General features: G+C 37.0%; 48 protein-coding genes and 1 pseudogene (1 of these 49 cut by a window edge). 36 read left to right on the forward strand and 13 right to left on the reverse strand.

The window, feature by feature from the left end; all coding sequences use genetic code 11:
* On the forward strand, nucleotides 1-383 hold the 3' end of the coding sequence (purD, locus tag ACOH2D_RS04440) for a phosphoribosylamine--glycine ligase (protein WP_348036013.1). The gene continues 889 nt to the left of window position 1, outside the view; only the last 383 of its 1272 coding nucleotides appear in the window; its start codon lies beyond the left edge, outside the window; its stop codon occupies nucleotides 381-383.
* On the opposite strand, the gene ACOH2D_RS04445 is transcribed toward purD, so the two are convergent.
* The gene (locus ACOH2D_RS04445; RefSeq protein WP_348036012.1) at nucleotides 378-605 is read right to left on the reverse strand and encodes a DUF6341 family protein; all 228 of its coding nucleotides are present in this window, start codon (nucleotides 603-605) and stop codon (nucleotides 378-380) included. The two genes, purD and ACOH2D_RS04445, sit on opposite strands and share 6 nt — an antisense overlap.
* 127 nt (nucleotides 606-732) lie before the next feature.
* Here ACOH2D_RS04445 and ACOH2D_RS04450 point away from each other — a divergent pair, with 127 nt between their 5' ends.
* Nucleotides 733-1656 (forward strand): DUF6427 family protein, encoded by a 924-nt coding sequence (locus tag ACOH2D_RS04450; protein ID WP_449534483.1) that lies wholly within the window; start codon nucleotides 733-735, stop codon nucleotides 1654-1656.
* Here ACOH2D_RS04450 and upp read toward each other — a convergent pair.
* Complete coding sequence (gene upp, locus ACOH2D_RS04455; RefSeq protein WP_449534484.1) at nucleotides 1645-2304, reverse strand: uracil phosphoribosyltransferase; 660 nt, start codon at nucleotides 2302-2304, stop codon at nucleotides 1645-1647. The two genes, ACOH2D_RS04450 and upp, sit on opposite strands and share 12 nt — an antisense overlap.
* Before the next feature lie 75 nt (nucleotides 2305-2379).
* On the opposite strand from upp, the gene ACOH2D_RS04460 reads away from it, so the two are divergent.
* Nucleotides 2380-2988 carry a DUF4254 domain-containing protein gene (locus tag ACOH2D_RS04460; RefSeq protein ID WP_449534485.1) on the forward strand — a complete coding sequence of 203 codons (609 nt, stop codon included), beginning with the start codon at nucleotides 2380-2382 and terminating at the stop codon, nucleotides 2986-2988.
* Between the two features lie 54 nt (nucleotides 2989-3042).
* Complete coding sequence (locus ACOH2D_RS04465) at nucleotides 3043-4065, forward strand: glycosyltransferase family 9 protein (RefSeq protein WP_449534486.1); 1023 nt, start codon at nucleotides 3043-3045, stop codon at nucleotides 4063-4065.
* A gap of 186 nt (nucleotides 4066-4251) precedes the next feature.
* Here the strand turns inward: ACOH2D_RS04465 and ACOH2D_RS04470 are convergent, their stop codons facing one another.
* Nucleotides 4252-5307 carry a 2Fe-2S iron-sulfur cluster-binding protein gene (locus ACOH2D_RS04470; protein WP_348035074.1) on the reverse strand — a complete coding sequence of 352 codons (1056 nt, stop codon included), beginning with the start codon at nucleotides 5305-5307 and terminating at the stop codon, nucleotides 4252-4254.
* Between the two features lie 181 nt (nucleotides 5308-5488).
* On the opposite strand from ACOH2D_RS04470, the gene ACOH2D_RS04475 reads away from it, so the two are divergent.
* From ACOH2D_RS04475 to ACOH2D_RS04580, 22 genes are all read left to right on the forward strand, one after another.
* Complete coding sequence (locus ACOH2D_RS04475; RefSeq protein WP_449534487.1) at nucleotides 5489-6961, forward strand: DUF5687 family protein; 1473 nt, start codon at nucleotides 5489-5491, stop codon at nucleotides 6959-6961.
* A gap of 2 nt (nucleotides 6962-6963) precedes the next feature.
* Nucleotides 6964-7671, forward strand: a complete 708-nt coding sequence (locus ACOH2D_RS04480; protein WP_348062773.1) for an ABC transporter ATP-binding protein — start codon at nucleotides 6964-6966, stop codon at nucleotides 7669-7671.
* A 286-nt stretch (nucleotides 7672-7957) separates the two neighbouring features.
* The gene (gene porW / locus ACOH2D_RS04485) at nucleotides 7958-10498 is read left to right on the forward strand and encodes a type IX secretion system periplasmic lipoprotein PorW/SprE (protein WP_449534488.1); all 2541 of its coding nucleotides are present in this window, start codon (nucleotides 7958-7960) and stop codon (nucleotides 10496-10498) included.
* Between the two features lie 12 nt (nucleotides 10499-10510).
* Nucleotides 10511-10954 carry a bactofilin family protein gene (locus ACOH2D_RS04490; protein WP_348034865.1) on the forward strand — a complete coding sequence of 148 codons (444 nt, stop codon included), beginning with the start codon at nucleotides 10511-10513 and terminating at the stop codon, nucleotides 10952-10954.
* Complete coding sequence (locus tag ACOH2D_RS04495; RefSeq protein WP_449534489.1) at nucleotides 10920-11153, forward strand: AtpZ/AtpI family protein; 234 nt, start codon at nucleotides 10920-10922, stop codon at nucleotides 11151-11153. The genes ACOH2D_RS04490 and ACOH2D_RS04495 overlap by 35 nt, the downstream gene beginning before the upstream one ends.
* Nucleotides 11154-11305: 152 nt before the next feature.
* Nucleotides 11306-11707, forward strand: a complete 402-nt coding sequence (locus tag ACOH2D_RS04500; RefSeq protein WP_348062856.1) for a hypothetical protein — start codon at nucleotides 11306-11308, stop codon at nucleotides 11705-11707.
* A 100-nt stretch (nucleotides 11708-11807) separates the two neighbouring features.
* On the forward strand, nucleotides 11808-12890 hold the full coding sequence (gene atpB / locus ACOH2D_RS04505; RefSeq protein WP_348034864.1) for a F0F1 ATP synthase subunit A: 1083 nt from the start codon (nucleotides 11808-11810) through the stop codon (nucleotides 12888-12890).
* 20 nt (nucleotides 12891-12910) lie between these two features.
* The gene (gene atpE, locus ACOH2D_RS04510) at nucleotides 12911-13117 is read left to right on the forward strand and encodes an ATP synthase F0 subunit C (RefSeq protein ID WP_348034863.1); all 207 of its coding nucleotides are present in this window, start codon (nucleotides 12911-12913) and stop codon (nucleotides 13115-13117) included.
* An 81-nt stretch (nucleotides 13118-13198) separates the two neighbouring features.
* Nucleotides 13199-13693 carry a F0F1 ATP synthase subunit B gene (locus tag ACOH2D_RS04515; RefSeq protein ID WP_348034862.1) on the forward strand — a complete coding sequence of 165 codons (495 nt, stop codon included), beginning with the start codon at nucleotides 13199-13201 and terminating at the stop codon, nucleotides 13691-13693.
* 69 nt (nucleotides 13694-13762) lie between these two features.
* Nucleotides 13763-14299, forward strand: coding sequence for an ATP synthase F1 subunit delta (gene atpH, locus ACOH2D_RS04520; protein WP_348034861.1), 537 nt, complete (start codon nucleotides 13763-13765; stop codon nucleotides 14297-14299).
* 56 nt (nucleotides 14300-14355) lie between these two features.
* Nucleotides 14356-15936, forward strand: a complete 1581-nt coding sequence (gene atpA / locus ACOH2D_RS04525) for a F0F1 ATP synthase subunit alpha (protein ID WP_348034860.1) — start codon at nucleotides 14356-14358, stop codon at nucleotides 15934-15936.
* Nucleotides 15937-16026: 90 nt separating this feature from the next.
* Nucleotides 16027-16362, forward strand: coding sequence for a four helix bundle protein (locus ACOH2D_RS04530; protein ID WP_449534490.1), 336 nt, complete (start codon nucleotides 16027-16029; stop codon nucleotides 16360-16362).
* A 29-nt stretch (nucleotides 16363-16391) separates the two neighbouring features.
* The gene (gene atpG / locus ACOH2D_RS04535) at nucleotides 16392-17252 is read left to right on the forward strand and encodes an ATP synthase F1 subunit gamma (RefSeq protein ID WP_348036302.1); all 861 of its coding nucleotides are present in this window, start codon (nucleotides 16392-16394) and stop codon (nucleotides 17250-17252) included.
* A 138-nt stretch (nucleotides 17253-17390) separates the two neighbouring features.
* Nucleotides 17391-18233: an alpha/beta fold hydrolase gene (locus ACOH2D_RS04540; RefSeq protein WP_449534491.1), complete on the forward strand. Its 843-nt coding sequence runs from the start codon at nucleotides 17391-17393 to the stop codon at nucleotides 18231-18233.
* A gap of 3 nt (nucleotides 18234-18236) precedes the next feature.
* Nucleotides 18237-18725, forward strand: coding sequence for an RNA polymerase sigma factor (locus tag ACOH2D_RS04545; protein WP_348036304.1), 489 nt, complete (start codon nucleotides 18237-18239; stop codon nucleotides 18723-18725).
* The gene (locus tag ACOH2D_RS04550) at nucleotides 18722-19273 is read left to right on the forward strand and encodes a hypothetical protein (RefSeq protein ID WP_348036305.1); all 552 of its coding nucleotides are present in this window, start codon (nucleotides 18722-18724) and stop codon (nucleotides 19271-19273) included. The genes ACOH2D_RS04545 and ACOH2D_RS04550 overlap by 4 nt, the downstream gene beginning before the upstream one ends.
* A gap of 191 nt (nucleotides 19274-19464) precedes the next feature.
* On the forward strand, nucleotides 19465-20892 hold the full coding sequence (locus ACOH2D_RS04555) for a lipopolysaccharide biosynthesis protein (RefSeq protein WP_449534492.1): 1428 nt from the start codon (nucleotides 19465-19467) through the stop codon (nucleotides 20890-20892).
* Between the two features lie 138 nt (nucleotides 20893-21030).
* Nucleotides 21031-21465, forward strand: a complete 435-nt coding sequence (gene dut / locus ACOH2D_RS04560; RefSeq protein WP_348036307.1) for a dUTP diphosphatase — start codon at nucleotides 21031-21033, stop codon at nucleotides 21463-21465.
* A gap of 139 nt (nucleotides 21466-21604) precedes the next feature.
* On the forward strand, nucleotides 21605-22624 hold the full coding sequence (locus ACOH2D_RS04565; protein WP_449534493.1) for a sugar phosphate nucleotidyltransferase: 1020 nt from the start codon (nucleotides 21605-21607) through the stop codon (nucleotides 22622-22624).
* 169 nt (nucleotides 22625-22793) lie between these two features.
* Nucleotides 22794-24152, forward strand: a complete 1359-nt coding sequence (locus ACOH2D_RS04570) for a tetratricopeptide repeat protein (protein ID WP_449534494.1) — start codon at nucleotides 22794-22796, stop codon at nucleotides 24150-24152.
* Nucleotides 24152-24925, forward strand: a complete 774-nt coding sequence (gene lolB1, locus ACOH2D_RS04575) for a lipoprotein insertase outer membrane protein LolB1 (protein ID WP_449534495.1) — start codon at nucleotides 24152-24154, stop codon at nucleotides 24923-24925. Before ACOH2D_RS04570 ends, lolB1 begins: the two co-directional genes overlap by 1 nt.
* Nucleotides 24925-26148, forward strand: a complete 1224-nt coding sequence (locus tag ACOH2D_RS04580; protein ID WP_449534496.1) for a murein hydrolase activator EnvC family protein — start codon at nucleotides 24925-24927, stop codon at nucleotides 26146-26148. Before lolB1 ends, ACOH2D_RS04580 begins: the two co-directional genes overlap by 1 nt.
* 237 nt (nucleotides 26149-26385) lie before the next feature.
* Here ACOH2D_RS04580 and ACOH2D_RS04585 read toward each other — a convergent pair whose 3' ends face one another.
* Nucleotides 26386-26895, reverse strand: coding sequence for an acyl-CoA thioesterase (locus ACOH2D_RS04585; protein WP_348036312.1), 510 nt, complete (start codon nucleotides 26893-26895; stop codon nucleotides 26386-26388).
* 279 nt (nucleotides 26896-27174) lie between these two features.
* Nucleotides 27175-28131 carry an HU domain-containing protein gene (locus ACOH2D_RS04590; RefSeq protein WP_449534497.1) on the reverse strand — a complete coding sequence of 319 codons (957 nt, stop codon included), beginning with the start codon at nucleotides 28129-28131 and terminating at the stop codon, nucleotides 27175-27177.
* A 103-nt stretch (nucleotides 28132-28234) separates the two neighbouring features.
* Here ACOH2D_RS04590 and dprA point away from each other — a divergent pair, with 103 nt between their 5' ends.
* Nucleotides 28235-29338, forward strand: coding sequence for a DNA-processing protein DprA (gene dprA / locus ACOH2D_RS04595; protein ID WP_449534498.1), 1104 nt, complete (start codon nucleotides 28235-28237; stop codon nucleotides 29336-29338).
* 46 nt (nucleotides 29339-29384) lie between these two features.
* Here dprA and trpS read toward each other — a convergent pair whose 3' ends face one another.
* Nucleotides 29385-30353, reverse strand: coding sequence for a tryptophan--tRNA ligase (gene trpS, locus ACOH2D_RS04600; protein WP_449534499.1), 969 nt, complete (start codon nucleotides 30351-30353; stop codon nucleotides 29385-29387).
* A gap of 273 nt (nucleotides 30354-30626) precedes the next feature.
* Between trpS and ACOH2D_RS04605 the strand changes: the two genes are divergently transcribed.
* A complete protein-coding gene (locus ACOH2D_RS04605) occupies nucleotides 30627-31367 on the forward strand; it encodes a lysophospholipid acyltransferase family protein (protein WP_449534500.1) in 741 nt (246 codons plus the stop codon).
* 76 nt (nucleotides 31368-31443) lie between these two features.
* Here the strand turns inward: ACOH2D_RS04605 and ACOH2D_RS04610 are convergent, their stop codons facing one another.
* The 4 genes from ACOH2D_RS04610 to recA all read right to left on the reverse strand — a co-directional run bounded on the left by ACOH2D_RS04610 (nucleotide 31444) and on the right by recA (nucleotide 35121).
* A complete protein-coding gene (locus ACOH2D_RS04610) occupies nucleotides 31444-32982 on the reverse strand; it encodes a hypothetical protein (RefSeq protein ID WP_449534501.1) in 1539 nt (512 codons plus the stop codon).
* Nucleotides 32983-33525, reverse strand: coding sequence for an RNA polymerase sigma factor (locus ACOH2D_RS04615; protein WP_449534502.1), 543 nt, complete (start codon nucleotides 33523-33525; stop codon nucleotides 32983-32985).
* 10 nt (nucleotides 33526-33535) lie between these two features.
* Nucleotides 33536-33964: a hypothetical protein gene (locus ACOH2D_RS04620; RefSeq protein WP_449534503.1), complete on the reverse strand. Its 429-nt coding sequence runs from the start codon at nucleotides 33962-33964 to the stop codon at nucleotides 33536-33538.
* Nucleotides 33965-34104: 140 nt separating this feature from the next.
* Complete coding sequence (gene recA / locus ACOH2D_RS04625) at nucleotides 34105-35121, reverse strand: recombinase RecA (RefSeq protein ID WP_348036969.1); 1017 nt, start codon at nucleotides 35119-35121, stop codon at nucleotides 34105-34107.
* Nucleotides 35122-35918: 797 nt separating this feature from the next.
* On the opposite strand from recA, the gene trhO reads away from it, so the two are divergent.
* The 8 genes and pseudogenes from trhO to ACOH2D_RS04665 all read left to right on the forward strand — a co-directional run bounded on the left by trhO (nucleotide 35919) and on the right by ACOH2D_RS04665 (nucleotide 44311).
* A complete protein-coding gene (gene trhO / locus ACOH2D_RS04630; RefSeq protein ID WP_449534504.1) occupies nucleotides 35919-36992 on the forward strand; it encodes an oxygen-dependent tRNA uridine(34) hydroxylase TrhO in 1074 nt (357 codons plus the stop codon).
* A gap of 2 nt (nucleotides 36993-36994) precedes the next feature.
* Nucleotides 36995-37217 (forward strand): annotated as a pseudogene (locus ACOH2D_RS04635) (ferredoxin).
* 16 nt (nucleotides 37218-37233) lie between these two features.
* Complete coding sequence (locus ACOH2D_RS04640) at nucleotides 37234-38238, forward strand: radical SAM protein (protein ID WP_348035151.1); 1005 nt, start codon at nucleotides 37234-37236, stop codon at nucleotides 38236-38238.
* Nucleotides 38239-38402: 164 nt separating this feature from the next.
* Nucleotides 38403-39665 (forward strand): PSP1 domain-containing protein, encoded by a 1263-nt coding sequence (locus ACOH2D_RS04645; protein WP_348035150.1) that lies wholly within the window; start codon nucleotides 38403-38405, stop codon nucleotides 39663-39665.
* A complete protein-coding gene (locus ACOH2D_RS04650; protein ID WP_348035149.1) occupies nucleotides 39655-40143 on the forward strand; it encodes a gliding motility lipoprotein GldH in 489 nt (162 codons plus the stop codon). The genes ACOH2D_RS04645 and ACOH2D_RS04650 overlap by 11 nt, the downstream gene beginning before the upstream one ends.
* Nucleotides 40144-40151: 8 nt before the next feature.
* Nucleotides 40152-42470, forward strand: coding sequence for a penicillin-binding protein 1A (locus tag ACOH2D_RS04655; RefSeq protein WP_449534506.1), 2319 nt, complete (start codon nucleotides 40152-40154; stop codon nucleotides 42468-42470).
* A gap of 341 nt (nucleotides 42471-42811) precedes the next feature.
* The gene (locus ACOH2D_RS04660; RefSeq protein ID WP_449534507.1) at nucleotides 42812-43513 is read left to right on the forward strand and encodes a CoA transferase subunit A; all 702 of its coding nucleotides are present in this window, start codon (nucleotides 42812-42814) and stop codon (nucleotides 43511-43513) included.
* A gap of 144 nt (nucleotides 43514-43657) precedes the next feature.
* Nucleotides 43658-44311 (forward strand): 3-oxoacid CoA-transferase subunit B, encoded by a 654-nt coding sequence (locus tag ACOH2D_RS04665; RefSeq protein ID WP_449534508.1) that lies wholly within the window; start codon nucleotides 43658-43660, stop codon nucleotides 44309-44311.
* A gap of 1323 nt (nucleotides 44312-45634) precedes the next feature.
* Here the strand turns inward: ACOH2D_RS04665 and ACOH2D_RS04670 are convergent.
* The 3 genes from ACOH2D_RS04670 to ACOH2D_RS04680 form a co-directional block, all read right to left on the reverse strand.
* Complete coding sequence (locus ACOH2D_RS04670; RefSeq protein WP_449534509.1) at nucleotides 45635-46345, reverse strand: 3'-5' exonuclease; 711 nt, start codon at nucleotides 46343-46345, stop codon at nucleotides 45635-45637.
* Between the two features lie 84 nt (nucleotides 46346-46429).
* On the reverse strand, nucleotides 46430-47590 hold the full coding sequence (locus tag ACOH2D_RS04675) for a serine hydrolase domain-containing protein (protein ID WP_449534510.1): 1161 nt from the start codon (nucleotides 47588-47590) through the stop codon (nucleotides 46430-46432).
* 97 nt (nucleotides 47591-47687) lie between these two features.
* The gene (locus tag ACOH2D_RS04680) at nucleotides 47688-48134 is read right to left on the reverse strand and encodes a methylated-DNA--[protein]-cysteine S-methyltransferase (RefSeq protein ID WP_449534515.1); all 447 of its coding nucleotides are present in this window, start codon (nucleotides 48132-48134) and stop codon (nucleotides 47688-47690) included.
* Between the last annotated feature and the right edge of the window lie 31 nt (nucleotides 48135-48165).

Raw genomic sequence — 48165 nt, forward strand, 5'->3', positions numbered from 1 at the left:
CGGAAGCAGAAGTTGTGATCCCAAGACTTAAGAATGATCTTGTTGAGGTTTTTCAGGCTATTGCCAATCAGGAATTGGATAAAATCAAGATTGATATTGATGAACGTGCGGCAACTACAGTGATGTTGGTGTCTGGTGGCTATCCTGAAGACTATGAAAAAGGTAAAGAAATAACGGGATTGGAAAATCTAACGGATGTCATTCCGTTTCATGCAGGTGCCATTTTGAAAGATAATAAAGTCGTCACTTCTGGCGGACGCGTTATGGCGATCACATCATTTGGAAATACATACCAAGAGGCCATAAAAAAATCTTATCAAAATATAGAAAAACTACATTTTGATAAGATGTATTACCGTAAAGATATTGGTTTTGATTTATAAGAAAGAATGGGACGAGACGCTCTTGTCCTCTTCTTTGTTATCATCGTGTTTTTTCAACTCTAACATCCAATAAACAAAGCCTACCATGGCTATTATGATAAGTATCCATGAAACGATATTGGCAAGCCACCAATTTTCAAGTTCTAAAGCCATTAAAGCGTCAAAAGGCAAAAGTAAAACGTTAGTGAACAAATTGCCTATGCCATTAAAAAATTCAGTCATGATAATAAATATTATATTTACAAGTACAAAACTACGTTTTTTTTAATTGAAATGTTCAATAAATTAAATTCGAATTTTGTTTTCATGAAAGCTAAGCCTCAACAATGAACCCAGAACAGTGCTCTAAATGATTTCAAGTTTTTTTAGCAAAGCAAAACCCATACATCTTGTTGTGGTTAGTGTCTTACTTCTTGTGGTTTTTGTTATGACTAAAATGTCGACCATAGCAGAGGCTTTTTCTGTAGAGCTTTTTTTCAGAGAAGCTTTTCTTTTTGGCGTATGCTTGGCTTCACTTTTTGTCCTTGATTTTTTTGTGAGCAAAAACAATCTTACCAAAAAGAACAGTTATAAAATTTTGATGTTCGGTCTTTTTGTGGCCGTTTTACCGGAATCTTTACTGAATTCAAAATTGCTGATTGCCAATTTATTTATTTTATTGGCGTTAAGACGTATCATCAGTTTAAGGACTTCAAAAGACATCAAGAAAAAGCTTTTTGATGCCGCACTTTGGATCAGTTTGGCAACGTTATTGTTTTTCTGGGCCTCTTTATTTTTTATTTTGATTTTTCTGGCACTATTACTTCACTCCATAGTAGATATCAAAAATTGGATTATCCCAATCGTCGGAATAGTTTGTGTTGCGATAATTACCGCCTCTTATATGATTGTCATGGGGGTGGATTTTACGCCTTATTTACAGGGCTTTTTTGATGTTAGTTTTGATTTTACACCTTTAAATTCAAAACGTATTATCGTTGCTGCCACCATATTATTGTCTTATGGCACATGGGCTTCGTTTTATTTTATGAGAAATATAAAACATCAATTAAAAAGCTATAAGCCGTCTTTTATACTGGTCATTATATCGTCTTTAATTGGTTTGTTGATTATTTTGGTGTCGCCCTATAAAGATGGTAGCGAATTTATTTTCTTATTCGCGCCCTTGTCCATTATTATGTCTAATTACCTTGAAATTATCCCAGAAAAATGGTTTAAGGAAAGTTTAATTGTTATTTTGATATTGGTGTCCGTGATGAACTTAATGCTGTAGTTTTTCGCCAAATGCCAAATCGCCAGCATCACCAAGGCCTGGCATGATATAACCTTTCTCATCTAATTCCGGATCTACCGTGGCAATCCATAAATGCGTGTCCTTACCAAAATGTTTACTGATATAGTCAATACCAGGCTGAGCGCCGATAACGCACGCCAAATGCACATCTTTAGGGGTTCCAAAAGGTTTTAAAGCTTCAAAAGTAGCGACTAACGATTGTCCCGTAGCCAACATCGGATCGGCCAAAATAAGGGTTTTGTTTTCTAAGCTCGGGCAGGCCAAATATTCCACAACGATCTCAAAACTATCTGGGTTTTTTTGATGTTGGCGATACGCCGAAATAAAAGCATTCTGGGCATTGTCAAAATAGGTCAACAGTCCATTATGTAAAGGCACTCCAGCTCTTAAGATGGAACACAGTACAATATCATTGTCCATAACGTTCATTTCGCAAGTGCCTAAAGGCGTTTGAATTTGCGCTGCCTTATAATTTAAGACTTTGCTAATTTCATAGCTCAAAATCTCTCCGATACGTTCAATATTTCTGCGGAAGCGCATGCTGTCTTTTTGAATGTTGACATCTCTTAATTCGGAAACGAACGTGTTTAAAATGGAATTTTTTTCTGTTAAGTTGTGAATGTGCATAAGGCTTAAACTCTATTTTTGAATGGTAAAGTTAATTAATTAGAAGTATATTTACATTTTAAAAATCATCAGATTATGTTTACAGCAAAGGCCAATGAAATTTTTCAAGATGTCATCAATACGTACCATATAAAAAATACGGTTGACCAGTCTTTTACAAATATTTATGACGAAGATAAGCATCTTATAGAACATCTTTTATATAGAAAATGTTGGATCGATACCGTACAATGGCATTATGAAGATATTATCAGAGATCCAAATATTGATCCTGTTGCGGCTTTAAAATTGAAACGTCAAATTGATGCTTCCAACCAAGATCGAACGGATATGGTAGAATATATTGACAGTTATTTTTTGACAAAATATAGTGATGTTCAACCCAAATCGGACGCTACGATAAATACCGAAAGCCCTGCTTGGGCCATTGACAGATTATCAATTTTAGCGTTGAAAATCTACCATATGAATGAAGAAGTGGAGCGTCCTGATGCTTCTTCCTCACATAAACTCAATTGTACCACGAAGCTTAATGTGCTTTTGGAGCAGCGTAAAGATTTGAGCAAAGCCATTGACGATTTACTGGTTGATATTCAAAATGGCGATAAATACATGAAAGTGTATAAGCAAATGAAAATGTACAACGACGACGAGTTGAATCCTGTACTTCGTGAACGGAAATAGTGTAAGTATAACCTGTAAGGTTTTTAAAACCTGACAGGTTTGATTTTCAATAAGATGTCCAAACAACCAAAACACATCCTCGTCATTCGTCTGTCCGCTATGGGAGACGTGGCCATGACCATTCCCGTGTTAAGCGCATTCACAAAACAATATCCTGATGTTAAGTTAACCGTCTTAACACGAGAATTTTTTAAACCGTTTTTTCGTGATTTGGAAAATGTATCTGTGTTTTCAGCAGATTTAAAAGGACGACATAAAGGGTTTTTCGGGATTTTGGATCTTTCCAAAGAATTGCGGACTTTAGGCATTGATGCCGTTGCCGACTTGCACAACGTTTTACGCAGTACCATCCTAAAAATATTTTTGTTAGATCTTAAACCCATCCAAATTGATAAAGGAAGAGCTGAGAAAAAAGCCTTGGTCACAGGGAAAATTTTCGAGCAGCTCAAAACCACAATCCAACGTTATAAAGATGTTTTTGAAAAATTGGGTTTTCCGATTAAGGAATCAGAACCCGAGTTTCCTAAACGTTCTGAACTGAATTTTAAAACCTTAGAAATTGTTGGAAAGAATACTAAAAGCTGGATAGGAATAGCGCCATTTGCAGCCCATAAAAGCAAAATGTATCCTTTAGAGCTGATGGAAGAAGTTATCACAGAACTTTCAAAAAATCATACGATTTTATTGTTTGGAGGAAAAGCGGATGTCGATTATTTGAGTTCTCTGGAGAATGAAAATGTCATTAGTATTGCCGGAAAACTGAGTTTGGACGAAGAATTGGACGTTATCTCTAATTTGGAGGTCATGCTTTCCATGGATTCTGGAAACGCCCATATGGCAGCCATGATGGGAATAAAAGTCGTGACACTTTGGGGCGTGACGCATCCGTATGCTGGGTTTTATCCCTTTCATCAAGATGAAAGTTTTGCGCTTTTGGCAGATCGTACAAAATACCCTAAAATTCCGACCTCTGTTTATGGTAATAAATTCCCTGTAGGGTATGAAAACTGCATGCAAACCATTCTTCCAGAAGACGTTATCGAAAAAATGGAACAGGTCATAAAAAAACCCCACTAGAAAAGCAGGGTTAGATTTGATGCGTGTTTAATAGATAATCCTTATAATAAAAATTAAACCGTTTATAAAAATATTGGTTTCATTCTCTTGAACATTATTTTATAACAATTAATTAGCGATTATTCGATGAAACATTAATTTCTTAGGGTAAAACGCAATAAAATAGATTAATCTTAATTAAATCAATTAAATATCGTCATAATCAATACTCACATTTGGTGTAATTGGATGCGCTTGACAGGTTAAAATTAAGCCTTCGGCAACTTCGACATCGGTCAAAATACTGTTATTTCGCATTTTGACTTCGCCTTCGGTTACCCGTGCCAAGCAGCTACTGCAAATTCCGCCTTGACAAGAATAAGGCGCATCCAAATCTTTATCTAAAGCCGCCTCAAGGATGGTCTGTTTTTGCGACATTTCAAAGGTCGTGGTTTCATCATCCAAAACGATGGTAATTTTAGTTTGCCCATCAGGAATTGCAACAGTATCAGCTTCTGTTGGTTTTGCAGCCTTAAACAGTTCAAAGAAAACACGTTCTTTTGCAACTTCATGTTCTTCAAGTACATCTTTTACCGTATGGATCATGGCTTCTGGGCCACATAAATAAAAGGCGTCAATGGTCAAATCTTTATGTTTATTTTTTAAGATCAGATTGACGGTGCTCTTTTCAATACGTCCAAAAATAGAATCCTCTTCTTGCGCTTGGCTAAACACAAACTGAATGGATAAGCGGTCACTATATTGGTGTTGTAAATCCAGTAATTCCTGTATAAACATGGTGTCATCCGTTGTTTTATTCCCATAAACCAAAACCACGTTGCTTTGTACTTCTTCTTCCAAAGCACATTTAACAATACTTAAGATCGGAGTGATTCCACTTCCTGCTGCAAAAGCCGCAATATGCTTGGTTTTAAAATCATTGGGTTCAAAAACAAAATGTCCTCTCGGTGCAGCGACTTCTAGAGTATCGCCAACTTTGAGTTCATGATTAGCGAAAGCAGAAAATGTACCGTCTTGAACTTGTTTTACAGCAACTTTCAATTCACCACTTTTTGGGGAAGAACACAATGAATAATCGCGTCTGAGTTCTGTGCCGTTGAGTTCAGTTTTTAAAGTAATGTATTGGCCGGCTTTAAACGTGTAGGTTTCTTGTAAATGTTGAGGAATTTCAAAGCTAAGGGTTACGGCTTGAGATGTAAGCCGCTCAATACTTTTTATGACTAGGGTGTGAAAATTTGACATGTTTTAATTTTTGTTCAAAAGTAACGAATGCTTAGATTAAATGCCACTTCTCTAACAAAATAATAAGATAACAACTCGCATTTTCACTACAAAACATCTCTTAAAATTAAAGGCAAGAGAAATTTGTTTGTAACAAAAAGTGTATTATCATTACTAACGATTAAACTACAACCACGTCTCTATGTTCAAGTATTTTATTAGTCTCGAGTGGAAATCCTTTATTAGGTCAGCTTCTTTTAAGGCAAATTTGTTCCTGAAAATCATAATGGTTTTGGGCGCCCTTTGGATGATTGCTTCTTTTTCAATATTAGGTTTTGGCGCTTATTATATGATTGAAGAGGGACTCAACAAGGAACCTTTTGAAGTGGTCAATCAAGTGGTCATTTACTATATGATTTTTGACTTGGCATTTCGATATTTTCTTCAGAAAATGCCAGTGATGAACATCAAGCCCTTGATGTATTTGCCGATTAAAAGAAAAAACATTGTCAATTTTGCGATGGGTAAAACCATGATTTCCTTCTTCAATGTGCTGCATGCTTTTTTCTTTATTCCATTTTCAATCGTACTGGTGATTGAAGGTTTTCCAGTTTTACAAGTCATCGCTTGGTATCTCGCCATTTTGGGATGGGTTTTTTGTAACAACTTTATCAATATTTTCATCAATAATAAAGATGTTGTTTTTTATAGTGTCATAGGTCTAATTGTGGTGTTGATCGGCCTTCAATATTATGATGTTTTTGATATCACACAATATACCTATCCAATTTTTAACAGCTTTTATGTTATACCTTATTTGGCGCTAATTCCTGTTATTTTGGCGGTAGTTTTCTATAAAATGGCCTTTGACTATTTCAAAAAGAACCTGTATTTGGACGCTGGTTTATCCATTAAACATGAGATTGCTGAAACTGAAGATTACACCTGGTTGGACCGTTTTGGGGGCTTATCTACGTTTCTAAAGAACGACATTAAATTATTAAGACGTAACAAACGCTCAAAAATGACCTTAATCATGAGTGTTTTATTCATATTTTATGGTTTGCTGTTTTTTACCAATTCAGTGGATGCTTATCAAGGACCTTTCTGGAAAGTCTTTGCAGGGATTTTTGTTTCCGGCGGATTTTTATTCACTTTCGGTCAGTTCGTCCCAAGTTGGGACAGCGCTTATTATCCGTTGATGATGAGTCAAAATATTCGTTACAAGGATTATATCGCGTCTAAATGGTATTTAATGGTTATTGCTACTATCATTTCTACAATCCTTGCCACTTTTTATCTGTATTGGGGATGGCAAGCTTATGCTGCGGTTGTGGTGGGCGCCATTTATAATATTGGTGTGAACAGTCATGTCGTACTTTGGGGCGGTGCCTATATCAAAACACCAATTGATTTGACCACCAGCAAAAAAGCGTTCGGAGATAAACAGGCCTTTAATGTGAAAACCATGTTATTGACCATTCCTAAATTGTTATTGCCAATGGGGATTTATGCGATTGGGCATTATACACTTGGAGAAGGCTTTGGTTTTGCGCTCGTGGCCATTGCAGGACTAGCAGGATTTTTGTTCAAAAACAAAGTCTTTAATAGTATTGAGAAGGTCTATAAATCAGAAAAGTATAAAACATTAGCGGCTTACAAACAAAATAATTAATTATGATAACAGTATCCAATTTATCAAAAAAATATAACGCAGATCCCGTATTGAACATTGAAAACCTGGAGATTCCAAAAGGTCAAAGTTTTGGATTGGTGGGCAATAATGGCGCAGGAAAAACCACTTTTTTCAGTTTGTTATTGGATTTAATCCAGCCTACCACTGGATATATCAAAAGTAAAGAGATTAAAGTCAATGAAAGTGAAGACTGGAAACCGTATACTTCAGCCTTCATTGATGAAACCTTTTTAATTGGCTATTTGACGCCAGAGGAGTATTTCTATTTTATTGGCGAGTTGCGTGGTCAAAATAAGGCGGCTGTAAATGTCTTATTAGAACAATTTGAAGATTTTTTCCATGGCGAAATATTAAATCAAAAGAAATATCTACGTGATTTAAGTAAAGGGAACCAGAAGAAAGTCGGCATTGTTGCAGCACTCATTGGAAATCCAGAAGTCATCATTTTAGATGAACCTTTTGCCAATTTAGATCCTACTACTCAAATCCGTTTAAAACAAATCATCAAAGACCTCGCAGAAAAACAAGGCGTCACGGTTTTGGTCTCGAGTCATGATTTAATACACGTCACGGAAGTATGTGAGCGCATCGTTGTTTTGGAAAAAGGAATCGTGATCAAGGATTTGGCTACGAGCGCTGCCACCTTGAAAGAACTGGAGGCGCATTTTGCAGGTTCAGAAGTGGCATAATTATCATTTTATTCTCAAAATTACGTGCGATTTGTCATCCCGACGGAGGAGGAATCCCATAATTGGCTAGGCAGACCTTTCAGGTTTTTAAAACCTGAAAGCTCTTATTAGCTTTGTGGCTTAGCGTCTCTGCGAGCCAAAAAGCCATAATCGAAAAGTCCACTGCTTTTCCCCGAATAATTCAAAAAGATGCTTATTTTTACGCCATTACATACTTTTTGTAGCTATTCTTAGTTATCATATGAACCAAATACAACTCCTGTTGCGTAGCTTTTCTAAATCCATAATGTTCGTTTTTTTTGCGGCACTTATAGTCACGAGTTGCTCGCGAAAGAAGGATACGTTCATTAATAGAAACTTTCATGCTTTGGGCACGGAATACAACATTCTCTATAATGGAAACATTGCTTTAGAAAATGGAAGAGCAACTGTGGATGATGCGTTTACGGATAACTATTGGAAATTACTTCCTATTGAACGTATGGAGACCTTGGATGATTTTACGCTTCCTGGACAATCTAAAAACTCTGATTTTGAACGCGCTGAAGAAAAAGCAATCAAGGCGGTTCAAAAACATGGCATGAACATCAAAGGAAGGGAGTATAATCCTCAAATTGATGAAGCGTATCTGCTACTTGGTCAAGCGCGCTACTTCGATCAGCGCTTTATTCCTGCTTTGGAAGCCTTCAATTATATTCTGTACAAATATCCTGCAAGTGATAAAATCAATAAGGCAAAAATATGGCGTGAAAAAACGAATATTCGCCTGGAAAATAATGAGCTTGCTATAAAAAATTTAAAGCGATTATTTACTCAAGAGCGATTGAGCAATCAGGACATGGCTGATGCCACTGCCGCTTTGGCACAGGCTTATATCAATATTAAAGCTAAGGATAGTGCCTTGACGCAACTGGCAATTGCCGCTGCCTTCACTAAGAAAAACAACGAAAAAGCACGTTTTAATTATATAAGAGGTCAACTGTACAACGAGTTTGGTTATAAAGACAGTGCCAACATCGCGTTTGATAAAGTTATCGCTTTACACCGTAAAGTGCCACGCGCTTATTATATCAATGCGCATTTAGCCAAAGCGGCAAATTTTGATCTGGAAACAGGAGATGTGTTAGCCTTTGAAGAATACTTGACTGACTTGGAGAGAAACCGTGAAAATCGACCGTTTTTGGACAAGATTTATTACCGTATCGCTGAATTCAATAGAGCTTCCGATCGGGATTCTCTAGCCGTTGTTTATTATAAGAAATCATTACGAGCGTCCTCAAGCGATAAACAATTACGCGCCTTGGATTACATGACTTTGGGAGATATGAGTTTTGACAACTCTGAATATAAAATTGCTGGCGCTTATTATGACAGTACGATGACCAATTTGGTGGTGGACTCAAAACCTTTCAGAACCATCAAAAGAAAAAGAGAGAATTTGGAAGATGTGATTCACTATGAAGGTATCGCTCACGTGAACGATAGTATTCTGAATTTGGTGAATGCATCTGAAGCCGATAGACTGGCCATTTTTTCAGCTTATATCGATAGTTTAAAGGCAAAAGCCAAAGCTTTAAAGGAGCAAGAGGAAATTGCAGAGCGTAAAGCCAGTGCGGGTGTAGTTGCTGTTGATAATAATCAAAATGCTGCCGGAAACTTTTCACGTAGTGCAGGTATCACTCCCCCGGGAAACAGCGCTAAACAATCTTTTTATTTTTATAATCCCACGACGGTAGCCTATGGGAAAAGCGAATTTCGAAAAATTTGGGGAGACCGTTCGCTTAAAGATAATTGGAGACTATCGAGCACGCGAAGCAATGAGTTTGTAGTCCAAGACAATACGTTATCTGCTGATGTTTCAGAAGAGGAGCGCTACGATCCGGAGTTTTATGTTTCAAAAATCCCGACCGATCCAAAAGTCATTGACAGCATCATTAAGGATAGAAATCACGCCTATTATCAATTGGGAGTTATTTATAAAGAAAAGTTTAACGAATACGAACTTGCAAAAAAGAAGCTCCAAGCGGTATTGGATAACAATCCCGAAGAGCGATTAATAGTGCCTACCAAATACAATTTGTATGGCATTTATGTCCTGTTGGGTGAAACCAATGCGGCAGAACAGATGAAGCAGGATATCATCAAAAATAATCCAGACTCGAGATATGCCGCTATTCTTTTGAATCCAAAATCAGGAATCTCCAAGGATGAAAACAGTCCTGAAAGTGTTTATGAACGCACTTACACAAGCTATGAAGCTCAAAATTTTCAAGACGTTATCGATCAGAGTGAGAAGTACATTCTTGAATTTAACGGCGATCCAATTGTGCCTAAGTTCGAGTTTTTAAAAGCGGCTGCAAATGCGCGTTTATACGGTTTTGAGGCCTATAAAGAGACGATCAATTTTATCGCTTTAAATTATCCAAATTCTGAAGAAGGCAAACGCGCTCAGGACATCATGCAAAATGTCATTCCGGCATTATCTGCAAAAACTTTTAAGGACCATAATATGGGCTCAAAATTTAATGTGATCTATGAATTTGAAAATGCTACCAGTGAAGAGGTCGATGCGTTTTTAAATAAATTGAGGGATGAGGTTGTCAAAATTAGATACTATGATTTAAGTGTTTCTAAAGATATTTATGATAAAAACACCATCTTTGTGGTGGTGCATGGCTTAAAAAGTATTGAAGGCGCCATTGGGTTTGCCGATTTGCTTCAAGAGCGAAAAGTAAACATTACACGACCTTATATTGCGATTTCATCAACCAATTATGAAATTGTGCAACGACATAAAAACCTCAAAGACTACCTACAAACACAATAAACAACCAGAATTATGTTTTCAGAAAAACCAAAAAAAGGTAAATTAATTTCAGATGTCATTAATCAGCAAAATACCATTGCTAAAGGCACCACTATTACAGGAGATATCATTAGCGATGGCGACTTTAGAGTTGAAGGCACCATACTAGGCAATGTTAAAACCCCTGGTAAAGTGGTGCTTGGAAAAACGGGCATAATCAACGGAACACTTCATGCTGCCAATGCGGATATTGAAGGTAAATTCGCCGGAAAGCTAATTCTTACAGACACGCTTTCGTTAAAAGCTTCAGCTCATGTTGAAGGCGAAGTTGAAGTTGGTAAATTTGCCGTGGAACCAGGCGCTACTTTCAATGCGAGCTGTATGATGAAAGGTGCTCATAAAGGCACTGACATTAATGGTAGTTTAAAACCATCGCAAACCAATGGAACAGTCACCAAAAAAGGAGAATTCGCTTAATAGTTATGCCAAATATTCGTCAATAGCATTTCAAATGTTTGCTATTATAGGAATCGGCAGCTTTATTGGAGTTAAGATTGACGAATATTATGGCAACAAAAATAATTTGTGGACTATAATATTGTCTTTGTGTTCCACAATTCTTGCCGTTGTTTTTGTAATAAGACGTATTATTGCAAATTCAAAAGACGATAAATAAGGATCTTTATTAATTGAGAAAATATGCTCTCATTATCAAGCTTTTTTTACAGAGGCTGACATTATTCCGAAAGGAAATAAGTCTTTACTGACAAGAGGAGGTGGAAAGAGTATTAACAAAATAAATAAAATCCATTAAATTTTTCATTTTTAATGACTGCAGATTTCAAAAAAAGACAAATTAATTTTTTACTTCTTATCACGGTTCTAAGTTTAGTGGTGTATGGCATTCATAGTTATATACTTTCCTATTTCGGAACGGAATTGAAATTGTTTTTCCCCGTATGGCAGATTTATGTGTTTCATTTTGGCGTGACCACTTTATTATATACGGTCATAAACTATAGATTCTCAGTAGGTCAAACCGATATTTTCGTATTATTTATGGGGAGTACATTCTTGAAGATGTTTCTTTCCATTTTGTTTCTGTTACCTTTAATTCTATCCGACTTAGAGAAAAAACAACCCGATGTTTTTAACTTTTTTATCCCTTATTTTTTATACTTGAGTTTTGAGGTCTATGCAATAACTAGATTCCTTCAGAAATCATCTTGAAAACCATACCATTAATAATGGTAAAAAAGTATTTGACAATTGACATAATGTATGTACATTTGCACGGAATTTAGAGCAAGGTATTTTTAAGCTATTCATAATGACATTAAACACTTTAAGAGCCGTATTATTTTTAGTTTTTTCTGTTGCTATCTCCAATTTTGGATTTGCAACTCAAGATAACGATGACCAAGATAAGCCGTTCAATGCCAAAGAGATGATCATGCACCACGTCAAGGATGGGCATGAGTTTCATATTGTAGACTGGAATAACGAGCCCATTACAATTCCTCTTCCAATCATTCTTTTCACTGATAATGGATTAACAACTTTCATGTCCAGCGAATTTCAACATGACGATTCGGGATCGCAGATTGTTGAAAAAAACGGTGGGCGCTTCGTTAAATATCATGAAAAAATTTATCAACTGAACGCTGGTGTAGATGCTCTTGCTTTTAATGAAGAGCAACATCCTACAAACGCTTCATTGCCCTTGGACTTCTCCATTACTAAAAACGTCTTTATGATGTGGGTTTCGGTTCTGGTTCTATTATTGATATTTATTTCTTCAGCCCGTAAGTACAAAAAAACTAATAGCCTTGTTCCAAGTGGTATTGCTTCCTTTATGGAGCCGCTTATCATTTTTATCAGAGATGAGGTTGCCATTCCAATGATTGGTGAAGATAAATATAAAAAATACATGCCATTTTTATTGAGTGTGTTTTTCTTTATCTGGATCAATAATATTTTTGGATTGATTCCAATTTTAAACGGTGCCAACGTGAGTGGTAATATCGCATTTACCTTGTCGTTAGCCTTGTTCACATTCGTCATTACCCTTTTTAGTGGAAACAAAAATTACTGGAAACATATTTTCTGGATGCCTGGAGTTCCTGTGCCAATGAAAATATTTTTAATGCCTATTGAGATTATTGGAATGTTTGTAAAACCATTCTCTTTAACCATACGTTTGTTCGCAAATATCACGGCGGGACATATTATTATCTTATCGTTAATGTCCCTAGTGTTTATTTTCAAAAGTGAGTTTATTGCTCCCGTATCGGTAGGATTCTCATTATTCATCATGATCATAGAAATTGTAGTTGTTGCAATTCAAGCATATATATTTACCGTGTTGTCCGCCTTATATATTGGAACGGCAACCGCAGAAGACAATCATTAATTAATTTAATTTTTTATATTATGACTATTACAGGAATTGCAGCAATCGGAGCTGGTATCGCAGTAATTGGAGCTGGATTGGGAATTGGTAAAATCGGTGAGTCAGCTATGAACGCTATGGCTCGTCAACCGGAAATCCAAGGAAAACTTCAAACTTCAGCGCTTATCTTAGCAGCTTTCGTAGAGGCAGTAGCACTTTTTGGTGTTGTTGCGTCGTTAATCGTTTAATTAGGATTACAAAGTGCAGAGGTAACGGTTGGTTGCCTCTGTATTTTAAATTTAAATTATTAAAACTAAAACCTATTATAAATGGATTTAATTACACCAGGGTTAGGACTTGTTTTTTGGTCACTCATTACTTTTTTCATTCTTTTGGTCATCTTGAAAAAATTCGCATGGAAACCAATTTTGGGCGCAATTGATGAACGTGAAAACGGCATCAAAAATGCTTTAAAAGCAGCTGACAATGCGCGTAGGGAAATGGAAAACCTTAAGGCAGATAATGAGCGTATCCTTAATGAAGCACGTGCTGAGCGCGAAGCAATGTTAAAAGATGCACGGGAAATTAAAAATAAGATGGTGAGTGATGCTAAAGAAGAAGCGCAAGATCAAGCCTCCAAAATAATTGCCCAAGCTCAAGAAGCAATTGAAAATGAAAAAAGATCGGCCTTGGCTGAACTTAAAAATCATGTTGCGAACTTATCTATTGAAATTGCTGAAAAAGTAGTACGTCAAGAATTGGGTAGCAAGGACAAACAATTACAACTTGTAGAGTCTATGCTGAGTGAAGCAACTTTAAATTAAATTAATTAAGATCAAATTTAGATAGTGATGACATTAACCGTCTAAACATCTAACGTTAATATCTATAAAATGGCACAAACAAGAGCAGCAATACGATACTCAAAAGCAGTTTTAGACCTTGCTAAACACCAAAACTCGGCAGAGGTTGTAAATGTTGATATGAAGTCAATTGCCAATGCTGTGGCAGCAAGCACTGAATTAAAAGACATGCTTTTAAGTGCTGTAGTGCCTTCTACAATAAAAAAATCGGCTTTGTTGGCTGTTTTTACAGATTTAAACCAACTGAGCGTCAATTTGATTAATACCTTGATCCAAAACAAACGCATCAACATTTTGGGTGAAGTTGCACAAAAATATACTGAGTTATTTAATGAAAGTCAAGGTAGGCAAGTGGCAACCGTCACTACTGCAGTAGCCTTATCAGATGATCTTAAATCAAAAGTGTTGGCTAAAGTAAAAGAGTTGACCGGAAAAGATGCTGAAATAGTAAGCGTTGTTGATGAATCTATATTAGGTGGATTTATTTTACGAGTTGGCGATATTCAGTACGATGCAAGTATTTCGAATAAATTACAGAAGTTAAAAAGAGAATTTACATTAAACTAAAGAGTTGGATCCGGATGTCTAGCATCTATATTCTAACCTCTAATATCTAATAGAAAATGGCAGAAGTAAAACCAGCTGAAATTTCAGCAATCTTAAAGCAACAATTGTCAGGTTTTGAAGCTAGCGCTTCATTGGACGAAGTAGGGACAGTATTAACTGTTGGAGATGGTATTGCACGTGTTTACGGCTTATCAAACGTTCAATACGGTGAGTTAGTTGAATTTGCAGATGGTCTTGAAGGCATCGTTTTGAATCTTGAAGAAGATAACGTAGGTGTTGTATTGTTAGGCCCTTCTGTCGGAATCAGCGAAGGTTCAATCGTAAAACGTACCGAGCGTATTGCTTCCCTTAAAGTAGGTGAAGAGATCGTTGGACGTGTTGTAAATACTTTAGGAGAACCAATTGATGGCAAAGGTCCAATTGGTGGAACGCTTTATGAAATGCCATTGGAGCGTAAAGCACCAGGTGTTATCTACCGTCAACCAGTAACAGAACCGTTACAAACAGGTATCAAATCTATTGATGCGATGATTCCTGTAGGTAGAGGACAACGTGAGTTGGTTATTGGTGACCGTCAAACTGGTAAAACAGCAGTTTGTATCGATACCATTATCAATCAAAAAGAATTTTTTGATGCAGGTGAACCTGTATATTGTATATATGTAGCTGTTGGACAAAAAGCGTCAACGGTTGCTTTAATTGCAAAAACATTAGAAGAAAAAGGAGCAATGGCTTACACAACTATCGTTGCCGCCAACGCTTCTGACCCTGCTGCAATGCAAGTGTATGCGCCGTTTGCTGGTGCTGCAATTGGTGAGTATTTTAGAGATACTGGTCGTCCTGCATTAATTGTTTTTGATGACTTATCGAAACAGGCAGTAGCTTACCGTGAGATTTCATTATTGTTACGTCGTCCACCGGGACGTGAGGCGTATCCTGGTGACGTTTTCTACCTTCACTCAAGATTATTGGAGCGTTCTGCAAAAATCATCAATAACGATGCGATTGCTAGAGAAATGAACGATTTACCAGACGTTTTGAAACCAATCGTAAAAGGTGGTGGATCATTAACCGCATTGCCAATTATCGAAACACAAGCAGGTGACGTATCCGCCTATATCCCAACCAACGTAATTTCGATTACTGACGGACAGATTTTCTTGGATGGTGACTTGTTTAACTCTGGTGTTCGTCCAGCAATTAACGTTGGTATTTCGGTATCTCGTGTAGGTGGTAACGCACAGATTAAATCGATGAAAAAAGTAGCTGGAACCTTAAAATTAGACCAAGCACAATACCGTGAGCTAGAAGCTTTCGCGAAGTTTGGTTCTGACTTGGATGCCGTTACTTTAAACATCATCAACAAAGGAAAACGTAACGTTGAGATCTTGAAACAAGCTCAAAACGATCCATTTACGGTTGAAGATCAAGTTGCTATTATTTATGCAGGATCTAAAAACTTGTTGAGAGATGTTCCTGTTGAGAAAGTAAAGGAATTTGAACGTGATTATCTAGAATTCTTAAGAGCTAAGCACAGCGATACCCTTGCAGCATTAAAAGCAGGTAAATTAACTGATGAGATTACAGATACATTGGAAGCAGTAGCTAAAGATATGTCTGCGAAGTATAGAAAATAAAAATATAGTTAAGAGTTCAGAGTTATAAGTTCAGAGTGACAACATTCTTAAAACTCATAACATTGAACTCGAAACTTATAGTTACATAGATTGTCATTAGATAACAGTCCAATTCGAATTAAAAGTTTTCAATTTGCATGTGAGATTGTACATTTTAGTGATATTTTAAAAAAGAATAAGGACTTTGAGTTAGCATCTCAAATTTTAAAGAGTGGAACAAGTATTGGAGCGAATACAAGGGAAGCACAAAGAGGGGTAAGCACAAAGGACTTTAAAAATAAATTTGGAATTGCCCTTAAAGAGGCTGACGAGACCAAATATTGGTTAAAAATTCTTGAAGCAACAGGAAGAGACGTACCAAAGGACCTTAAGGATAAGTGTGAAGAGCTAATTAGAATTTTAGTTGCAATCATTAAAAACTCATAACTCTGCACTCATAACTCATAACTTGAAAAATGGCAAACTTAAAAGAAATACGTAACAGAATTACATCGGTGTCTTCAACGATGCAGATTACCAGTGCCATGAAAATGGTATCTGCTGCAAAGTTAAAGAGGGCTCAAGATGCTATTACTGCAATGCGTCCGTATGCTGATAAATTAACGGATTTATTACAAAGCTTGAGCGCAACTTTAGATGCAGATGCTGGAAGTAAATTTGCAGACCAACGCGTTGTAAATAAAGTTTTGTTGGTATCCATCACTTCCAACAGAGGTTTGGCAGGAGCATTCAACTCTAATATTATCAAAGAGACGAATCGGTTGATAAAAGAAGAATATGCTGGTAAGGAAGTCTCTATTTTAGCAATAGGAAAAAAGTCGAATGACGCTTTTAATAAAAGCAACAGAGTGATTGCCAACAGAAGTGAAATTTATGATGATTTGACTTTTGATAATGTAGCGGAGATAGCTCAGTTCTTAATGGATAGTTTTACACAAAATCAATCAGATAAAATTGTTTTGGTGTATAACAAATTTAAGAATGCTGCCACTCAAGAAATCATGACCGAACAATTTTTACCAATTGTTCCGATGGAAAAAGATGAAGATATTCAATTGGACTACATCTTTGAACCCTCAAAAATTGAAATCGTTGAGCAGTTGATTCCAAAGTCTTTGAAAACACAGCTGTATAAGGCCATTAGAGACTCCTTTGCGTCTGAACATGGTGCACGTATGACTGCGATGCATAAAGCAACAGACAACGCAACAGAATTGAGAGACGAATTGAAATTAACTTATAACAAAGCACGTCAAGCCTCTATTACTAACGAAATCCTAGAGATTGTTGGTGGAGCAGAAGCGCTTAATAATTAAATATAAAAAGTATTTAACTGGAGATTTTTGAAGGTTCTATATCAAAAAACCAAACCCAACTTTAACGAGTTGGGTTTTTTTGTGTAACATTTTTACGGTTTTGTATCTAAAGGGAAAGAATCATTAAAAATATACATTATGAACATTATTAGATGCATTGTTTGGATCACTATTAGCGTGATCAGTTTGTCATTATCCGCTCAAAATAAGGCTTTTGAGGTCAAGGTTTCGGGAAAAGGTGAACCTCTATTGTTTTTTCCTGGTTTTACATGTCCCGGCGAAGTTTGGGACGATCTCGTTTTGGAATTATCTAAAACGAATGAATGTCATGTCTTTACTTTTGCTGGTTTTGGAAATGTTCCGCCAATTGAGAAACCGTGGTTGCCAAAAATAAAAGAAGAAATCTCCCAATACATTACAAAGAAGACTTTACAAAAGGCGACGATTGTGGGTCACAGTTTAGGTGGCGCTTTGGGATTATGGTTGGCTTCTGAATCGACTTTCGATTTCAATAAAATCATTGTGGTGGATGCGTTGGCTTCAACAGGTGCCTTAATGATGCCTGATTTCAATAGTGAAGCCATCGTTTATGATAATCCTTTTAATCAAACACTTTTGGACATGGACGCTAAAAGCTTTGAACTCATGGCGGACCAAATGGTCCTTGGAATGGCCTTAAATAAGGAGAAGCATGAATTGCTTAAATCATGGATCTTAAACACTGATCGTGAAACCTATGTTTACGGATACACCGATTTACTTAAATTAGACTTACGTAAAGTGCTCGCTCAAATCAAAGTTCCAGTGACAATTTTGGCTGCCACTCAACCATACGGCAAGGAAAACGTAAAAAAGACTTATGAAGATCAATATAAAAACCTTGACAAGTACTCTATCAAATTCGCCGATGAATCGGCACATTTTATCATGTTTGATCAACCAGAATGGCTATTAGCCAACATCATCGAAGAACTTAAATAAAAAATGAAGCTACAAGTGTCAAAGTTTGAAGAGATTTATAATGCAAATTATTCCGTTGTATTTCGGATTTGCCAAGGTTACACCAATGGTGATGAGGCATTATCAAAAGATTTGGCACAGGAAGTTTTTATAAAGGTTTGGGAAAACTTAGCATCTTTTAGGAACGAATCGAGCATTTCAACATGGATCTATAGAATTACAGTCAATTGTTGTTTGCTTGAACTTCGTAATAAGAAATCAGTTGCCATTGAACCTCATTTAAGCCATTTGGAACACACCGAAACTAATTTTACAGATCATCGCGAAGTTCAGTTAAAACAAATGCATCAATGCATCAGTAAATTGAAAACGGAAAACAAAAGTATCATCTTACTCGAACTGGAAGGGTTGCCTCAAAAAGAGATTGCCGATATCATGGGATTAAGCCATGAAACCATTAGAGTAAGAATCCACAGAATAAAAAATGAATTGATTAAATGTGTTAAATTATGAAAACATTCGACGATTTGAAATCACAATGGCAAGAGCAAGCCCTTCCAGAAACCCCAAAAGATGGCTCTAAGTTAGTTTTAAAGAAGATTGATTTTCTTCAGAGTAAACACCGCATCACCAATCGTGTTCTTTTAACCACAGTATTGGTTTTGATAGGCTTTTTCTTTTATATCAATGCCTATAAGTACATGGTGGTAACCGTGGGCTTATTATTAATGATTGGCACTCTTTTAATCAGAGTGTCTATTGAATATTTTAGTATTCGAAATCTTAAGAAGCTCAATGTCACAAAAGATGCTATAGCTTTTAAAGCGGATATGATTGCGTATTATAAAGCCCGTCTCAAAACGCATTATATCGCAACGCCCATCATTATCTTCTTTTACGCGGTTGGTTTCTACTTATTGCTACCTTCGTTTAAACAAAGCCTCTCCAAAGGCTTTTACACCTATGTTTGGGTGTCGGCAATAGTACTATTGTTTATAATAGGGTTTTTCATTGGGAGGGAAATAAAAAAAGAATTGGGCATCTTAAAAAAGATAACCTAATTGAAAGCTTGAGGTCGCACTTAAGAATGTTTTCCCTGTCTTTCAAATCGTGAGAAGGGAACTTTTTTAAAATTAAAAGAATTATTGAAATGGAAGCCTATAACCATCTGAAGTATCAAAGTAAATGACCGTATGGCATCACTTGTAATTAGGATTTTAAAACAGTAATTTTGCGACTCAATTTTTGAAGCTTGGGTACGATAAAAACCTTTTTTAAGGACACAATAATTTATGGTTTGGCGACCGTTTTGCCCAGACTCATGAATTTTATTTTAGTGCCACTTCACACTGGGAAATTAGTAACCTCAAGTTATTCTGATAACACCGAGTTTTATGTCTATGCGGCATTTTTTAACGTGCTGCTTACGTACGGAATGGAAACCGCTTTTTTTAGGTTTTTTAATCTGAGTAAAGAAAAAGATAAAGTGTTTTCGACCACCCTGATCAGTCTTACGGTGTCAACGTTAGTGTTTTTAGGACTGGTTCTGATGTTTAATGAGCAATTGGCTATTCTGGTCAATTTGAAGCAAACCTATTTTAACCTATTGATCGGAGTGTTGGTATTGGATGCTCTGGTGGTAGCGCCTTTCGCCTATTTAAGAGCGACGGGCCGACCGATAAAGTTTACCGCCATTAAACTGTCAAATATTGTAGTTTATGTAATTCTGAATTACTTTTTTTTATGGGCCATTCCCGAATTTGGTATTGAATTTCCGGGATACAACCCGAATGATCTCGTGCAATATATTTTTATTGCAAACCTTTTAGCAAGCATTACCACCTTGTTACTATTATCGCCCTATTTCTTTAAGACAAAGCTCCAATTCAGTGTGGACATTTTTAAAGAAATGCTAAAATATGGATGGCCAATTATGGTAGCAGGTTTGGCCTATGTGATCAACGAGAATTTCGATAAATGGTTGTTGCCAGAAATGTTAGGGAAATCGATTAATGGCGCTTATAGTGGGTGTTACAAAATTGCGGTTTTTATGACTATTTTTATTCAAGCATTTCGACTTGGTGCAGAACCTTTCTTTTTTAATCATGCGAAAGAATTAAATGCTAAAGAAACCTATGCGAGAATCATGAAATATTTTGTGATTTGTGGGAGTTTAATGTTTGTTTTTACCGTTGCCTATATCAACATTTTTAAAGAGCTCATTGTAAGAGATCCATCTTATTGGATTGCGATTGATATCATCCCAATAGTACTTTTAGCAAACCTTTTTTTAGGCATCTATTTTAATTTGGGTATTTGGTATAAGCTCACCGACAAAACGCGATATGGAATGTATATTTCAATAGTTGGAGCTGTGATAACCATTGCTTTTAATTACATCATGATCCCCAAAATAGGCTTCATGGCATCTGCATGGGCGACATTAATTGCTTATGGAGCCATGATGCTGATGTCTTATCAAATGGGTAGAAAATATTATCCAGTGCCTTATGATATAAATCGGATTGGTAGCTATCTTGGTTTGGCAACGTTAATTTCTGCACTCTCTTATTACGGGTTTAATGAAAATTACTATGTGAGTACTCTATTAGTTTTAGTATTTTTAGGGATAGTTTTCCTACTTGAAAAGAATGAAATCAAACAATTAACTAGAAAATAGCCAAAACCTCTCAGCCCCGACGCATCGGTTTCAAAACCTGAAAGGATTTTATTAAGATCTATAAAATAAAAATTAAATCACACGAATCCCTCGAACTGTATATACAATCATTCGTGAATTCGTGGCAAAAAAATAATTATGACAATCAAAATCATCAACACATCGAATCACGACTTACCGAACTATGAAACCATAGCTTCGGCAGGAATGGATTTACGGGCTAACTTATCTGAATCAAGAATCTTAAAGCCTTTAGAGCGCAGCATTGTAGGGACAGGTTTATTTATTGAACTTCCTATCGGATATGAAGCACAGGTAAGACCACGCAGCGGACTTGCAGCCAAAAAAGGAATTACCGTTTTGAATGCTCCAGGAACCATTGATGCCGATTATCGCGGTGAAATTGGCGTCATCTTGGTCAATTTGTCCAATGAAGATTTCGAAGTCGTCAACGGCGAACGCATCGCACAATTGATCATTGCCAAACACGAACGCGCGGAATGGCTTTCGGTAGAAAACCTTTCTGACACAGTGCGTGGTGAAGGCGGATTTGGGAGTACTGGGAATAAGTAATTCCACCCAATCCTCCCAAAGGAAGGGAGCAATAATAGAAATATAGGAAAGTAATTGCTCATTTTTAAGGAGAAAATGGAGTGAAATATTTATAATAAAAAGATTTCCGCCTTCGCGGAAATGAAAATAAAGATTTTCAATGAAAATAATCGTACCAATGGCAGGACGTGGTTCACGTTTGCGCCCACACACCTTAACAGTTCCAAAACCACTGATTCCAGTGGCAGGACAACCTATTGTGCATCGTTTGGTTAAAGATATCGCCAAGGTATTAGCTCAGCCTATCGAAGAAATCGCTTTTATTTTGGGCGATCCAGCATTCTTTGGAGATGATGTGGTTGAGAGTTTGAAGGATTTGGCTACAGGATTAGGCGCCAAAGCTTCTATCTACCGTCAAGATCGACCTTTGGGTACGGGTCATGCCATTATGTGTGCGAAAGACTCACTTTCAGGACCGGCGGTAATTGCGTATGCCGACACCCTGATTAGAGCTGATTTTAATCTCGATCCGAGCGCAGATGCCGTGATTTGGGTGAAACAAGTAGACCATCCAGAAGCTTATGGCGTGGTTAAATTAAACGACAAAAAAGAAATCGTCGAGCTGGTAGAAAAGCCAAAGGATTTTGTGAGCGATTTGGCTGTTATCGGGATATACTACTTCAAGGATGTGAGCGTTCTTAAACAGGAGTTACAACATGTATTGGATAACAACATCATTCATGGTGGCGAATATCAAATCAATGATGGTATTAAAGGCATGATGGCCAAAGGCAAAATCTTTAAAACAGGCGAAGTCGAAGAGTGGATGGATTGCGGAAATAAAGCGGTTACTGTGGAAACCAACACTAGAATGTTAGGGTTTTTGCAAGCCGATGGCGAAGAACAAATGATTGCGACTTCAGTGACTTTTGATAATTCAAGGATTATTGAACCGTGTTTTATTGGCGAAAATGTCGTCCTTAAAAATGCGACCATAGGCCCAAATGTATCTATTGGTAACCATTGCACGATTTCAGATTCAACCATTAAAAACAGTTTGATCCAAACACACAGCACCATAAAAAATGCTGATTTAGATGATGCCATGATTGGGAATCATGTGGAGTATGATGGCAATTTTAAGACGGTTAGTATTGGGGATTATTCTGTTTTAAGCTAAAACTCCTGCGAAGGCAGGAGTCTCAGGTTGAAAAGCCAATTCGTCGAATTAGCCAGAAACTTTTAGCTCCAAAGAAGTTAATTAGGTCAAATAAAATTCAATTTTAAAATTAAGTTCAATCAACCCAAATCAATCCATCAAAAAACATTAGTGCATCCTTGTCAAAAAAATGAAACATAAATTCCACATATTAATCCTTATTTTAGGAATGTTATACATTCCGCAAACCACTTATGCCCAAGTTGATTTCAACCAAAAACCAACAGACGACCTAGGGAATGTTGAAGACCAGTTCCAAGAACACTTTTTTGAAGCTTTAAAGCAACAAGGCATTGAAAATTACCAACGTGCCATTGATGAACTTTTAAAATGCAAAAAACTGGATGACAAACCAGTAATATATTTTGAATTGGGCAAGAATTATAACAAGCTCAAAAATTTTGGCGCGGCCGAGGAAGCTCTAAAGAAAGCCGTTTCCAAAGAACCTGATAACGAATGGTTTTTGGATGAGCTTTATGAAGTCTATAATCAACAAGGCGATACCAAAAAAGCAATAAAAACTGTCCAGCAATTAGTCAAGTACCATCCCGATTACAGACAGGATTTGGCATCTTTATACATCAAAAGCAAAGATTATAAGAGTGCTTTAAAGTTGTTGGATGAACTTGACAAAGAGTTTGGAATTAGTGCGGACCGAGATTATTTGAGAAATCAAGTGTACAATATTACGGGGCGTGATGAAGATCGCATTGAAAACTTAGTGGAACGTCTCAATAAAAATCCTGAAAACGAAACTAATTATCTGACGCTTATATACAGATACAGCGAAACCGGTGAAACCGAAAAGGCATTTGAAATTGCTCAAAAATTATTGAAGGTGCAGCCAGACTCTAAATTGGTGCATTTGGCATTGTACAAGTTCTATTTAAATAAAAATGAAACTGAGAATGCTATTGCTTCAATGAAAACAGCTTTGTTGGCTCCAGAGATCAATGTAGATGCCAAAACCAAAGTGCTCAATGACTTTATCATTTTTGTTTCCAAACATCCAGAATATGAAAAGGACCTTATCGATATCACAGCGATGGTAGATGGGAATAAAAGCTTTCAAACCTTGGTTGAATTGGCACAATATTATCTAAAGGTTGAAGACAAAGAAAAGGCCTTAATGTATTTTGAAGAGTCTTTAAAATTAGAGCCGAACAACTTTGCAGTTATTAAAGATGTGCTTTTGCTTCAAATCGATTTAAATCAGGATGAAAAAGCGATTGCAAAAAGCCAGCAAGCCTTGGACTTATTTCCGGCACAACCTATTTTATATCTGATAAAAGGCGTAGCCCATAATAAGTTAAAACAGGGAAAAAAGGCGATTGAAAGTTTAGAAACAGGCTTGGATTATATTATTGATGACCCAAAAATGCAAGCCGATTTTTATGTCCAACTCAGTGTTGCCTATAAGCTCACTAATAATAATTCAAAATCAGAAACGTTTGCAAAAAAGGCAGCTGCTTTAACAAAACAAAATTAATGAGACTTTATAAACTAAGTGTATTACTACTTGTATTGAGTTTGAGCGTGGGCTGTAGATCTACCAAAACTTTAACTTCCGGTGCGGAAATTGACAAGAGCATGACCGCAAAACAGATTATCAGAGAAAATAGCAAACAAGATGTGCGCTTTAAAACCTTGCAAGCCAAAGTGCGTGTAGATTATACGGAGGGAAATTCCAGCAATGGTGCTACCGTAAATTTAAGAATTGAAAAGGATAAAGTCATTTGGATGAGTGCGCCATTGGGATTAGCACGTTTGATGATTACGCAGGACAGTGTTCGGTTTTATGAAAAGCTCAACAATCAGTATTTTGATGGCGATTTTTCATTGTTGACAAAAATTTTAGGCACTGATATTAACTTTGAAAAAATACAGAATATCCTTCTCGCAGAACCTATTTTTAATTTAAAAGATGACACTTATGTCATGGTTCCCAATGAAGAATCCTATGTATTGCAACCTAAGGATCAACGTGCTTTATTTGAATTGTTCTTTTTGATCAATCCCGGGTTTTTCAAATTGGATTCCCAACAGTTGTTTCAACCTTCAGAAAAACGAATGCTTCAGATAGATTACAAGAAATATCAAGAGGTAAGCAAGCAAATTTTTCCTGAAAACATTCGTATTATTGCATTGGAAAAAAATAATGAAATCATTATTGACCTCGATTTTAAAGCGATAACTTTAAATGGTGAGGTTCGTTTTCCATTTAGCATTCCGTCCGGATATAAAGAAATTGAACTTGAATAATGCGCTACCAACCTAATATATTCCGATTGATCTTACTTTTTAGCTTGTGCACCTTCGCTTTGAATGCACAAAGCAAGAAGCAGCAGGAGTTGGAGGCCAGGCGTCAATCCATACTCTCCGAAATCCGGCAAATCAACAACCTGATTGCTTCTAAAAAACAAGAGGAAAAGACCATAATCTCTACGGTTGAAGATTTGAACTATAAGGTTAATGTGCGTAAAAATCTCATCAAAGTCACGAATGACCAAGCTAATTTATTAACAAGGGAAATCAATACCAACCAAAAACAGATTAGCACTCTGCGCGATCAATTGAAATATTTAAAGGAAGATTACGCTGCTATGGTGGTCAAATCCTATAAAAGCAAATCAGAACAAAGTCGTGTCATGTTTTTGCTCTCGTCTGAGAATTTTAAACAGGCTTACAAGCGACTTCAGTACATTCGGCAATATACAGACTACCAAAAGGAGCAAGGCGAGGAAATCACTCGTAAAACAGAACAGCTTCAGCAATTGAATACCACTTTGCTCCAACAGAAGAAGGACAAGGACAAATTGTTGGAAGAAAACCGAGTGGCAAAGCAAAAGTTGGAAGACGATGTCAAAGAGCATGAAAAACTTGTGGCTTCAGTAAGAAAAAACATGACTGCTTATGCATCTCAGGTAAAATCCAAACAACAGGAAGCTGATCGTATTGACCGCGAAATCGAAAAATTGATTAGAGAAGCCATTGCGGCATCTAATAAAAAAGCAGGGAAATCTGAAACCACTTCTAAAGGATTTGCGTTGACGCCAGAAGCCAGAGCATTGGAAGCGAGTTTTGAGGCTAATAAAGGCAAATTGCCTTGGCCGGTACGCACGGGAGTGATCAAGGTAAGGTACGGCAAGCAACGCTCGTCTATTGATAATACTATTGAAATCAACAGTAGTGGTATTCGTATTGCAACCGATAAAAATGCGAAAGCAAGAGCCGTATTTAATGGCGAAGTGTTGGCTGTTCAAGGTACAAAAACCGGAAATCCTTGGGTTTTGATTCAGCATGGTAACTACATTACCGTGTACAAAAATCTTTCAAAAGTGTATGTCGTCAAGGGCGATAAGGTAACTACCAATCAAGATATCGGCGAGGTTTTTACCGACCAAACTACTGGAGAAAGCATGTTGTGGTTCTCTGTTTATAGAGACTCCAAGTTTCAAGATCCGTCCATTTGGATTGTGAGATAAATTTGTAGGAACAAATCTTTTGTGTTGCGTGACTTCATTTTATGCCATTGTTGGTGTTTTCCACCAACAATCCACATGACTTAATTTTCTTAATGCCTTCATGGTTTAAAAAAAATATAACCATTAAGAAAGAGATTAAGGAATTAAGGGCATTAAGAGTCTAGTTAATAATATAATGGCTAATACTTACCATTATTGGTGTTTTCCACCAACCATTCTTCTTAACAAAGCCTTACATTACTCAAACAAAGCCTTCAGTTCCGTAGCATCATGAGGCTTCATTTTCCCAGCCAATACCAAACTCAATTGTTTGCGTCGTAAAGCCGCGTTAAAACGGTCTTTTTCCAAATCAGTTTCTGGAACAATCTCGTCGATAGGCGTTGGGCGCCCAGTTTCATCGACAGCAACAAAGGTATAAATGGCTTCATTAGCCAAGGATCTTACTCCAGATTCTCGGTCTTCAATCCAAACATCAATATATACCTCCATAGAGGTTTTAAAGGCTCTAGAAACCTTTGCTTCCACAGTGACCACACTTCCTAAAGGAATAACTCTATTAAACGCAACGTGATTAACCGAAGCAGTCACAACAATACGTCGGCTGTGGCGTCTGGCAGCAATACTTGCTGCTCTGTCCATACGCGCCAAGAGTTCCCCTCCAAACAAATTATTAAGCGGATTGGTTTCGCTTGGAAGTACCAAATCGGTCATTATACAGACAGAATCATTGGGATGTTTGGGTTGCATTGCTTGTGTTTTTTAATTGTGGTGCAAAGATAGGTTGGATTTGGGATTTTTTTCCACGAATGCACGAATAATGATAAAGTGTTCTTGAAAAATATAACGATAGTTGTTTCTGATATGCTAATGGTTGTCAGTGTTTTTCAACAAGTACACGAACCATTCTATCAAATGGAATGAATTAAAAAACGAGAAAATTCTTTGAAGTGAGGAGTAGACTTTCTATTATGAATTCAGAAGCATCAATCAGCAATCTGAAATCAACATTCAACAATCAAAAATCTATTATTCCAACTCCCTTACCAACAACCAAGCTTCCTTGTTGTAGTTTTGACGAATATCACGCAAAGCATTTAGAGCTTCATTTCCGGTTTCATAACTAGAATAGACCACTTCATGCAATCCGTACTTATTGACGCCTATTTTACGAGCTTTAAATCCGAGTGCTTGTAGTTCTTCAACTTTGGAGTTGGAGTTTTCCTCAACTCTATAAGCACCAGCAATAATATGATATTTGCCTTGTTGTTTTTCAACATTCAAGGTTGCCGCTGGTAATGGGTTTTCAATAACGAAAGTGGCTTCTTGCACTTTGGCATCCAATTGTTCAGAAGCAGCTTCTTGAGCTAATTGGTTATGAGTTTCAACTTGATTGCCATAATAGTTTGAAACGGCAAAACCGCCAGCAGTCAACGCAATAAGTGCTACTGCAGCATATTTAAGATATGGTCTTGCAGTGGTTGAGTCTCTCGAAATTCGTCTTTCAGGAGTGATGCTGATAGGAATGATATCTTCTAGCGTTTCTACTTGCTGTTTATAAACTTCACGATTAACGTTAGAAGCTTTAAATTCAGAAAGTCCAAAAGCTTCCGTTAAGAAATTGCTATTGTTAGACGGTTCAAAAAGAATCTTTCCGTCGCTATTTAATATTAAATCGCCAATGGAGCTAAAACTTAAAGTCTCGCCTTCGTTCAAAAATGATTTGATCGACTTGACTTGTTTGCTGATTTTCTGAACAGCAATTTCATAAGGAATCTTTTCTGCGTCGGCAATATAACTGGCCAATAAGCCATCATTATGCTGTAATTGCTCATTGAATGAAATCACTTTTTTAGGCGGAAAAAAAGTATGATTGCTTTCATCAATTGTAGCAGAGACACGTTTGGTCAAAAAAGCACCAAATTCCGGAATCGTTACGCAATCGTAACGGTAGAGTAAATCGCTTATGTAAGTTTCTATATGCATCGAAACAAAGTTAGTAATTTTTGATTTTGGTGGAAATTAAACCCCTACTATTTATTAACATTGCTTAAGTTTAGACAGTTTTCCCTCTAAATCAATCGGATAGATGTCAGATCAGGACTTAATTTATGTTCTTGCCTTGCAAAATGTACCTAAAATAGGGGACATTACGGCCAAAAAGCTGATCGCCCACTGCGGATCTGCGGAAGCGGTGTTGAAAGAAAAGAAACATCTTCTCCTACAAATCGACGGCATTGGAAGCAGTATGTTGCAAGATGTTTATAACAAAAATCATTTGTTGGCTGCCGAAGCTGAATTGAAATTTATAAAAGAGAATACTATTACTTGTTTGTATTTTATGGACGGCAATTATCCTGAAAAATTAAAACATTGTATCGACGGGCCGATTCTCTTATTTCAATCAGGTCAAGTGGATTTAAAAAAGCAACGACTCATCAGTATTGTGGGTACGCGAAAGATTACGTCTTCTGGCGTGGCATTTTGTGAACAGTTAATAGAACAATTAGCCGTTTTTAATCCTGTGATTATTTCAGGATTTGCTTATGGTACCGATATTACAGCTCAGAAAGCGGCATTAAAGCACAATCTGCAAACAGTAGGTTGTTTGGCACACGGTCTGAATCAAATATATCCGAAGGTGCACAAAAGATATGTAGCGGAAATTGAAAAAAACGGTGGCTTCTTAACCGAGTTCTGGAGCACTTCAAATCCGGAGCGCGAGAATTTTTTAAAACGAAACCGTGTCATTGCTGGTGTGAGCGAAGCGACGATCGTCATTGAATCGGCCGAAAGGGGAGGAAGCTTGGTTACTGCTGATATTGCGAATTCCTATAATAGAGACGTTTTTGCCGTGCCTGGAAGAACCACGGATTCTCAAAGTACCGGTTGCAATAACTTGATCAAATATCAAAAGGCTCATTTGTTATCTACGCCTATGGATGTGCCTTATATTTTGAATTGGGAATTGGAAACGAATAAAAAGCCTGCCATTCAAAAGCAGTTGTTTGTCGAACTGGAAGATGACGAAAAAATCATTTATAATTTTCTAAAGACACTGGAGCCTCAACTTTTAGATAGCATTGCTTTAGAATGCAGCATGCCTATTTTTAAAGTGGCGGGCGTGCTTTTAAATATGGAACTCAAAGGCGTGATTAGGCCACTTCCTGGGAAGTTGTTTGAGGTCATCTAATCAGAAGACCTCTCAGGTTTTAAAAACCTGAGAGGTCTCTCCAGAATTAATACCCCAACTTCGTACGAACACGTGCCAAAACCTCATCCGCCACAACTTTCGCCTTTTGAGCACCAATCGCAAGAGCATTGTCTATCTCGTCTAAGTGGCTCATATAATAATGGTAACGTTCGCGTTGGGTTTCAAATTTTGAAACGATCAATTCGTACAAGGCTTGTTTGGCATGTCCATAACCATAATTACCTTGCTCGTAATTCTGTTTCATCTTGGCGATATCTTCATCAGAAGCTAACAAGCTATAAATCGCGAAACAATTACAAGTACTCCAATCTTTTGGATCTTCCAATGCAGTGCTATCCGTTTCAATGGACATGATTTGCTTGCGTAACTGCTTATCTGGTAAAAATATATTGATGAAATTATTTTTGCTCTTACTCATTTTAGCACCATCGGTTCCTGGAACAAGCATGGTGTTGTCTTGAATTTTACCTTCGGGCATCACAAATGTTTCGCCCATTCTCGCATGAAAACGAGAGGCCACATCGCGAGTCATTTCTATATGTTGCAATTGATCTTTTCCTACTGGAATAATTTCAGCATCATACAATAAAATATCTGCGGCCATTAACATCGGGTAGGTAAACAAGCCGGCATTCACGTCTTCTAATCGGTCGGCTTTATCTTTGAAACCGTGTGCCAGAGTTAAGCGTTGGTAAGGGAAAAAGCAACTCAAATACCAAGAGAGCTCGGTCGTTTGAGGGATATCACTTTGACGGTAGAACACTACTTTTTCGATATCCAATCCAAATGCTAGCCAAGTTGCCGCAACACTATACGTATTGTGTCGTAAGGTTTCAGCATCTTTAATCTGAGTAAGTGAGTGCATATCTGCAATAAACAAAAATGAATTGTTCTTGTCGTCATTTGTCATCTCAATTGCTGGAATGATTGCACCTAGAAGATTTCCTAAATGTGGTGTGCCTGTACTTTGTATACCTGTGAGTATTCTTGCCATGTTTACTTTCCGCGAAAGCGGAATTCTCTTTTAATTAAACAAATTTCAATAGTAGCAAAGGTAATTTTTTTGAAGTGATAGCTCAATTAATTTAACAGGTTTTAGTCGGATGAAATTTTTGTAATAGACTGTTTAATTACTGTGAAGGCAGGAAACCTTTAGGTTCAGCGAAGTTAATCTCATTTTATTTCACATTTTTATTGACTGGATTCATTAAATGCGAATTTGATTTTTTCAAGAAATAGCTCAATTAATTTAATTAGTTTTGGACGGATGAAAATTTTCAAATACCCCCTCTGGATTCTATACCGCATTTGGTTTTACATTTTAGTAATCGTACCGATAATCATATTATTTCCAATTTTAGTCATCTCTATCTTAAAAGAAGAATGGTATCCTTATTTCTTCAAAATGGCACGTTTGTGGGCAAAAATCATTTTAATAGGGATGGGGTTTAGATGGATTATAAAAAAAGAACAAATCCCTGAACCCACCAAAAGCTATATGTTTATCGCCAACCATACGTCAATGGCTGACATTATGCTGATGTTGGTAACGGCGAAAAATCCGTTTGTGTTTGTGGGGAAGGCAGAACTGGCCAAATTTCCAATTTTCGGCTTTTTCTATAAACGCACCTGTATTTTGGTGGATAGAAGTTCTGAAAAAAGTAGAAAGGCGGTATTTTTCAGAGCCCAGAAACGACTCAATCAAGGATTAAGTATCTGTATTTTTCCCGAAGGAGGTGTGCCACATGAGGGCGTTATTTTGGACGAATTTAAGGATGGTGCCTTCCGGTTGGCCATTAGCCATCAAATCCCAATAATTCCAATGACTTTTGTGGATAATAAAAATCGTTTTTCTTATGTATTTTTTAGTGGTGGCCCAGGAAAGATGCGCGTTAAAGTACATCAGTTTTTAAGTACGGAAGGAATGACTTCAAAAGATGCTAAAGAATTGAATGAGCAAGCAAGAACGCTTATACTAGAGCAATTATTGACCGAATATAAAAACTAAAAAAGCTGCTCTTGGCACAGAGCAGCTTTTCGTCATTATTGTACCTCTACAATAATTACCTAACCAACTAAAAAATCTAAAACTTAAAACTAAAACCTGAGTAAACTCCAATAAAATAAGGTCTAAAGTCGCCTGAAGTATTGTTGAAGGTGTTAATTTGGTACTTGAACATCGGTTCAAGATTTAGTTTTAAGGTATGTGAAATGTTATAGTTCAATCCTAATCCAAAATTGGCACTATAACTTGTAGTATTGATATTGTTGGCATCGCCCAAGAGTGCTCTTTCATTATCCAAAACAGAATAGATTTCATTATTGTTCAGGAATAACGTGCTAAACCCTCCAATAACGTTCAGGCCGAATTTGCTATTGATAATATTGTATTCTACTTCTAAAGGCACTTCGATATAGCCAAATTGCTGTTCTAAAGAACCTTTAGCGTTACTAATTACAAATTGTGGTGCAGACTCTTTATTAATGCCAGAAGTGCTCATATAATCGTTCAATTTCCCTTGGTTATTGAAGTTGATGTTTCGAAGTTCAGAGCCGCCAGAATTCACATTAAAGTTGTTAATGTCCCTAAAGGTCACAACTTCGTTGGTGCTATAGCCCAAGTCAACTTTATTAATCCCCGCTCTAATTTTTATCTTATCATTGATGGCGTAACTTCCGTTAATACCATAACTCATATTTACCGCACCACTTTTGCCATTATTTACAAATTGATTGTCAATGGACGAACCTTTACCTAAACTGTTAAAATAAACAGGTGCCACACTTGGGGAAATGTTCCACCTGTTTGGTTGCTCTTCTTTTTCTTCTTCATTTATAAGGTTTGCTTTGGCAATAGCATCCTCAATGCTTTTCTCTTCTTTATTTGAAGCGATGACATCTTTATAGTCTTTAATTTTTTCGGTGTATTTTATAATATTCTGATCTGTAGACTTGGCAATTGTAGTGCGCTCTTTTTCATTTTCAAGAATAGTTTTGACAAGTTCATTACCTTGGTTTTGAGCTTCTTTGTTAGGGTCAAGTTGAGGTGGATTTGGGATGTTTTGTGCAATAACGGCTTGTTTCGAATTGGAGCTAACGGTCTTATCTTTTTGAGACGATGCTATTTTATCTTGCGGGTTAGCGGTGTTCGTGTTTCTTTTATATGAATCGTCATTGACAATCTGAGAAGCCGTTTTATCTTTTTCATTTACAGTCTTTCCGTGATGGACCTTTATAGAATTTGCAGCATCTACATCAGACGGTTCTGTATTGGCGATAACACTGGAACTATCAATTGCGTTGTCGCTTGAGTTCATGTTTTTTTGCTCAAAACCATCTGTTGGATTGGATTGGGGTCCACCTCGGGTAGTTTCAGTATCCACCACGCTGTTTTCAGGATTATCAGTTTTCACACCATTATTGAAAACATTTCCAATAGTCAACAGCATCACTAAAATAGCTGCAACTCCTGCCGTAAACCACCAAATTGGGATCACGAGACGTTTGCGCTTATTTTTATGTAAGGCGTCTTGAATGTTGTCCCAAACAGCATTATCAGGAGTTGGTTCAAAATTTTTGAAATTCTCCTGAAAAAGGCGGTCAATATGTTTTTTTTCATTCATTTATAAACTTTGTGAATGGTCTTTCAACTTATAATGTTCAATTTTATCTTTTAAAATCATTCGTGCCCTCGCAAGATTTGATTTTGAGGTTCCCGTGGAAATACCCATCATTTCTGCAATTTCTTTATGCGAATAATCATCTAATACGTACAGGTTAAATACCAATCTGTACCGATCTGGTAATTCCTGGATGATGCTCAGTAAAAAATCCAGACTGATATCTTCTTCATAAATTTCAACAGCAACATCTTCTATTTGATCCTCATTGACAATATCAAAAACACCAACACTTCGATAACGTTGAAGCGCGGTATTGATGGTAATGCGTTTCATCCAACCTTCCAAAGAACCTTTATTACCAAACTGATCAATTTTTTTAAAAATGGTCACAAAGGAATCCTGCAGATTGTCCTGTGCCTCTGCATAATTTTTCGAATACTTAAGACAAAGCGCAAACAATTGACTCGAAAAGAGCTTGTATATCTGGCTTTGAGCTTGAGCATCATTTTTTTTACACTTGATAATGAGTTGTTCTAAACTCACAGTTATAAGATTAGTGGTTTGTAACAGGTTGCGCTTCTACAACCGGCACTTCTACAATATAATATAAATCTGTTCCGCTTTCATCCTTACCTTGCCAAAATTTAAACACATAAGTGCCAGTGCTGGTGACCTTAAAATTAAAAGTGGCTTCAACTTCTGCATCTTCACTTAAACCACAATTTTGGTTTGGGAAAACCGAGTTGATGACTGCAACGGTACGTTGATTCAATTCACGTGTATAGTAAAAATCATAAAATGCATAACAACCAGCTGGCCTAATATATTTTACAGTTATTGGGTAAACTTCGCCAAGAACAAATTGCTCAGGAATGACAACGCTTTCAATAGGTAAAATTTCATTGTAAAAATCGTTGCTGTCATCAATACTACAAGATGCTAATGTGAACATCACAGCACATAGCAAAACTAGCTTTTTCATAATAATTTGATTTAGGATTCATTTTCTTTTTCATGCTGTAGATGCTCTAAAGCGATAAAGGTTGCGTTGTAAAACAAAAAAAATCCCTTTTTGGAGGGATTCTTTTATTTATTCTGATTAAAAGTAGAAAATTTGTGTTTTTAATCGTCACCAGAAGTAGCTGCCTTGGCTATTTTTCTAACCTTGGCCTCTAATTCATCCATCAATTCTGGATTGTCTTTGATTAAGGCTTTAACAGCATCTCTACCTTGACCTAATTTTGTTTCGCCGTAGCTAAACCATGAGCCACTTTTCTTTATGATTTCATTTTCAACAGCGATATCTAAAATTTCACCAACTTTAGAAATTCCTTCACCATACATAATATCAAACTCGGCCAATTTAAATGGCGGTGCTACTTTGTTCTTTACTACTTTAACACGAGTTTTGTTACCTGTGACGTTACCATCAGTTTCTTTGATTTGTGTTGAACGTCTGATGTCCAATCTTACAGAAGCATAGAATTTAAGGGCATTACCACCAGTTGTAGTTTCTGGGTTACCGAACATAACACCAATTTTTTCACGTAATTGGTTAATGAAAATCACGGTACAATTAGTTTTGCTGATGGAACCAGTTAATTTTCTTAAAGCTTGAGACATCAATCGCGCATGAAGACCCATTTTTGAGTCACCCATCTCACCTTCAATTTCACTTTTTGGTGTCAATGCGGCAACGGAGTCAATCACAACAATGTCAATCGCACCAGAGCGAATTAAATTATCTGCAATTTCCAATGCTTGTTCCCCGTTATCAGGTTGGGAAATGATCAAGTTCTCTAAATCTACATGTAAATTTTCAGCATAAGTTCTGTCAAAAGCATGCTCAGCATCAATAAATGCAGCAATACCTCCAGTTTTTTGAGCTTCGGCGATGGCGTGCAAGGCTAGGGTCGTTTTACCAGAAGATTCTGGGCCATATATTTCAATAACGCGACCACGCGGATAACCACCAACTCCTAAAGCAATATCCAAACCTAAGGAGCCTGAAGAAATTGCTTCAACATCCACGACAGCTTGGTCGCTCATCATCATTACAGTGCCTTTCCCGTAGGATTTATCCAACTTGTCTAAGGTAAGTTTTAGGGCTTTTAATTTTGCTTCTTTTTCACTACTCATTTGTTTCTCTTTTTCTAATTTTTAATGAAGCTAAATTACGACCTTTTTTTCACCTAATATAATCTTATGACGCAACCTTTTTATTGTTTCTGCATCTTCTTATTAAGATTGGAAAATCTTGCAATGAAAGTTTAGAAAAATTATTTTGAAAATGCACCTGAGAGGATTCTTGGGTGCTTTTTTGATTTAAGGACAATGATGGATGACGAAAAAACGGTTTCACAGAGTTCCGCTGAGAAATCGCTGAGTTTCACGGAGAAAAACTTTAGTAGATTGATTCAATGATTCTTCACGTTGACAATTGTCTAAGATAAATTCCCGCGGATGACACTGATTTTTGCAGATGGATAGATGTAAATCAGAGTTGATATTAATGTTGAGGTAAGAAAACTCTAGCTGATGATCTGTAAAAGAATTATTTGTAAACCGCCGACTGCCAACTGCCATCTGAGGACTGCCGACTGGAGACTGGCGACTGCCGACTGCCGACTGTTTTGATAGCTATTCCACAAAGTTACACAAAGAAGGCCAAAAGTTGCACAAAGAAGAAAGTTAATAAGTATGGCAAAAGTTTATGCCTATCAAAATAGGAGTTGAGCATTTTATTTTTTTTCTTAACTAGAAACTAGAAACTAGAAACTAGAAACTAGAAACTAGAAACTAGAAACTAGAAACCAGAAACCAGAAACCAGAAACCAGAAACCAGAAACCAGAAACCAGAAACTCTGAAAAACTATGACTGAAAACTTTTTTCCCTTACCTTTGCACCCACTTTAACCTTAAAAAATTAGTATAGCATGCAACTGTACAATAACTTAAGCGCTAAAGAAAGAGCAGCACTTATTGAGCAAGCGGGCAAAGACCGTTTGACCATCTCTTTCTATGCCTACGCCAAAATTGGCAATCCTAAAATTTTTAGAAATGACTTATTTCTAGCTTGGAACGAACTCGACGTATTGGGTAGAATCTACGTGGCCCATGAAGGCATCAATGCCCAATTGTCTTTACCAGCCGATCAATTTGAAGCTTTTAAAGCGCATTTAGATAGCATTTCCTTTTTGGAAAACGTCCGACTTAACATTGCCGTTGAGCATGACAATTTCGCGTTTTTAAAACTCAAAATCAAAGTGCGTGACAAGATTGTCGCCGATGGTTTAAACGATGACACTTTTGATGTGACCGATATCGGCGTTCATGTGGATGCTGAACGTTTTAATGAACTCATTGAAGACGAAAATACCGTTTTGGTCGATATGAGAAATCATTATGAAAGTGAAATCGGCCATTTTAAAAACGCCGTCACTCCTGATGTGGATACGTTTAGAGAATCCTTGGATATTATTGAAGAAGATTTAAAAGACCATAAAGAAGATAAAAACTTGGTCATGTATTGTACGGGCGGTATCCGTTGTGAAAAAGCAAGTGCCTATTATAAGCATAAAGGCTTTAAAAACGTGTTTCAGTTAGAAGGCGGCATCATTAATTATGTGCGTCAAATCAAAGAAAAAGGCTTAGAGAATAAATTTATCGGTAAAAATTTTGTGTTTGACGAACGTCGTTCAGAGCGTATTTCAGACGATGTCATTGCGCATTGCCACCAATGTGGAAACCCTGCCGATTTGCATACCAACTGTGCCAATGACGCCTGCCATTTACTTTTTATCCAGTGTGAAGAATGCAAGAAGAAAATGGAGGCTTGCTGTTCAACCACCTGTATGGAAGTGAATCGCTTGCCTTATGAAGAGCAAAAGGAAATGCGTAAAGGTCAAGGCAATAGTAACGATATCTTTAAAAAAGGACGCGCTGGCCATTTACCATTCAAGCAAGATTTGCGGAATATTTTTGACAGCTTTGAAACTCTCAAATCTTAAATATAGATCTATGCAAGTTATGGCCTTCAGGACGCTTAGAACGGAATAAATGCATTGGGTGTAACTATTGTGTGGAAATGTCGCCAAGCCAGTTTCAGATGTCAAAAAAGGATGGAAAAAAAATGTTTTTTACGTTGAAATCAAACGCTTATACTATTTTTGGAAGCTTGAGAGAATGCTTCAAAAGCTGGTCTTGTCAAAATCTTTAGCGTTAAAATTATTTGATTAACACATCAAACAAATGAATATTTACAAACTTTTACAACTCAATAGAAAAATAAAAAGCCATAGAATTAAATTTCTAGCACTCTATATGTTGCATAAGTTTAACCAACGCTATTTAGCTGTCAATTTAGATCCTGTTTTGGCTTGTAATTTACGTTGTAAAATGTGCTACTTTACAGATGCCGATTATGTAAAAACCTTAAAAGGTCAATTTAGAGAAGATGAATTAAACCAGGTAGCAAAAACAATATTCAATCGGGCTTTAAAACTTCAAATTGGCTGTGGTACCGAACCAACGTTATACAAAGATTTGGTGAAAGTTGTGGAGTTGGGTAAAACGTATAAGGTGCCCTATATTTCCATCACCACCAATGCCAATTTATTGGATGAAGAAAAAATTGAAGCGCTTTTGAAGGCCGGTTTAAACGAGTTTACACTCTCGCTTCATGGCGTTCATAAGGAAAGCTATGAGAATTTTATGCAAAAAGCTAGTTACGAGAAGTTTCATAATTCATTTAAAGCCTTTGAAAAATTAAAGAAACAATACGATTTTAAAGTCCGAATCAACTACACCTTCAACAAGGATAATTTTTATGAATTAGCTGATTTCTTCAAGCATTTTAATGGCGAAAGTTTTGATATTCTTCAAATTCGTCCCATTCAGAAAATTGGAAATACCGAATACAACGATTTCGATTTAGATAGTATTCGAGACCATTATCCACAATTAATTCATGAAATTAGAATGCAGTGCAAGGAAAATCATATCACACTATTAGCACCAAATTCCATACCTAAAAACCAAAGAGCTAATGCTTCAAGTTTAATTTTCGATTACACTTTTTGTTATGTTTCTCCCCAAAAATTTTGGAAAAATGGTTTCGATTGGAACAATGAAAGTTTCAATTCCTACTCCAATAAAATTGGATGGAGCACCGTGCTATGGTCTAATATATTTAAATCTGAAAGGGATTTAAAATCTATGTCAAATAGATTAAACTACGAGATAGAATTCAATTAAAAAAGGTTATTTTAAAGTCCGTAAATAATATTACCTTTACATTCCAAAGTATTTTCTTTGATTTGGATTTCCTATGAATATGGAAATCACAGAAATAAAAATAGTTATTTATTAATTATCTTCTGAAACTCAAGGGGTTCAGAATCGATATATACATAAAATATATGAGTTGTAATAGTTGCTCAACCGGAAAGGGTGGACAACCAAAAGGATGCAAAAACAATGGTACTTGTGGCACAGATAGCTGCAATAAATTAACTGTTTTTGATTGGTTGGCCAACATGTCTCTCCCGCAAGGCGAAGAGCCTTTTATAGGTGTCGAAGTTCGTTTTAAAAATGGACGTAAAGAATATTATAAAAACACAGAAAATTTAACCTTAAGCATTGGCGATGTGGTTGCTACTCAAGCGCCATCGGGACATGATATAGGTATGGTAACTCTTACTGGAGAATTGGTGAGAGTGCAAATGAAACGTAAACACGTTAAAATTGACGATGAAGAAGCCGTTTTAAAAATCTACCGTAAAGCCTCCCAACGGGATATCGACATTTGGTCGGAAGCACGCGATAAGGAAGAGCCTATGAAGGTCAAAGCGCGACAGTTTGCCATTGACTTGAAATTACACATGAAGATTTCTGATATTGAATATCAAGGAGATGGCAGTAAAGCTACTTTCTATTATACGGCCGAAGAGCGCGTTGACTTTAGGGAATTGATAAAATTGTTCGCTAAAGAATTCCGTACCAGAATTGAAATGAAGCAAGTAGGTTTCCGTCAGGAAGCTGCACGTCTTGGCGGGATTGGATCTTGCGGACGCGAATTATGCTGTTCAACGTGGTTGACTGATTTCAGATCCGTCAGTACATCAGCGGCACGTTACCAACAATTATCGCTTAATCCGTTAAAGTTAGCGGGTCAATGTGGTAAATTGAAATGTTGTCTCAATTACGAGTTGGACTCGTATTTGGATGCCCTAAAGGATTTCCCGAAAACAGATATCAAACTCTACACTGAAAAGGGCGCTGCAGTATGCCAAAAAACAGATATTTTTAGAGGTCATATGTGGTTTGCCTATGAAGGGGAATGGATGAATTGGCATAAATTGACTACCGATCAGGCTAACGAAATCATTGCTTTAAATAAGAACAAACAAAAGGTGGCCAGTCTTGAAGAATATGCTGCAGAGCATGTTGAAGACGTCAAATCTGATTTCGGTAATGTGGTTGGTCAAGATAGTTTAACACGTTTTGATAGTCCAAAACGCAAAACCAAACGTAAAAACACCAAGAGCAAAACTAAAAAAACGGGACAACCGCAGCAAAAGATTGATCAACCAGTCGCACAGGCAAAACCTGTGGAGAAAACTGCTCAGAAAAAAAGAAGAAAGCCAAACCCGAAAAAATCAAACCCTAACGATGCCAAGTAAATTTTCTTGGATGCTGTTAACCACTGTGATTTTGGTGTTTAGCTGTGATTCCAAACAAATTTTTGACGAGTACAAATCCGTGCCAAATCAATGGAACAAGGATAGCTTAATTTCCTTTACCGTAACACCACCAGATTCCACCAATCTTTATAATCTGTTCATTAACATCAGAAACACCAACGCTTATAAATTCAATAATCTGTTTTTGATTGCAGAAATGAATTTCCCTAACGGAAAAACCATTACCGATACTTTAGAGTACCAAATGGCAAAACCGAATGGCGAACTCATGGGCGAAGGATTTACCGATATTAAGGAAAATAAATTGTGGTATAAGGAAGGCGTTAGGTTTGACGAAATTGGCGACTATAGTATTACTATTCAACACGCCATGCGTAATAATGGTGAGGTCAATGGCGTTGATAACCTACAAGGAATTACCGACGTTGGATTTAGAATAGAACCAACAAAGAATTAATTTAAATTATGGCAAAAAAGAAAGCAGAAACTCAAAATTTTTCCAAATATATCAGGTGGTTTAGGATTACCATCATAGGCGGTTTATCGCTCCTTGCATTGTTCTTTTTATTAGCGTCTTGGGGAGTTTTTGGTGAAATGCCCGACCATACACGTTTAGAGAATCCTTCTACAAATCTTGCTACCGAAATCATCTCTTCAGATGGCGAACTGTTGGCAAAAATTTACCATAATGATAACCGTACTCCAGTAGACTTTACCGAGTTGCCCGATCATTTGGTCGAGGCTTTGATCGCTACCGAAGATGCGCGTTTTAGGGAGCATTCGGGGATTGACGTTAGAGGTACCTTAAGAGCAATAGTAAAATTAGGTGGCGGCGGAGGTGCGAGTACGATTTCACAGCAATTGGCAAAGCAGCTATTTCATGGTGAAGGCTCAAGAAACATCATGGATAGAATTGCACAAAAAGCGAAAGAATGGATCATTGCCATCCGCTTGGAACGTCAATACACCAAAGAAGAAATTATAGCGATGTATTTCAATATCTATGATTTTGGAAACAATGCGGACGGTATTCGAAGTGCAGCTAGAATTTATTTTGATAAGGAACCAAAAAATTTGGATATCAAGGAAGCGGCAATGTTGGTAGGAATGTTTAAAAACTCGTCGCTTTATAATCCGAGACCTACTCGTAATCCAGAAGGTACTCGAAATCGACGCAACGTCGTTCTGAACCAAATGGAGAAGTACAATTATATTACTTCAAATGTTGGTGATTCCCTTAAGAAATTGGATTTGGGACTGCGTTACAAACCAGAATCCCATCGCGATGGATTAGCAACTTATTTCAGAGCCTATCTTACTGATTTTATGAAAGATTGGATCAAAAATAATCCAAAACCAGACGGTACAGGACTTTACAGTTTGTATGATGATGGTTTAAAAATTTATACGACGATTGATTCCCGAATGCAACAATATGCTGAAGATGCTGTTCACGAACATATGGCGCAATTGCAGAAAGAATTTTTCCATCAAAATACACCAGACCGCAATAAAACCGCACCGTTTTTAGATTTAAAGCCGGAAGAAATTACAAGTTTACTTAACAGAAGTATGCGTCAGTCTGAGCGCTGGCGAGTGATGAAGGCCAATGGTAAAAGTGATAATGAGATTATTGCCTCTTTTGATAAACCAACGCCAATGACTGTGTTCTCATGGAAAGGGGAAATCGATACGATCATGAAACCAGCGGATTCCATGCGCTATTATAAAACATTTTTGCATGCGGGGATGATGTCCATGGATCCACAAACGGGCCATGTTAAGGCTTGGGTAGGCGGTATCAATTACCGACATTTTCAATATGACCACGTTAAACAAGGGAAGCGTCAGGTAGGTTCTACTTTTAAGCCTTTTGTGTATGCGACGGCTATTGATCAATTGCATTTATCGCCTTGTGATACCCTTCCAAATACAAGAATAACGATCGAAGCTGGCAAATTTGGAAATCCGTTGCCATGGAGTCCTGAGAACTCTGATCGTAAATATGGAGGATTTAAAACTTTAAAGAGAGCCTTAGCCGAATCAATTAATACCATTACGGCGCGCTTGATGGATCAAGTAGGTCCTCAACCTGTTATTGATATGGCGAAAAATTTAGGAATTGAATCCGATATGCCTGCAGTACCTGCAATTGCGCTAGGAACTCCAGATTTGAGCGTTTATGAAATGGTCGCGGCGTATGCAACCTTTGCGAATAAGGGCGTATATAACGAGCCGGTGATGGTCCTGCGCATTGAAGATAAAAACGGAACGATTCTTTACCAAGTGACACCCGAATCAAAAGATGTGTTGAGTGAGGAGGTCGCCTATGTAACGACCAATTTACTGGAAGGTGTTACACAGGGAGGGTCAGGAGCGCGTTTAAGGACAGTTGGTGCTGATAAATATAATAATGTTTATAAGGAAGTCATGACCGGCTATCCTTATGCCTTTACAAACCCCATTGCTGGTAAAACAGGAACCACACAAAACCAAAGTGATGGCTGGTTTATGGGGATGGTGCCGAATTTGGTCACTGGCGTTTGGGTTGGCGGCGAGGAGCGTGCCACGCATTTTAAAAGTATCGCTTACGGTCAAGGCGCGACTATGGCCCTGCCAATTTGGGGACTATATATGAAGAAGTGCTATGCCGATAAATCCCTTGATGTTTCCACCGCAGAGTTTGAACGTCCTGCCAATCTTACCATAAATGTAGATTGTAATAGGAGAAACGATTTTGACTCGTCTGATTCAGATGGCTTTGATGACCGATTAGATTTCTAGTTTTAATTTATATCCTATAGCTAAAAAGCCCATTCAGAATGATTTTTTCATTTTGAATGGGCTTTTTAATTCATTATAATTGATATTAAATTAGTTGATATTTTAAATAAACCCAGCAGAATCATCTTGTTTGAGGCATCAATTTTTTATAAGGTTATAAAAGTATTGAAATAAGAATTTATGATTTTAGAATTGAAACTTTTTTGTCGTTCTCGTCTTTTCAGATACATTTAAAGAAATAAAAAAATTCAATTTCATTTAAGTCACACCCTCTTAAAACCTAAATCATTTTAGATTGGTTTTTATATTTCGTAATTTTCAAACTCCTAAAAAAAGTATTCATGATTAATAAAAAAGTAGCCAGCGTTACAGAAGCCATGTACGATGTTAAGGACGATATGACCCTTATGGTCGGTGGTTTTGGACTTTGCGGTATTCCTGAAAACGCAATCAATAATCTCGTCAAGATGAACGTAAAAGGCTTGACCTGTATTTCCAATAATGCTGGGGTCGACGATTTTGGTTTGGGCTTGTTACTGCACAAGCGCCAAATCAAAAAAATGATTTCCTCGTATGTGGGAGAAAACCAAGAATTTGAACGTCAAATGCTGAGTGGGGAACTGCATGTGGAGCTCGTGCCACAAGGAACACTTGTGGAACGCTGTAGAGCTGCCCAATCGGGCTTCCCGGCCTTTTTTACACCAGCAGGTTACGGAACTGAAGTTGCCGAAGGTAAAGAGGTCCGCGAATTCAATGGGAAAATGTATGTCATGGAAGAAGCTTTTAAAGCCGATTTTGCTTTCGTTAAAGCCTGGAAGGGCGATGCTGCCGGCAATTTGATCTTTAAAGGCACGGCGCGAAACTTTAATCCATCCATGTGTGGCGCCGCAAAAATTACCGTTGCTGAGGTGGAGGAACTGGTTCCTGTTGGAAGTTTAGATCCTAATCAAATCCATATTCCTGGCATATTTGTCCAACGTATTTTTCAGGGGGAAAACTATGAAAAACGCATTGAACAATTGACGGTTCGAAAAAGGGCGTAAGTGTTTAAATTTTGACAACGTCAAAACTATTTCACGTGCAGTTAATGAAGTAGCTTGAAACTGTGCTCAGAATATATAAAATGGAGATAAAAGTATAAATTGATGAGATCCCCGCCTTCGCGAGGATGAAATAACTATAAAGAAATGTTAGATAAAATAGGAATCGCAAAACGCATCGCACAAGAAGTTCAGGATGGCTATTATGTCAATCTTGGGATCGGTATTCCAACTTTGGTTGCTAATTACGTAAGAGATGGGATAGAAGTGGAGTTTCAAAGCGAAAATGGCGTTTTGGGCATGGGACCTTTCCCTTTTGAGGGAGAAGAAGATGCCGATTTGATTAATGCCGGAAAACAGACAATTACGACTTTACCAGGTGCCAGTTTTTTTGATTCGGCCATGAGTTTCTCTATGATTAGAGGACAGCACGTCGATCTGACCATTTTAGGAGCCATGGAAGTTTCTGAAGATGGCGATATTGCCAATTGGAAGATTCCTGGCGTGATGGTAAAAGGTATGGGCGGTGCCATGGATTTAGTAGCAAGTGCACAAAATATCATAGTGGCCATGATGCATACCAATAAAGCAGGAGAATCCAAATTACTCAAAAAATGTTCCTTGCCCTTGACAGGTGTGGGCTGTGTGAAAAAAATAGTGACCAACTTGGCTGTTTTGGAAATAACCGATCAAGGGTTTAAATTGTTGGAGCGAGCTCCAGGAATATCGGTAGAAGAGATTATAAAAGCGACCGAAGGGAAGTTGATTGTAGAAGGAGATATCCCAGAAATGGTCTTATAGAAGTTATATTTAAAACTTTATTAGTCGGCAATACACGAATCCGTTGAGAGAACGATTTGTGTATTGTTGGCTTTTTTTATTCAGAGAAATTCGTTACAATTTCACTCAATTATCACAAGAAAATCACTTGTAGGAATTATCTCTATAACATGGATAAAATGTTAAAATTATATGTATTTTGTCGAATAATAATGTGTTTTGACTGATTTGTGAAAAAAATATTAGATATTTACGAAACGCAATAAAAATAACCTATTTATTAACTTTAATAAAATCGTAACTTTTTTTGTCCCAAATATTACCATAAACCTAACTTGTGATTAGCCTCAAATCTACCATAACTTTTGACTTATGAACAGTGCCCCAAATCTACCAAGACCTACTTTTTTTGAAAACAAATTATTTCAGTCTTTTCAAAAAACATTCAGATTACTTAAAGGAATCTTAATGCTCACGAAAAAAATATTCATGCTCTAACCAGAGCCCCAAGGTAAAGTATGAATTTTTTTGTGAGTTTATTCTTATTTAGGAAACTATTTTGAATGCTGAAATCTCAGGAGATGCCTTAAAAGTATTCTAATTCAACTTTATTCATGCTGCATAAAGATGTGGCAATGCACACCTTCTACCCCTATATTCCGAAGGGAAACGACATTCCTAAAATATTCTAAGCTGCTAGTCTTTTGCATTAAAGGACAAGAGTTATTTCCAGAGCTAAAATTATTTTCGGTATGAACACGAAATCGATGTAGTAAAATTATGTATTTGTTAAAATTTTAATAACTTTACCTTGAATTTTATAATTCATTTAGCGATCAATCAAAATTCATGAATAAAATATATTTGATACGAGTCGTATTGATGTTTTAACTTCATGTGTTTTGTGAGATTTTGCGTTATCTGCCTTGAGAAAAACTAGATTTTAAGAGGTTAATAACGGCAAACAATTAAAAAATTCATTTCTGGGTTTACTTAGAAATTATAAGGGAATTGAAATTATAACAGAAGGCTAATTCATGTTATTTTTAAAAGTAAGTTCAGATTTAGGTCTGAACTTTTTTTGTTGAGATAAAAGGGTACTTTTTAAAAAGAAGTCTCAAATCTTTCAGAAGTTAGTTAAAGATCAAGGAATATTCTTGGTAAGTACTACAATTTATGCGTGGCATCAAGTTAATTTATACCGGAATAGTTTTATATATCTAAGCTTTTATCTTAATGGCTTATTTTTTTATTTTGAACCATTAAGGATTAAGATTATTAAGGTCGTTCTGTAATCAGGTTAGTTAGCGAAATCGACCCCTAAGCTGATGGCCTTGGGTATTGCTAAATATGAACGATTTCACTTTTCTCCAAAATCGCATCGCCTCGCAATCTTAAGAAGATTTGCGCCACCGCAATTGTGTCCTTTTCGCAATAGATGACGATGCGGTCAAGATCATTTTCTTCATAATATACACGACAAACCTCACTACCATCGATATCATCTTTAGGTGAAGGAATCCCAAGTACGTTTGTCAATAGTTTTAGAGAGGTAAAGTTTTTATAATCGCCAAACTTCCAAAGTTCCAAGGTATCGAGATGCGGAACTTCCCAAGGCTTTTTTCCGAAGAGATTCAATTTATAAGGTAATTCGATATTATGGATGATCATGCGTCTTGCGATATAGGGAAAGTCGAATTCCTTCCCATTATGGGCACATAATAAATGTTTGTTTTGGCTGAAATGTGATAAAATAAGATGATTAAAATCTTTTAATATTTGAATTTCTTCACCATAAAAGGAAGTAACTCTAAAGGTTCGGACATCTTCTTGGAATTTAAAATAGCCCACCGAAATACAGACGATTTTTCCAAACTCTGCCCAGATTCCTGCGCGTTCGTAAAACTCTTCTGCCGAAACTTCCGCGCGTTGATATTTCGATTTGAGATCCCAAAGCTCCTGTTTTGTTTGGTCCAGTTCTGAGAAATGACGTGTTTCCGGAACGGTTTCGATGTCCAGGAACAAAATGTCTTCAAGATTGAGTTTGTTGATCATGCTCACTTCCTGCGAAGGCAGGAATCTTATTAATTAATACCTATCTATTTTTATTCGAAATAAGAATTCTTTTATTTTTAGTATCTAATTCTGTGAGGTCATCACATACGCTTCATCAATAAATGTATAAATGTCTGCGTTAAAAGGATCTTCAGATTCATCAACCTTTAAGGAACGGTTGCCCAAACGCACAATGATCATATTGTCATCTGGTTGCACAATCACATATTGACCTAAATGGCCCCGCATCATAAAAAAGTCTTTTCCCTTATAATCTTGAATCAGCCACCAGCCATAACCATATTGTGGACTTTCAGTGAAACGTGGTGTTACCGATTTTGCCACAAATGCAGAATCTATAATTTGTTTGCCATTCCATTTGCCATGATCCTTGAATAGCTTGCCATATCGCGCAAAATCCTTCGCATTACTGGCGATACAGCAAAAGGCTTTGACCAAATCATGGGCTTTACTGTCCACTTGCCAAAGGGTGGAATTTTCGCTTCCCAAAGGTTTCCAAAAGGATTCTGATAGATAATCATATAGTTTTTTGCCTGTAGCTTTTTCAATGACCATTGCCAACAATTGGGTGTCGCCACTGGAGTATTTATATTTTTGACCAGGATCAGCTTCCATTTTTAAACCTAGAATTACTTTGGCGAGGTCGTCATCAAAATACGCACGCGTCGTAATCGATAATGGGGAATAATAAGCCTCTACCCAATCGGTGCCAGAACTCATGGAAGCCAAATCACCAATGGTCATTTTTGCAGCTCTCCCTTCACTAAATTCAGGAAAGTAATCGCCTACGAGTTGATCCAATCCTTTGATGTGACCTTCTTCTATGGCTTTTTGCATCAATCCTGAAACATAGCTTTTAGCCATGGAGAACGAGTTTGATTTTGAGTTTTCGCCAAATCCTTCATAATAATTCTCAAACCAGATACTATCATTTTTGATGATGACATAGGCGATTGTTCCTAAATCCTTATTGATTTTTTGGAGCGTTTCGGTTTCTGTCACGGAGTTGTAATGGACGTGGTTTGGCCAAGGTTGCGCTGTTCCGTTCGCAACTACTTCATTATCAAATTCTTTAAAATCTTCTAAAAAAGCCGTAGTGTGACCTTTGATATAGATGGATCTCGCTGCTTTTAACAAATAATCAGTGTCTGTGATGTACAAAACGGCTACAGTCAGCACAAGTAAAACAAGGATCCATTTAAGGAATTTTTGAAGAAATTTCATAAGGTTGGTGTTTAGTGGATTAAATATAAGGAATTAACTTGCAAGTTGAATGCAAGACCTCACAGGTTTTAAAAACCTGTGAGGTCTGTCGCTATGTTTAAAACAAACGTTGCTGTTTATATGGACTTTCATGCTCCAATAGCCATTGTTTACGCTGTAATCCTCCGGCATATCCCGTAAGGCTTCCATCACTACCAATAACGCGATGACAAGGAACCACAATCCATAATGGATTTTTGCCGTTGGCATTAGCGACGGCTCTAATGGCTTTGACATCGCCGAGTTGCTGGGAAAGTTGTAAATAGGATATGGTTTTTCCGTAAGGAATGGTTTGGAGTAAGTTCCAGACGTTCTTCTGAAATTCAGTGCCTTCTGGATTTAATTGAAGGTCGAATTGAGTCCGTATGCCTTCAAAATATTCGTTGAGTTGCCGGGCGCAATCTTCAAGTTCTAAAGCAATGATGTCGGTTTCTTTTTCTTCAGAATCCAAAATGGAAATGGAAGCAATACCGTCTTCGTCACGTATCCCCCCGAGCAACTGCATCTTGATTAATGCAATAAGATTATTCAGGTAG

The organism is Gelidibacter sp., from assembly GCF_053579655.1.

What these genes read in the sequence shown, in the direction of transcription:
- recA (WP_348036969.1), bottom strand. Translation starts at nt 35,121, where the DNA reads ATGAGTAGTGAAAAAGAAGCAAAATTAAAAGCCCTAAAACTTACCTTA.
- lolB1 (WP_449534495.1), top strand. Translation starts at nt 24,152, where the DNA reads ATGAGACTTTATAAACTAAGTGTATTACTACTTGTATTGAGTTTGAGC.
- atpG (WP_348036302.1), top strand. Translation starts at nt 16,392, where the DNA reads ATGGCAAACTTAAAAGAAATACGTAACAGAATTACATCGGTGTCTTCA.
- ACOH2D_RS04445 (WP_348036012.1), bottom strand. Translation starts at nt 605, where the DNA reads ATGACTGAATTTTTTAATGGCATAGGCAATTTGTTCACTAACGTTTTA.
- ACOH2D_RS04475 (WP_449534487.1), top strand. Translation starts at nt 5,489, where the DNA reads ATGTTCAAGTATTTTATTAGTCTCGAGTGGAAATCCTTTATTAGGTCA.
- trhO (WP_449534504.1), top strand. Translation starts at nt 35,919, where the DNA reads ATGCAACTGTACAATAACTTAAGCGCTAAAGAAAGAGCAGCACTTATT.
- atpB (WP_348034864.1), top strand. Translation starts at nt 11,808, where the DNA reads ATGACATTAAACACTTTAAGAGCCGTATTATTTTTAGTTTTTTCTGTT.
- porW (WP_449534488.1), top strand. Translation starts at nt 7,958, where the DNA reads ATGTTCGTTTTTTTTGCGGCACTTATAGTCACGAGTTGCTCGCGAAAG.
- ACOH2D_RS04565 (WP_449534493.1), top strand. Translation starts at nt 21,605, where the DNA reads ATGAAAATAATCGTACCAATGGCAGGACGTGGTTCACGTTTGCGCCCA.
- ACOH2D_RS04495 (WP_449534489.1), top strand. Translation starts at nt 10,920, where the DNA reads ATGGAACAGTCACCAAAAAAGGAGAATTCGCTTAATAGTTATGCCAAA.
- ACOH2D_RS04580 (WP_449534496.1), top strand. Translation starts at nt 24,925, where the DNA reads ATGCGCTACCAACCTAATATATTCCGATTGATCTTACTTTTTAGCTTG.
- ACOH2D_RS04640 (WP_348035151.1), top strand. Translation starts at nt 37,234, where the DNA reads ATGAATATTTACAAACTTTTACAACTCAATAGAAAAATAAAAAGCCAT.
- atpA (WP_348034860.1), top strand. Translation starts at nt 14,356, where the DNA reads ATGGCAGAAGTAAAACCAGCTGAAATTTCAGCAATCTTAAAGCAACAA.
- ACOH2D_RS04620 (WP_449534503.1), bottom strand. Translation starts at nt 33,964, where the DNA reads ATGAAAAAGCTAGTTTTGCTATGTGCTGTGATGTTCACATTAGCATCT.
- ACOH2D_RS04650 (WP_348035149.1), top strand. Translation starts at nt 39,655, where the DNA reads ATGCCAAGTAAATTTTCTTGGATGCTGTTAACCACTGTGATTTTGGTG.
- ACOH2D_RS04680 (WP_449534515.1), bottom strand. Translation starts at nt 48,134, where the DNA reads ATGCAGTTGCTCGGGGGGATACGTGACGAAGACGGTATTGCTTCCATT.
- ACOH2D_RS04500 (WP_348062856.1), top strand. Translation starts at nt 11,306, where the DNA reads ATGACTGCAGATTTCAAAAAAAGACAAATTAATTTTTTACTTCTTATC.
- ACOH2D_RS04570 (WP_449534494.1), top strand. Translation starts at nt 22,794, where the DNA reads ATGAAACATAAATTCCACATATTAATCCTTATTTTAGGAATGTTATAC.
- ACOH2D_RS04450 (WP_449534483.1), top strand. Translation starts at nt 733, where the DNA reads ATGATTTCAAGTTTTTTTAGCAAAGCAAAACCCATACATCTTGTTGTG.
- ACOH2D_RS04515 (WP_348034862.1), top strand. Translation starts at nt 13,199, where the DNA reads ATGGATTTAATTACACCAGGGTTAGGACTTGTTTTTTGGTCACTCATT.
- ACOH2D_RS04465 (WP_449534486.1), top strand. Translation starts at nt 3,043, where the DNA reads ATGTCCAAACAACCAAAACACATCCTCGTCATTCGTCTGTCCGCTATG.
- ACOH2D_RS04660 (WP_449534507.1), top strand. Translation starts at nt 42,812, where the DNA reads ATGATTAATAAAAAAGTAGCCAGCGTTACAGAAGCCATGTACGATGTT.
- ACOH2D_RS04590 (WP_449534497.1), bottom strand. Translation starts at nt 28,131, where the DNA reads ATGCATATAGAAACTTACATAAGCGATTTACTCTACCGTTACGATTGC.
- dut (WP_348036307.1), top strand. Translation starts at nt 21,031, where the DNA reads ATGACAATCAAAATCATCAACACATCGAATCACGACTTACCGAACTAT.
- ACOH2D_RS04545 (WP_348036304.1), top strand. Translation starts at nt 18,237, where the DNA reads ATGAAGCTACAAGTGTCAAAGTTTGAAGAGATTTATAATGCAAATTAT.
- atpH (WP_348034861.1), top strand. Translation starts at nt 13,763, where the DNA reads ATGGCACAAACAAGAGCAGCAATACGATACTCAAAAGCAGTTTTAGAC.
- ACOH2D_RS04610 (WP_449534501.1), bottom strand. Translation starts at nt 32,982, where the DNA reads ATGAATGAAAAAAAACATATTGACCGCCTTTTTCAGGAGAATTTCAAA.
- atpE (WP_348034863.1), top strand. Translation starts at nt 12,911, where the DNA reads ATGACTATTACAGGAATTGCAGCAATCGGAGCTGGTATCGCAGTAATT.
- ACOH2D_RS04550 (WP_348036305.1), top strand. Translation starts at nt 18,722, where the DNA reads ATGAAAACATTCGACGATTTGAAATCACAATGGCAAGAGCAAGCCCTT.
- ACOH2D_RS04490 (WP_348034865.1), top strand. Translation starts at nt 10,511, where the DNA reads ATGTTTTCAGAAAAACCAAAAAAAGGTAAATTAATTTCAGATGTCATT.
- ACOH2D_RS04675 (WP_449534510.1), bottom strand. Translation starts at nt 47,590, where the DNA reads ATGAAATTTCTTCAAAAATTCCTTAAATGGATCCTTGTTTTACTTGTG.
- ACOH2D_RS04585 (WP_348036312.1), bottom strand. Translation starts at nt 26,895, where the DNA reads ATGCAACCCAAACATCCCAATGATTCTGTCTGTATAATGACCGATTTG.
- ACOH2D_RS04655 (WP_449534506.1), top strand. Translation starts at nt 40,152, where the DNA reads ATGGCAAAAAAGAAAGCAGAAACTCAAAATTTTTCCAAATATATCAGG.
- ACOH2D_RS04470 (WP_348035074.1), bottom strand. Translation starts at nt 5,307, where the DNA reads ATGTCAAATTTTCACACCCTAGTCATAAAAAGTATTGAGCGGCTTACA.
- dprA (WP_449534498.1), top strand. Translation starts at nt 28,235, where the DNA reads ATGTCAGATCAGGACTTAATTTATGTTCTTGCCTTGCAAAATGTACCT.
- ACOH2D_RS04605 (WP_449534500.1), top strand. Translation starts at nt 30,627, where the DNA reads ATGAAAATTTTCAAATACCCCCTCTGGATTCTATACCGCATTTGGTTT.
- ACOH2D_RS04670 (WP_449534509.1), bottom strand. Translation starts at nt 46,345, where the DNA reads ATGATCAACAAACTCAATCTTGAAGACATTTTGTTCCTGGACATCGAA.
- trpS (WP_449534499.1), bottom strand. Translation starts at nt 30,353, where the DNA reads ATGGCAAGAATACTCACAGGTATACAAAGTACAGGCACACCACATTTA.
- ACOH2D_RS04480 (WP_348062773.1), top strand. Translation starts at nt 6,964, where the DNA reads ATGATAACAGTATCCAATTTATCAAAAAAATATAACGCAGATCCCGTA.
- ACOH2D_RS04540 (WP_449534491.1), top strand. Translation starts at nt 17,391, where the DNA reads ATGAACATTATTAGATGCATTGTTTGGATCACTATTAGCGTGATCAGT.
- upp (WP_449534484.1), bottom strand. Translation starts at nt 2,304, where the DNA reads ATGCACATTCACAACTTAACAGAAAAAAATTCCATTTTAAACACGTTC.
- ACOH2D_RS04645 (WP_348035150.1), top strand. Translation starts at nt 38,403, where the DNA reads ATGAGTTGTAATAGTTGCTCAACCGGAAAGGGTGGACAACCAAAAGGA.
- ACOH2D_RS04460 (WP_449534485.1), top strand. Translation starts at nt 2,380, where the DNA reads ATGTTTACAGCAAAGGCCAATGAAATTTTTCAAGATGTCATCAATACG.
- ACOH2D_RS04665 (WP_449534508.1), top strand. Translation starts at nt 43,658, where the DNA reads ATGTTAGATAAAATAGGAATCGCAAAACGCATCGCACAAGAAGTTCAG.